This window comes from Streptomyces sp. NPDC047042, assembly GCF_040644035.1.
In the GTDB taxonomy this organism is placed as follows: domain Bacteria; phylum Actinomycetota; class Actinomycetes; order Streptomycetales; family Streptomycetaceae; genus Streptomyces.
Genome location: NZ_JBEYVP010000048.1, coordinates 1 through 55,250 on the forward strand (window position 1 = coordinate 1; position 55,250 = coordinate 55,250).

General features: G+C 70.6%; 54 protein-coding genes (1 of these 54 running past the window's edge). 27 read left to right on the forward strand and 27 right to left on the reverse strand.

The annotated features are described in order from the left end of the window. The first annotated feature begins 433 nt into the window (after nucleotides 1-433). On the forward strand, nucleotides 434-1,174 hold the full coding sequence (locus ABZ855_RS40185) for a 2'-5' RNA ligase family protein (RefSeq protein ID WP_360816143.1): 741 nt from the start codon (nucleotides 434-436) through the stop codon (nucleotides 1,172-1,174). 551 nt (nucleotides 1,175-1,725) lie between these two features. Here ABZ855_RS40185 and ABZ855_RS40190 read toward each other — a convergent pair. Then, nucleotides 1,726-2,691 (reverse strand): pirin family protein, encoded by a 966-nt coding sequence (locus tag ABZ855_RS40190; protein ID WP_360816146.1) that lies wholly within the window; start codon nucleotides 2,689-2,691, stop codon nucleotides 1,726-1,728. A 187-nt stretch (nucleotides 2,692-2,878) separates the two neighbouring features. Here ABZ855_RS40190 and ABZ855_RS40195 point away from each other — a divergent pair, with 187 nt between their 5' ends. Continuing rightward, nucleotides 2,879-4,414: a carboxylesterase family protein gene (locus ABZ855_RS40195; RefSeq protein WP_360816149.1), complete on the forward strand. Its 1,536-nt coding sequence runs from the start codon at nucleotides 2,879-2,881 to the stop codon at nucleotides 4,412-4,414. Nucleotides 4,415-4,451: 37 nt separating this feature from the next. Here the strand turns inward: ABZ855_RS40195 and ABZ855_RS40200 are convergent, their stop codons facing one another. The 4 genes from ABZ855_RS40200 to ABZ855_RS40215 form a co-directional block, all read right to left on the reverse strand. Next, nucleotides 4,452-5,237 carry an SDR family NAD(P)-dependent oxidoreductase gene (locus ABZ855_RS40200; RefSeq protein ID WP_360816152.1) on the reverse strand — a complete coding sequence of 262 codons (786 nt, stop codon included), beginning with the start codon at nucleotides 5,235-5,237 and terminating at the stop codon, nucleotides 4,452-4,454. Continuing rightward, entirely contained in the window at nucleotides 5,234-6,466 is a 1,233-nt protein-coding gene (locus ABZ855_RS40205; RefSeq protein ID WP_360816155.1) for an amino acid deaminase/aldolase, read from the reverse strand. Before ABZ855_RS40205 ends, ABZ855_RS40200 begins: the two co-directional genes overlap by 4 nt. After that, nucleotides 6,463-7,293, reverse strand: a complete 831-nt coding sequence (locus tag ABZ855_RS40210; RefSeq protein WP_360816158.1) for an SDR family oxidoreductase — start codon at nucleotides 7,291-7,293, stop codon at nucleotides 6,463-6,465. The genes ABZ855_RS40205 and ABZ855_RS40210 overlap by 4 nt, the downstream gene beginning before the upstream one ends. Before the next feature lie 95 nt (nucleotides 7,294-7,388). Then, on the reverse strand, nucleotides 7,389-8,390 hold the full coding sequence (locus ABZ855_RS40215) for an SMP-30/gluconolactonase/LRE family protein (protein WP_360816160.1): 1,002 nt from the start codon (nucleotides 8,388-8,390) through the stop codon (nucleotides 7,389-7,391). Between the two features lie 173 nt (nucleotides 8,391-8,563). Between ABZ855_RS40215 and ABZ855_RS40220 the strand changes: the two genes are divergently transcribed. From ABZ855_RS40220 to ABZ855_RS40245, 6 genes are all read left to right on the forward strand, one after another. Further along, nucleotides 8,564-9,160, forward strand: coding sequence for a TetR family transcriptional regulator (locus ABZ855_RS40220; protein WP_360816323.1), 597 nt, complete (start codon nucleotides 8,564-8,566; stop codon nucleotides 9,158-9,160). 38 nt (nucleotides 9,161-9,198) lie between these two features. Then, entirely contained in the window at nucleotides 9,199-10,359 is a 1,161-nt protein-coding gene (locus tag ABZ855_RS40225) for an alpha-hydroxy-acid oxidizing protein (RefSeq protein WP_360816163.1), read from the forward strand. Nucleotides 10,360-10,611: 252 nt separating this feature from the next. After that, the gene (locus ABZ855_RS40230; protein WP_360816166.1) at nucleotides 10,612-11,757 is read left to right on the forward strand and encodes an ABC transporter substrate-binding protein; all 1,146 of its coding nucleotides are present in this window, start codon (nucleotides 10,612-10,614) and stop codon (nucleotides 11,755-11,757) included. Nucleotides 11,758-11,867: 110 nt separating this feature from the next. Continuing rightward, nucleotides 11,868-13,154 (forward strand): sensor histidine kinase, encoded by a 1,287-nt coding sequence (locus ABZ855_RS40235; RefSeq protein WP_360816169.1) that lies wholly within the window; start codon nucleotides 11,868-11,870, stop codon nucleotides 13,152-13,154. Further along, a complete protein-coding gene (locus tag ABZ855_RS40240; RefSeq protein ID WP_360816172.1) occupies nucleotides 13,151-13,822 on the forward strand; it encodes a response regulator transcription factor in 672 nt (223 codons plus the stop codon). Before ABZ855_RS40235 ends, ABZ855_RS40240 begins: the two co-directional genes overlap by 4 nt. Nucleotides 13,823-13,949: 127 nt before the next feature. Then, nucleotides 13,950-14,309 (forward strand): cupin domain-containing protein, encoded by a 360-nt coding sequence (locus tag ABZ855_RS40245; RefSeq protein WP_360816175.1) that lies wholly within the window; start codon nucleotides 13,950-13,952, stop codon nucleotides 14,307-14,309. Nucleotides 14,310-14,336: 27 nt separating this feature from the next. On the opposite strand, the gene ABZ855_RS40250 is transcribed toward ABZ855_RS40245, so the two are convergent. The 8 genes from ABZ855_RS40250 to rhaI form a co-directional block, all read right to left on the reverse strand. Beyond that, nucleotides 14,337-15,716, reverse strand: a complete 1,380-nt coding sequence (locus tag ABZ855_RS40250) for a VWA domain-containing protein (RefSeq protein ID WP_360816178.1) — start codon at nucleotides 15,714-15,716, stop codon at nucleotides 14,337-14,339. Between the two features lie 343 nt (nucleotides 15,717-16,059). Continuing rightward, entirely contained in the window at nucleotides 16,060-16,917 is an 858-nt protein-coding gene (locus tag ABZ855_RS40255) for a MoxR family ATPase (protein ID WP_360816180.1), read from the reverse strand. Between the two features lie 81 nt (nucleotides 16,918-16,998). Beyond that, the gene (locus ABZ855_RS40260) at nucleotides 16,999-17,643 is read right to left on the reverse strand and encodes a lactate utilization protein C (RefSeq protein WP_360816183.1); all 645 of its coding nucleotides are present in this window, start codon (nucleotides 17,641-17,643) and stop codon (nucleotides 16,999-17,001) included. Then, a complete protein-coding gene (locus ABZ855_RS40265; protein ID WP_360816186.1) occupies nucleotides 17,640-19,118 on the reverse strand; it encodes a LutB/LldF family L-lactate oxidation iron-sulfur protein in 1,479 nt (492 codons plus the stop codon). Before ABZ855_RS40265 ends, ABZ855_RS40260 begins: the two co-directional genes overlap by 4 nt. Further along, entirely contained in the window at nucleotides 19,115-19,870 is a 756-nt protein-coding gene (locus ABZ855_RS40270; RefSeq protein WP_360816189.1) for a (Fe-S)-binding protein, read from the reverse strand. Before ABZ855_RS40270 ends, ABZ855_RS40265 begins: the two co-directional genes overlap by 4 nt. Nucleotides 19,871-20,022: 152 nt before the next feature. Further along, on the reverse strand, nucleotides 20,023-21,486 hold the full coding sequence (locus tag ABZ855_RS40275) for a rhamnulokinase family protein (RefSeq protein ID WP_360816192.1): 1,464 nt from the start codon (nucleotides 21,484-21,486) through the stop codon (nucleotides 20,023-20,025). Continuing rightward, on the reverse strand, nucleotides 21,483-23,522 hold the full coding sequence (locus ABZ855_RS40280; protein WP_360816195.1) for a bifunctional aldolase/short-chain dehydrogenase: 2,040 nt from the start codon (nucleotides 23,520-23,522) through the stop codon (nucleotides 21,483-21,485). Before ABZ855_RS40280 ends, ABZ855_RS40275 begins: the two co-directional genes overlap by 4 nt. Nucleotides 23,523-23,656: 134 nt before the next feature. After that, nucleotides 23,657-24,817 (reverse strand): L-rhamnose isomerase, encoded by a 1,161-nt coding sequence (gene rhaI / locus ABZ855_RS40285; RefSeq protein WP_360816198.1) that lies wholly within the window; start codon nucleotides 24,815-24,817, stop codon nucleotides 23,657-23,659. 288 nt (nucleotides 24,818-25,105) lie between these two features. Here rhaI and ABZ855_RS40290 point away from each other — a divergent pair, with 288 nt between their 5' ends. From ABZ855_RS40290 to ABZ855_RS40325, 8 genes are all read left to right on the forward strand, one after another. After that, complete coding sequence (locus ABZ855_RS40290) at nucleotides 25,106-26,623, forward strand: sugar ABC transporter ATP-binding protein (RefSeq protein WP_360816201.1); 1,518 nt, start codon at nucleotides 25,106-25,108, stop codon at nucleotides 26,621-26,623. Further along, nucleotides 26,620-27,660, forward strand: coding sequence for an ABC transporter permease (locus tag ABZ855_RS40295; RefSeq protein ID WP_360816204.1), 1,041 nt, complete (start codon nucleotides 26,620-26,622; stop codon nucleotides 27,658-27,660). The genes ABZ855_RS40290 and ABZ855_RS40295 overlap by 4 nt, the downstream gene beginning before the upstream one ends. Further along, entirely contained in the window at nucleotides 27,653-28,648 is a 996-nt protein-coding gene (locus tag ABZ855_RS40300) for an ABC transporter permease (RefSeq protein WP_360816207.1), read from the forward strand. The genes ABZ855_RS40295 and ABZ855_RS40300 overlap by 8 nt, the downstream gene beginning before the upstream one ends. A gap of 101 nt (nucleotides 28,649-28,749) precedes the next feature. Then, nucleotides 28,750-29,832, forward strand: a complete 1,083-nt coding sequence (gene rhaS, locus ABZ855_RS40305) for a rhamnose ABC transporter substrate-binding protein (RefSeq protein WP_319211538.1) — start codon at nucleotides 28,750-28,752, stop codon at nucleotides 29,830-29,832. 32 nt (nucleotides 29,833-29,864) lie between these two features. Continuing rightward, the gene (locus ABZ855_RS40310) at nucleotides 29,865-30,185 is read left to right on the forward strand and encodes an L-rhamnose mutarotase (protein ID WP_360816211.1); all 321 of its coding nucleotides are present in this window, start codon (nucleotides 29,865-29,867) and stop codon (nucleotides 30,183-30,185) included. A 57-nt stretch (nucleotides 30,186-30,242) separates the two neighbouring features. Continuing rightward, on the forward strand, nucleotides 30,243-31,667 hold the full coding sequence (locus ABZ855_RS40315) for a BNR repeat-containing protein (protein ID WP_360816213.1): 1,425 nt from the start codon (nucleotides 30,243-30,245) through the stop codon (nucleotides 31,665-31,667). A 91-nt stretch (nucleotides 31,668-31,758) separates the two neighbouring features. Next, nucleotides 31,759-32,790, forward strand: coding sequence for a LacI family DNA-binding transcriptional regulator (locus ABZ855_RS40320; RefSeq protein ID WP_319211532.1), 1,032 nt, complete (start codon nucleotides 31,759-31,761; stop codon nucleotides 32,788-32,790). Nucleotides 32,791-32,899: 109 nt separating this feature from the next. Continuing rightward, nucleotides 32,900-34,204 (forward strand): alpha/beta fold hydrolase, encoded by a 1,305-nt coding sequence (locus ABZ855_RS40325; RefSeq protein WP_360816217.1) that lies wholly within the window; start codon nucleotides 32,900-32,902, stop codon nucleotides 34,202-34,204. Between the two features lie 14 nt (nucleotides 34,205-34,218). On the opposite strand, the gene ABZ855_RS40330 is transcribed toward ABZ855_RS40325, so the two are convergent. After that, nucleotides 34,219-34,416 carry a DUF5999 family protein gene (locus ABZ855_RS40330; protein WP_360816220.1) on the reverse strand — a complete coding sequence of 66 codons (198 nt, stop codon included), beginning with the start codon at nucleotides 34,414-34,416 and terminating at the stop codon, nucleotides 34,219-34,221. Nucleotides 34,417-34,534: 118 nt separating this feature from the next. After that, nucleotides 34,535-36,004, reverse strand: coding sequence for a cytochrome P450 (locus tag ABZ855_RS40335; protein ID WP_360816223.1), 1,470 nt, complete (start codon nucleotides 36,002-36,004; stop codon nucleotides 34,535-34,537). Between the two features lie 107 nt (nucleotides 36,005-36,111). Between ABZ855_RS40335 and ABZ855_RS40340 the strand changes: the two genes are divergently transcribed. After that, the gene (locus ABZ855_RS40340) at nucleotides 36,112-36,720 is read left to right on the forward strand and encodes a TetR/AcrR family transcriptional regulator (protein WP_360816226.1); all 609 of its coding nucleotides are present in this window, start codon (nucleotides 36,112-36,114) and stop codon (nucleotides 36,718-36,720) included. 105 nt (nucleotides 36,721-36,825) lie between these two features. Continuing rightward, complete coding sequence (locus ABZ855_RS40345; protein WP_360816229.1) at nucleotides 36,826-37,551, forward strand: DUF2470 domain-containing protein; 726 nt, start codon at nucleotides 36,826-36,828, stop codon at nucleotides 37,549-37,551. Here ABZ855_RS40345 and ABZ855_RS40350 read toward each other — a convergent pair. The 3 genes from ABZ855_RS40350 to ABZ855_RS40360 form a co-directional block, all read right to left on the reverse strand. Continuing rightward, the gene (locus tag ABZ855_RS40350) at nucleotides 37,519-38,712 is read right to left on the reverse strand and encodes a lactonase family protein (RefSeq protein ID WP_360816232.1); all 1,194 of its coding nucleotides are present in this window, start codon (nucleotides 38,710-38,712) and stop codon (nucleotides 37,519-37,521) included. The genes ABZ855_RS40345 and ABZ855_RS40350 overlap by 33 nt on opposite strands. Nucleotides 38,713-38,864: 152 nt before the next feature. Beyond that, on the reverse strand, nucleotides 38,865-39,899 hold the full coding sequence (locus tag ABZ855_RS40355) for a hypothetical protein (protein ID WP_360816235.1): 1,035 nt from the start codon (nucleotides 39,897-39,899) through the stop codon (nucleotides 38,865-38,867). 56 nt (nucleotides 39,900-39,955) lie between these two features. Continuing rightward, nucleotides 39,956-41,230 carry an aromatic acid exporter family protein gene (locus ABZ855_RS40360; RefSeq protein WP_360816238.1) on the reverse strand — a complete coding sequence of 425 codons (1,275 nt, stop codon included), beginning with the start codon at nucleotides 41,228-41,230 and terminating at the stop codon, nucleotides 39,956-39,958. Nucleotides 41,231-41,445: 215 nt separating this feature from the next. Here ABZ855_RS40360 and ABZ855_RS40365 point away from each other — a divergent pair, with 215 nt between their 5' ends. Both ABZ855_RS40365 and ABZ855_RS40370 read left to right on the forward strand, forming a co-directional pair. After that, nucleotides 41,446-42,294 carry a DUF3626 domain-containing protein gene (locus tag ABZ855_RS40365; RefSeq protein ID WP_360816240.1) on the forward strand — a complete coding sequence of 283 codons (849 nt, stop codon included), beginning with the start codon at nucleotides 41,446-41,448 and terminating at the stop codon, nucleotides 42,292-42,294. Nucleotides 42,295-42,377: 83 nt separating this feature from the next. After that, on the forward strand, nucleotides 42,378-43,340 hold the full coding sequence (locus ABZ855_RS40370) for an aminoglycoside phosphotransferase family protein (RefSeq protein WP_360816243.1): 963 nt from the start codon (nucleotides 42,378-42,380) through the stop codon (nucleotides 43,338-43,340). Between the two features lie 50 nt (nucleotides 43,341-43,390). On the opposite strand, the gene ABZ855_RS40375 is transcribed toward ABZ855_RS40370, so the two are convergent. Next, nucleotides 43,391-44,509 carry a PHP domain-containing protein gene (locus ABZ855_RS40375; RefSeq protein WP_360816246.1) on the reverse strand — a complete coding sequence of 373 codons (1,119 nt, stop codon included), beginning with the start codon at nucleotides 44,507-44,509 and terminating at the stop codon, nucleotides 43,391-43,393. Between the two features lie 124 nt (nucleotides 44,510-44,633). On the opposite strand from ABZ855_RS40375, the gene ABZ855_RS40380 reads away from it, so the two are divergent. After that, entirely contained in the window at nucleotides 44,634-44,867 is a 234-nt protein-coding gene (locus ABZ855_RS40380) for a hypothetical protein (RefSeq protein ID WP_360816248.1), read from the forward strand. On the opposite strand, the gene ABZ855_RS40385 is transcribed toward ABZ855_RS40380, so the two are convergent. The 4 genes from ABZ855_RS40385 to ABZ855_RS40400 form a co-directional block, all read right to left on the reverse strand. Next, nucleotides 44,851-45,396: a VanZ family protein gene (locus ABZ855_RS40385; protein WP_360816326.1), complete on the reverse strand. Its 546-nt coding sequence runs from the start codon at nucleotides 45,394-45,396 to the stop codon at nucleotides 44,851-44,853. The genes ABZ855_RS40380 and ABZ855_RS40385 overlap by 17 nt on opposite strands. 374 nt (nucleotides 45,397-45,770) lie before the next feature. Beyond that, nucleotides 45,771-46,430, reverse strand: coding sequence for a DUF4230 domain-containing protein (locus tag ABZ855_RS40390; protein WP_360816251.1), 660 nt, complete (start codon nucleotides 46,428-46,430; stop codon nucleotides 45,771-45,773). A gap of 165 nt (nucleotides 46,431-46,595) precedes the next feature. Then, a complete protein-coding gene (locus ABZ855_RS40395) occupies nucleotides 46,596-46,976 on the reverse strand; it encodes an anti-sigma factor antagonist (protein WP_360816254.1) in 381 nt (126 codons plus the stop codon). A 210-nt stretch (nucleotides 46,977-47,186) separates the two neighbouring features. Continuing rightward, nucleotides 47,187-47,615 (reverse strand): MarR family transcriptional regulator, encoded by a 429-nt coding sequence (locus ABZ855_RS40400; protein WP_319211505.1) that lies wholly within the window; start codon nucleotides 47,613-47,615, stop codon nucleotides 47,187-47,189. Nucleotides 47,616-47,718: 103 nt separating this feature from the next. On the opposite strand from ABZ855_RS40400, the gene ABZ855_RS40405 reads away from it, so the two are divergent. Next, nucleotides 47,719-49,173, forward strand: a complete 1,455-nt coding sequence (locus ABZ855_RS40405) for an aldehyde dehydrogenase family protein (RefSeq protein WP_360816259.1) — start codon at nucleotides 47,719-47,721, stop codon at nucleotides 49,171-49,173. Between the two features lie 72 nt (nucleotides 49,174-49,245). Further along, nucleotides 49,246-50,373 (forward strand): NAD(P)-dependent alcohol dehydrogenase, encoded by a 1,128-nt coding sequence (locus tag ABZ855_RS40410; protein ID WP_360816262.1) that lies wholly within the window; start codon nucleotides 49,246-49,248, stop codon nucleotides 50,371-50,373. Nucleotides 50,374-50,478: 105 nt separating this feature from the next. Here the strand turns inward: ABZ855_RS40410 and ABZ855_RS40415 are convergent, their stop codons facing one another. After that, nucleotides 50,479-51,042, reverse strand: coding sequence for a TetR/AcrR family transcriptional regulator (locus ABZ855_RS40415; protein ID WP_360816265.1), 564 nt, complete (start codon nucleotides 51,040-51,042; stop codon nucleotides 50,479-50,481). Continuing rightward, nucleotides 51,039-51,401 (reverse strand): DUF1304 domain-containing protein, encoded by a 363-nt coding sequence (locus ABZ855_RS40420; protein ID WP_360816267.1) that lies wholly within the window; start codon nucleotides 51,399-51,401, stop codon nucleotides 51,039-51,041. The genes ABZ855_RS40415 and ABZ855_RS40420 overlap by 4 nt, the downstream gene beginning before the upstream one ends. A 139-nt stretch (nucleotides 51,402-51,540) precedes the next feature. Between ABZ855_RS40420 and ABZ855_RS40425 the strand changes: the two genes are divergently transcribed. The 3 genes from ABZ855_RS40425 (at nucleotide 51,541) to ABZ855_RS40435 (ending at nucleotide 53,645) form a co-directional block, all read left to right on the forward strand. Further along, a complete protein-coding gene (locus ABZ855_RS40425; RefSeq protein ID WP_360816270.1) occupies nucleotides 51,541-52,032 on the forward strand; it encodes a GNAT family N-acetyltransferase in 492 nt (163 codons plus the stop codon). Between the two features lie 210 nt (nucleotides 52,033-52,242). Further along, entirely contained in the window at nucleotides 52,243-52,635 is a 393-nt protein-coding gene (locus ABZ855_RS40430) for a VOC family protein (protein ID WP_360816273.1), read from the forward strand. Then, on the forward strand, nucleotides 52,632-53,645 hold the full coding sequence (locus ABZ855_RS40435) for a cation diffusion facilitator family transporter (RefSeq protein ID WP_360816276.1): 1,014 nt from the start codon (nucleotides 52,632-52,634) through the stop codon (nucleotides 53,643-53,645). The genes ABZ855_RS40430 and ABZ855_RS40435 overlap by 4 nt, the downstream gene beginning before the upstream one ends. Before the next feature lie 68 nt (nucleotides 53,646-53,713). Here ABZ855_RS40435 and ABZ855_RS40440 read toward each other — a convergent pair whose 3' ends face one another. Both ABZ855_RS40440 and ABZ855_RS40445 read right to left on the reverse strand, forming a co-directional pair. Then, nucleotides 53,714-54,163, reverse strand: coding sequence for a nitroreductase family deazaflavin-dependent oxidoreductase (locus ABZ855_RS40440; protein ID WP_360816279.1), 450 nt, complete (start codon nucleotides 54,161-54,163; stop codon nucleotides 53,714-53,716). Between the two features lie 91 nt (nucleotides 54,164-54,254). Then, nucleotides 54,255-54,878 (reverse strand): LysE family transporter, encoded by a 624-nt coding sequence (locus tag ABZ855_RS40445; RefSeq protein WP_360816282.1) that lies wholly within the window; start codon nucleotides 54,876-54,878, stop codon nucleotides 54,255-54,257. A 157-nt stretch (nucleotides 54,879-55,035) separates the two neighbouring features. Between ABZ855_RS40445 and ABZ855_RS40450 the strand changes: the two genes are divergently transcribed. Then, a protein-coding gene (locus ABZ855_RS40450; RefSeq protein ID WP_360816285.1) for a flavoprotein crosses the window boundary here: on the forward strand, nucleotides 55,036-55,250 show its start. Its footprint extends 340 nt past the window's final position; the window shows 215 of its 555 coding nt (coding positions 1-215); its start codon is at nucleotides 55,036-55,038; its stop codon lies off the right edge, out of view.

Sequence of the window (55,250 nt, forward strand, 5' to 3'; positions counted from 1 at the left end):
CCTACGAGCACGAGACCAACTACTACGCTCAACACCAGCCCCAACCGGCGGCTGGAGTCAACGCATAGAGCCTCCACCGATCCCGGAGCGGTTCACAGCGAGTATGTCGCCGCGTCTGATTCGCTCTGGACGCATTCCTTGGTCCGTTTGGACGTCGCCACTGCCCTGTTGTCCGGCCGTGACCCCGATGTGGAACACGCCATGAGCATCGGCCGGCAGGTCCTGCAAGATGCGATGGACGGTCCGTTGATCCTGTCGGTGGTGCAACGTGCCCACGATCTCCTTCGCAACGCCGAGGAATGGGCTGACGTCGCAGCCGTGAGTGAGTACTCCGAGGCCCTGACGGCTTGGGCGGCGACCCCTCGTGTGAAGCAGTTGGCCTGCTCTGCCACCATGCCTTCGTCACCGCACGCCTTGGGAAGGACGCCACGGGATGCCGCCACTGATCACGTCGCACCCGGACGCGTTCCCCGTCGCCCCGCCACCGGATCTTGACGACCCAGGGTCCATTACTGCCCACGATTGGCGGGCCTTCGACACGCTGACCGAGATGCAAAACCACTGGCAACGCCCGGGCTGGACGTCCAGCACACGTGCCTACTACTGGCTGCTGACCATCTCCGACGAGCCCGCTTTCGTGGCTCAGGCCCGCCGATGCCAAGACGCAGTACGGCACCTTCAAGCATTCGATCTGATCGACAGCGAGAGCTTTCACCTCACACTCGGGCGAATCGCCGATGCCAATACTGTCGACGAGGCTCTGCTCTTTCGCCTAGCCGAAAATGTGCAAGCCATCGCACCAGCTGCCTTCACGCTCTCCGCGCTACCTCTCACCGGATCTCGTGGCGCACTTCGCTACAGCGTCGCGCCGTGGAGCCCCATCGTCGGGCTCCTTCAACTCCTTGTCGCAGCGTCGGCGAGTTGCGGACTCCCGCATATGAAGAGCAGTAGCCGACTTCGTCCGCACATTGGCATCGGCTATTGCGGCAGAAAGCTTCCGGCCGAGCCCGTGCACGAAGCGGTGAGGCCCCTCCGCTCGCTGCCTCCCACGGAGCTGCTAATCGACCACGTTGACCTCGTCGAGATGCGCCGCGAAGGTGCCTCGTACAGATGGCGCGTCGTGCATACCGTAGATCTGCCCCAGGCGGCATCTCTACGGGACCGTGTGATCTGATGTTGATGTCGGTCGGCAGGCATGATTCGGGACAGTCTCAAGGGCCCGGGGCCATGTTTTGTAGCACTACGCACCGGCCGTACGGCATTCTCGTTTCCTCGTGCCCGCAGGCTTGCAAAAGCTTTTGATGGTGTCCTTGGCCGGGCACCATTCCGCAAAAGGGTGCGCCGGCGCCCCCGCCGCATCCGGGCTTGTTGGGTTCCCACAATCACCGGAGGGACCGTCCCTAGGCCACCCGTCCCCGTGAGCCAGTCGACTCAGGGATCGGCGTCCGTCGCCATCATCATGCGATCGCTCCGCTCCTTGCGTGAGCCATCAACGGTCGAACACCTCGTCCGCCACGGGCTGACGGATCGTCAGAAAAGTCAGCATTGGGTCAGCATCAGTCCTGCCAAAGCTGCCTACAGATGCCCACACTTTGGAAACGCGGACTGCCTCGGATGCCCTCCGGGCGGCGGCATCCGACCTATCGCTCTACCCGAGGCCACCGTTGCGGACGAGCGGTTCGACGACCTCGCACTACTGGGGCCAGCGACCCGACTTTTCGCAGGTCAGCGCACCCGTCCCCTTGGTTTCATCGGCGTCGCCGGAAGCTCCGGAGCGTGCAGCGGGGCGCCGTCATAGCCCTTCACTTCACCGAAACGGGCCCCCTTTGCCCAGTCGTCGCGAGCCTGTACGATCTCGTCCTGAGACCGACCGATGAAGTTCCACCACATGATCAGCTCCTCCTCGAACGGCTCGCCGCCCAGGAGCATCACGCTCGCGTCGGACGACGCGAGCAGTGGGAGTTCGGTCCGGCCGCAGCCGAGGTAGAGCATCGAGCCCGGGAGCATCGGCACGCCGTCGACGTGCACCTCGCCCGACATCGCCAGTACCCCGTACTCGAAGTCCGGTACGAGCGGCAGGCGTACGTCGGTGTCGGCGGTGAGGGTCAGGTCGGCGCCGACGATCGGGGTGTACGTCGTGCCGGGCGAGGTCGAGCCGTCGAGGTCGCCGAGGATCACGGTCGCCGTCACGCCGGGTGCCGTGACCGTGGGCAGGACGGCGTGGTGTTCGAAGTGGGGGTCGGTGTGGCGGTGGCCGTCCGGCAGGGCGACCCACAGCTGCGCCCCGTGCAGGAACCGGGCGTGGGACCTGGGGCTCTCCTCGGAGTGGCTGATCGCGCGGCCGGAGGTCATGAGGCCCAGTTCGCGCGGGCGGATCGTCTGCAGGCTGCCGGTCGAGTCGCGGTGCAGCACCTCGCCCTCGTGCAGCCAGCTCACCGTCTGGAGGCCCATGTGCGGGTGCGGCGGCACCTGCATGCCGGGCTCGTCGGCGATGTCGTCCGGCCCGTAGTGGTCGACGAAGGCCCACGCGCCGATCATGCGCCGGCCGAGGTTCGGCAGCAGCCGGCGTACTTCGGTGCCCGCGCCGAGCTTCACGCGCCGGGGGCTCAGCAGTTCGCGTACGGGTTCGGCGACGACGAATCCGCGGCCGCCGCAGACGCTGGGGACGGGCGCGCGGTCAAGGTTGCTCATGGCGCCCAACCTAGTCGGGGGCAACGCCCGCGCGCAGGGGGAGAGGCGCCTCGGGTTCTCCTGTGGCGTTTCTGCCCCCAGGAGTCGACTCGGCGCCTCTGGTGAGTTCGCCTAGTGAAATATAGTTCGTTTCGGCTACCGTGTGCCTCTGAACGCGTCGTGGTGCGTCGGTCGTGAGGAGCAAATGATGAGCGCAGGTGAGTTTCCCGAGGTCGCCACCGTGGTGGGCGCGGTTCGCGGGCGTCGTGAAGGTGGTCTCTCGGTGTTCCGGGGGATTCCGTTCGCGCAGCCCCCGGTCGGGGAGCTGCGGTTCGCGGCGCCGCGGCCGGTGGAGCGCTGGGACGGGGTGCGGGAGGCGTTCGCGTTCGGGCCGCCCCCTCCGCAGGAGGCGATGGGCCCCGACGCCTCGGCCCCCTCGCCCGCCTCACCCGGCGGGGACGACTGGCTGACCGTCAACGTCTGGACGCCCGACACGGATCCGGCGGCGCGTCGGCCGGTGCTCGTGTGGATCTACGGTGGCGCCTACAAGGCGGGTTCCGCCGACGACGCGAGCTACGACGGCGGCCGCCTCGCCCAGGAAGGTGACGTCGTCGTGGTCACCCTCAACTACCGGGTTGGCATCGAGGGCTTCGCCAAGATCGAGGGCGCCCCGGCCAACCGAGGGCTCCTCGACCAGGTGGCCGCCCTGGAGTGGGTGCGAGAGAACATCACCGCGTTCGGCGGCGACCCCGACCAGGTCACCGTCTTCGGGGAGTCGGCGGGCGCCGGATCCATCGCCGCACTGCTGGTCATGCCGAGGGCGCGCGGGCTGTTCCGGCGGGCGATCGCACAGAGCGTGCCCGGCACGTACTTCTCGGACGCGCTCGCCGGGGACATCGCCGAGGCACTCGCCGGTGAGCTCGGGCTGCGCCCCACGGTTGCCGATCTGGCCGGCGTGGACCCGCGCAAGCTGCCCGAGGCGGGAGCCGCGCTCACTCCCCGGATGCGCGAGTACGTCGCGAGGTGGGGCGCTGTCGCCCTCACCCCGACCGCGTTCTCACCCGTCGTCGACGGTGACGTCCTGCCCACCGCGCCCTGGGAGGCGCTGGCGGCCGGCGCCGCCCGGGACGTCGAACTGATCGTCGGACACACCCGGGACGAGTACCGTCTCTTCCTCATGTTCGGCGGGCTGCTCGGCCGTGTGGACGACGACATGGCGGCGGCCGCGCTGCGCGTGTTCGGACCCGGGCCCGGCCCCGAGCAGGCCTACCGCGCCGCGTTCCCGGACGCCTCGGCGGAGTATCTCTTCGAACTCGTGCAGTCCGACTGGCTGTTCCGCATGCCGTCGCTGCAGCTGGCCCAGGCCCAGGTGGCCGGCGGCGGCCGGGCCCATGTGTACGAGCTGACCTGGTCCGCCCCCGCGCTCGGCGGCGCCCTGGGCGCCTGCCACGGCCTGGACGTACCGCTCACCTTCGGCAACTTCGGCGACGCCGGGGCAGGCCTCGGCGGCATGCTGTTCGGGCCCACGCCACCGCCCGAGACCGAGGCGCTGTCCGCCCAATTCCGTGCCGCGTGGACCTCCTTCGCGGCGACGGGCGACCCGGGCTGGCCCGCGTACGACACCGACCAGCGACTCACCCGGCTGCTCGACACCGAACCGGCCGTCGCCGCCTACCCGGAGGAGGAGTCCCGCCAACTGTGGCAGGAGCACACGTTCGACACCCTGCGCCTGGCAACCGAGTGACGGGGTGAAGGGGTGGCGGGGGTGACGGGCCCCAGGTCTACCGTGACGCCAGCAGTCGCAGCACCCTGTCGGAGACCGGCGCCGGCAGGGCGCGCAGTGTCCGGACCAGCGCTGTTGTCTGCCACGGGAAACAGGCCTGCGCCGGTTCCCGCTCCAGGGCGCGTACGACGTACCGGGCCGCGCGCTCCTGGCTGACCTGGAACGGCTTGGGCAGGCCGTCCGCGTCCACCCGGTCCGTTCCCACGAACCCGGGGTGGATCGAGGTGAACCGGATGCCCTTGGGCGCCAGTTCGACCCGCGCCGCGTCGAGAAGGGTGCGTACGGCCGCCTTCGCCGCCGAGTACGGACCCTGGCGGGGGATGCCCATCAGCCCCGCGAGGGAGTTGGTGTGGGCGATCAGGCCGCCGTCCGGCTGCTCGCCCAACTGCCGGATCAGCGGGACCAGGTAATTGACGACGACGTCGTAGTTCAACGCCATGATCCGGGAGACGTCCGCCGTGCTCACCCGGTCCATGGCCATGTCCGGCCCCTGGCCGGCGTTGAGCAGCGCGATGTCGACGGAGCCGAACTCCGCGACGGCCGCCGCCACGACCCCGGCCGCCGCCTCCGGGTCCAGGGCGTCGGCGGGGAGGGTGAGGCAGGCGCTGCCGGCTGCCCGTACCTCCTCGGCCACGGCGGCCAGTTCGGGGGCGCGCCGGGCCGTGAGGACGAGCCGGTTGCCCGCCGGGGCGAGCCGGCGGGCAACCGCCGCCCCGATCCCGGAGGACGCGCCGACGATCAGGACCGTCCGGCCGGTGATGGCGGTGGCCGCGGTGGCTGTCACAGGAAGTGGCGGCCCTCGCCGCGGTAGGTGGGCACGGTGTCGACCACCGCGCCGCCGCTGACCAGATGCAGATCGCCGATCCGCTCGCACAGCTCACCGGCCTTGGCGTGCCGCAGCCACACCCGGTCCCCGATGTTCAGCCCGCTCGCCGCCTTGCCGAGGAGCGGGGTCTGCACCTCCCCGAAGGACTCCGTGGCGGTGACCCGCAGCCCGGCGGGCCAGGCCAGGGTGGGCAGCCGGTCCTTGCCGAGCGGCCCGGACGCCACCCAGCCACCGCCGAGGAGCGTCGCGATCGACGCCGAGGGACGGCGGACGACGGGCAGCACGAAGTACGCCGCCGGGACGGGCCGGAAGCTGCGGTAGAAGTCGAACAGCCCCGGACCGTACAGGCCGGAGCCCGCCGCGAGTTCGGTGACGGAGTCCTCGCGGGTCGTGGTCTCCAGGCTGCCCGTGCCGCCGCCGTTGACGAACCGCAGCGGTGTCACGGCCCGTACGGCCGCGACCGCCGCCTCCCGGCGGTGGCTCAGCTCCTCGACGGACGTACGCTGCATCGCCCGGACCACGGCCCGCTTGACGGCGTTGCCGGGCACGTTGTCACCCAGACCGGCGACCTGACCCTCGTACCCCATGATGCCCGTGAGCTCGAAGCCCGGGCGGGACGCGACCTCGCGGGCGAACGCCGCCGCCTGCTGCGGGGTGTGCACCGGGGACCGGCGCGGCCCCAGGTGGAGCCGGCCGCCCGCCAGCCGCAGGGCCGCGTCGAGTTCCAGGCACACCTGGATACGGGTCGAACGCGGGCCGGTCGCGGCGTCGATCAGGTCGAGGTGCTCGACGCAGTCGACCATCAGGGTGATGCGGGAGGCGAGCCGCTCGTCGGCCGCCAGGCGGCGCAGCGCCGTGCGGTCGGCGGTGGGGTAGCCGACGACGATGTCCTCGAACTCCTCGGCCAGCCAAAGGGCTTCGGGCAGGGTGAAGCCGAGGATGCCGTCGAAGCCCGGCCTGTCCAGGGCGCGCCGCATGAGGGCGCGGGAGCGCAGCGACTTGCTGGCGAGCCGGATCGGCTTGCCGCCGGCCCGGCGTTCCAGGTCACGGGCGTTGGCGTCGAAGGCGTCCAGGTCGATGACGCCGAAAGGCGGTTCCAGGCCGGCGGTCGCCGCGCGCAGCCCGTCGAAATGGCTCTGGGTCGTGGGATCCGAACTCGCTCTGGAAGCGGTGGTGTTGACGGTCATCGGTTGCTGTCTCCTTGCTCGGGTACTGCCGCGGGGGCCGGGACGAGGCCCGTGCTGCGGCGCTTGGCCATGGCCACCACCTTGGGGATCACGAAGCGCATCAGCCGGGGAAACACACCGGCGACCCGCTGCACACGTCCACCGATGGCGGGGTGGACGACTTCGATCGGCTTCTTCTCGATGGCGTCGACGATCACCGATGCGACCTGCTCGGGGGTGAGCGGCTTCTCGGCGAAGGTGATCACCGCGCTGGGGTCGGCCATCTCCTGCTCCAGCATGGGGGTCCGGGTGCCGGGCGGATGGACGATGCTGAAGGTCACGGGCCCGTCGCGTTCCTCGATGGCCACACTGTGGTGGAAAGCGCGCAGCCCGTGCTTGGTCGCGCCGTAGGTGGTGTACCCGGGCAGCGGCAGGAACGAGGTCATGCTGCACACGGTGACGATGTGCCCGTGGCCCTGGGCCCGCATCCGGGTCAGGGCGGCCAGGATGCCGTTGATCGGGCCGAGCAGGTTCACCTCCACCATGTGGCGGTGCTCGGCCGGCGACAACTGGCGTGCGTAGCCGGTGTGGATGATCCCCGCGTTGTTGACGAGCACGTCGACCGGGCCGAGCCGGTCCCAGACGGCGTCGAAACTCGCGTCCCACGCGGCCTCGTCGCGGATGTCCAGCTCGAACGCGGCTGCGTCGGACCCGAGTTGACCGGCGATCCGGGTCGCACCGGCCAGGTCGATGTCGGCGAGGGCGACCCGGTGGCCGCGGCGCACCGCCTCCCGCGCGGTCGCCGCGCCGATGCCGCTCGCGGCGCCGGTGATCAGGACGACGCTCACCGCGGACGCGCGCCGTCAGCGCCGGTGCGCGGGGGCTGCGCACCGTCCGATCGATGTTGTGCGTTCATGGGAACTCCCGGGAAAGTAGGCCGAGTTCAGGCGGAGGCTGACGAGGGTCGCGATGATGACGGCAGGACGTACGCCTCCAGCCGCGACCCGCCCAGCCGGGCCGCCTCCACCGGATCGTCGGTCGGGGTGGTCGCCGCGTACAGCGTGTCGCCGTCGGGTCCGGCGACCAGACAGCTCAGGGTGCGTTGGCTGGTGGCGACCCGGTCCAGGATCGTGCCGCCCGGCCCGACCCGGACGCACTCGCCGCGCAGCGCGTTGGCTACCCACGCCGTGCCGTCCCGGCCCGGTGCGATGCCGTCGGGTGCGATGGGACTGGCGGAGCGTTCGGCGATCGCCCGGTGGTCGAGGAGCGCGGAGACACGCCGGGTGATCCGGCCCAGCGATCCGGGGTGGTTGAGGGACTTCCACAGGGCGGAGGGGATGAGGGGAGCCCAGGGCCGGGGCGGGCCCAGCCGTCCGTCGGGCAGTACGGGCAGTGCGGTGAGCCGCATCGCCAGGGTCTCGGCGACGAGCAGCGTGGACTCGTCGTCGAGGAGGAACATGCCGTTGGGGAAGACCAACGGCTCGCTCAGGCCCAGCAGTTCGCCGGTGGGGGAGAAGCAGGCGAGGGAGGTCCCGGGCGGTCCCGGCGGGGCGTACAGCATCGAGTTGGGCCGGCGGCGGACGAAGCCGTGGTAGTCGAAGCCGAAGTTGCCGACATAGGCGCGACCCCGCCGGTCGACGAACATGTCGTTGACGGGGCCCCCGGCGATCTCCTTGAGATCGGCGTGCACGACCAGGGAGCCGTCCCGCTCCCGCCGGTAGACACAGTGCCCGTCCATGGAGACGACCAGCATCCGCCCGTCCGGCAGCCAGCCCAGGCCCCCCGCCCGACCGGGGACCTCGGCGACCGTCTCCGGCTCGCCCCGGGTGTCCCAGCGGTGGACCGTCCCGTGCGCGAGGTCGCAGAACCACAGGGCGTCGTCGTGCCAGCGCAACGACTCCAGGACGCCGAATCCGTCCAGAACGACTGTGGCCCGTGGCCGCACCCCTGCCTCCTGAGGCTGCTCGTGCCCGTTCGGTCATCGCTACCGTGGCGCAGACGAGAGAAGTAAGTCAAGCGTCCTAGACGGGTGACTTACTTCTCCTGGGCCGGTTGGCTATTCTGACGGCCGAACCACAGCAGGTGGGACCGGTGCGGAGAGGAGAACGCGTGCCCCGCATGGCGGCGAGCGACCGGAGAGCGGAGCTGCTCGAGGCGGCGATCCGCGTCATGGCACGCGACGGCGTGGCGAAGGCCACCACCCGCGCGGTGGTCACCGAGGCGGGCATGACCCTCGGGGCCTTCCACTACTGCTTCGAGTCCAGGGCACAGCTCCTCGAACTCGTCACGGAGACACTCACCGAACGCTATGTCGCGGAGGTCCGCGGCCTGTTCGCCCCGCACAAGGACATCCGCGACAGCGTTCTCGACAGCCTGCACGCGTTCTGGAAGGGCTTCGAGGCCAATCCCGGCGAGCACCAGATCAGTTACGAGCTCACCCAGTACGCGCTGCGCAATCCCGGCTTCGAGGACGTCGCGAGGAAGCAGTACGAGATCTTCCTGCGCGCCTTCGCGTCCCTGCTCGAACTCGCCGCGGACAACGCCGGAATCGAGTGGACGGAACCTGTGCCGGTGCTCGCGCGATACGTCCAGTCGACGATCGACGGCCTCAACATGATCTGGCTCGTCGACCGCAACAGCGCCGACGGCCGGGCCGCCCTGGAACTGCTCGCCGATCACCTGCTCCTGCACGCCCGGCCGGGCACCGCCACCTGAGTCCGGAAGCCGCTCGACCTGAGGGAAAGGGTGTCCGAATGGCGTTCGCCGACTACCAGAACGAGATCTATCTGAACGGCCTGGGCGGGGTCCTGCCCGCCTTCCCCATGGAGTTCGCCGGGTTGGCGGAGCGGGCCGAGGCCGCGCTGCCACCGTCCGTCTGGTCGTACGTCGCCGGGGGCGCCGGCGACGAGCACACCCAGCGGGCCAACGTCGACGCGTTCGCCCGCTGGGGCCTGATCCCGCGCATGTTCGTCGGCGCCGCCACGCGTGACCTGACCGTCGAGCTGTTCGGCGTGACACTGCCCTCGCCGGTGTTCCTCGCCCCGATCGGGGTGATCGGCCTGTGCGCCCAGGACGGACACGGCGACCTGGCGACGGCCCGCGCCGCCGCCCGTACCGGCGTCCCGATGGTCGCCTCCACCCTGTCCGTCGACCCGCTGGAGGACGTGGCCGCCGAACTCGGCGACACCCCCGGCTTCTTCCAGCTCTACACCCCGACCGACCGGGCCATCGCCGAGAGCCTCGTGCACCGCGCCGAACAGGCCGGGTACCAGGGCATCGTCGTCACCCTCGACACCTGGATCACCGGCTGGCGCCCGAGGGACCTGGCGACCGCCAACTTCCCCCAGCTGCGCGGCCACTGCCTCGCGAACTACACCAGCGACCCGGCCTTCCGGGCTAGCCTGGGCCGATCGCCGGAACAGGATCCGCAGGCCGCGATCCTCCACTGGACCCAGATCTTCGGCAACCCGCTCACCTGGGACGACCTGACCTGGCTGCGCTCGCTCACCGACCTTCCGCTGATCGTCAAGGGCATCTGCCACCCCGAGGACGCGCGCCGGGTGCGGGACGCGGGGGTGGACGGCATCTACTGCTCCAACCACGGTGGTCGGCAGGCCAACGGGGGCCTGCCCGCCCTGAACGCCCTGCCCGGTGTCGTCGAGGCAGCCGGTGACCTGCCCGTCCTCTTCGACTCCGGTGTGCGCAGCGGCGCCGACATCGTCAAGGCCCTCGCGCTGGGTGCGACCGCGGTGGGCATCGGCCGCCCGTATGCCTACGGCTGCGCCCTCGGCGGCGCGGACGGCATCGTCCATGTCCTGCGGGCGCTGCTCGCCGAGGCGGACCTGATCATGGCGGTGGACGGCTATCCGGCCCTCAAGGACCTCGTCCCCGAGGCGCTCCAGAGTTTGTCGTAGCTCGGGTGCGGGCCCGATGTGGCTGGTCGCGCAGTTCCCCGCGCCCCTGTTGGGGCGCTGTCCGCACCGGAGTTGAACTGCTTCGCCGACGCCCCTTCCCCGGACCCGGGGCGGATCCCCGTTCAACCGATCGGTTGAACGGGGATTCCTCCCCCTGCCACCCGCACGCTCCGTACAGCCGACGCGAGGTTCCTCTCGCCCGCGTCAGGATCGAACTCCCAGCAGGATTCCCCCCATTGAGAGGTCCTCAGCGTGTCCAGTTTCCTCAGTCGACGACGTGTACTCGCCACCGGAGCCGGTGCTGCCCTCGGTGTCGGGGCGCTCGGCGCCACCGCGACCCCCGCCAACGCCGCAGCCTCGTCCTCCGGGTCACGTTCGGACGCGGGACCCGAGGAGACCCGGACGCTCGACGAGCTGTACGAGGCCGCGCTGGCCGAGGGCGGCAAGCTCGTCATCTACTCGGGCGGCGACGTAGACGCACAGGGCAACGGCATCCGCACGAACTTCTCGGCCCGTTTCCCGGAGATCGACCTCAAGGTGGTCGTGGACTACAGCAAGTACCACGACGTCCGCGTCGACAACCAGTTCGCGACCGACACCCTCGTCCCGGACGTCGTCCAGCTCCAGACCCTCCACGACTTCACCCGCTGGAAGGAGCAGGGCCGCCTGCTGAACTACCGGCCGGCCGGCTTCTCCAAGGTGTACAAGGGCTTCAAGGACCCGCAGGGTGCCTGGCTGGCCCTCGGGGTCATCGCCTTCAGCTACTCGTACAACGTCGCCGCGGTCGGCGCCGACGTCCCGAAGTCCCCGCTCGCCCTGATCGACCCGAAGTGGAAGGGACAGATCGCCTCGTCCTACCCGCACGACGACGACGCGGTCCTCTACCTCTACAAGCTGTACGTCGACCACTACGGCTGGGACTGGGCCGCCAAGTTGGCCACCCAGGACGTCCAGTTCGCCCGCGGCAGCCACACACCGGGGATCGCCGTCTCCACCGGGCAGAAGGCGCTCGGCGTCGGCGGCTCGGGCTCGCTCCTGGCGCCGTCCACGGCACCCTCGCGCTGGGCCATCGCCGACGGGCACCCCTTTGTGGCGTGGGGCCAGCGGGCCGCCATCCTCAAGCAGGGCCGCAACACCACCGCCGCCAAGCTCTTCCTCAACTGGCGGCTCTCCACCGCCCAGCAGTCCACCGGCGCCTGGTCGGTACGCACCGACATCACCCCCACCGGTGGCCTCAAGCCCATCTGGGAGTACCCCAACGCGAACGTCGACGGCTTCCCCCGCTTCATGGCCGACCGCGCGCAGGTCGAGCGCTGGAAGCAGACCTTCGCCCTGTACTTCGGAGAGGTGAAGGGCGACCCGACCCCGGGTTCGCTGGGGCTGCACCCCGGCGCGTAGCCGGCGAGCAGGGCACCTGGTTCCCGACTTCTCTTGACGCAGGTCATACAGGAGATCGATAGACTCGGGTGCCCTGTTCGATTGGACCAGTCCGCCCAAGGGGATCTGCCGTGCCCGACCGTGCCCCCGTCCGTACGTTCCTGCGGGTTCGCGGAGGCCGGCTCACGCTGGAACACATGTCCCATCTGGCGTTCTTCGTCATCGTGGTGTCCGCCCTGCTTCAACTCACGCGACTCAACAGCGAGTTGTGCTGGTACATCGCGACCGTCAGCGGGCTGCTCGCGCTCGTCTACACGGGCGGGGTGACATTGTGGGACCGGCTCGGCACGGTCGGACGGGCGGCCTGGATCCCGTTGCTCCTCGCCCTGTGGGGCCTCCTCCTCTTTCTCGTCCCGGCCGTGCTCACCTCCGCCTTCGTGTGGTGTGCCCTGCCACTGGCGTGCGCCGCACAGAGCGTGCTCGGACGCCGGTCCGCGATCGTGGCGATCGCCCTGATCACCGTGGTCCTCGTCGCGGCACTGGCCGGGGCCGACGGCGGGTTCGTCATCGACACCGTGCTGGTGCCGGTCGCGGCCGTCTGGGGCACCGTCGCCCTCTACCGCCTCCAGCAGCGGGACGCCGAGGCACGCCGGCGTCTCGTCGAGGAACTGCGCGACACACGTGACCTCGTCGCCCGGCAGCAGCGCCGCGCGGGAGTGCTCGCGGAACGGACGCGTATCGCCCGCGATCTGCACGACACCCTCGCCCAGGAACTCGCCGGCGGGCTGATGCTGCTCCAGGCCGCCGAACGGGACTGGGACGAGCGCCCCGACACGGCACGCACCCGGGTGCGCGCGGTGGCCGACGGACTGAGCACCAACCTCACCGAGACCCGCCGCATGATCGTGGATCTCACCCCGTCCGCCGTCGCCGAGACCGGCATCGAGGGCGCGCTGCGCGTCCTGTGCGCCCGTTCCCAGGCCGACGGAACGGCCGCCCGGGTCCGGTTCCGGTCGGTGGGCGACCCCCAGCACGCCCTCGACGAACACGCCGCCACCACCCTGTTCCGCGTCGCGCAGAGCACCCTCGCGAACATCCGCGAACACGCCCAGGCGGTGAACGTGCAGGTCACCCTCAGCCGACAGCGGCCGGACCGGGTGGACCTCGAGGTCAGCGACGACGGCATCGGGCTCGACCCCGCCAAGATCCTCGGCCGTACGTCCACCCGGCCGGGCCGCGGTTTCGGACTGCCCGCGGCGAGGGCCAGGCTGCGCGAGTACGGCGGTGACCTCGAGGTCAGCGGCGCCCCCGGCCGGGGGACCCGGATCAGGGCCACGGTCTGCGCGCGGCCCCGGCCACAGCTTGCCGCCGGCCCCCAGGCCCCCGCCGACTCCGTCCCCACGGCGACGGCCCGATGACCGCGGATCCGCCCGGCGCGGCCGAGCCGCTGCGCGTCCTGCTCGCGGACGACCACGCCGTGGTACGGGCCGGCCTGCGCGCGCTCCTGGAGGGCGAACCCGACCTCGAGGTGATCGCCGAGGCGGGCAGCGGTGAGGAGGCCGTCGCGCTGGTCGCCAAGCTGCTGCCCGATGTCGCACTGATGGACCTGCGCTTCGGCGGCACCGGCGGCGGAGGCGTGATCGACGGCATCGAGGCGATCCGCCGGCTCGCCGCCGAGGCACCCGGGGTGGCCGTGGTGATGCTGACCAGCTCGGCCGGCCGCGCCGATGTGGTCCGCGCGCTGGAGGCGGGCGCCCGGGGCTATGTCCTCAAGGCGGGGCCGCCCGAGGAACTGTTCCGCGCGGTGCGCGGAGCCGCCGCCGGGGCGCTGGGGCTGGCACCGGAGATCGTCGGGGAACTCGTCGGCCAGGTGGTCAGCCCCGAGCAGGAGCTGAGCGGGCGCGAGATCGAGGTCGTACGGCTGATGGCCGAGGGGCTCAGCAACCGGGCCATCGCCGGGGCGCTGTTCCTGAGCGAGGCCACGATCAAGACGCATCTCGTGCGCGTCTACCGCAAGCTCAAGGTCGACAACCGGGCGGCGGCGGTCTCCGAGGCCGTACGCAGGGGTGTGCTCGAACTGTCCTGACGGCGCGGGAGGCCGGTGGCTGTCAGCGAACCGGCCGGACCCTCGGATGGCGCCCCCGGCTTGACAGGCGGACGATGGAGGGACGGGAGGGTCCGACAGCCATGGAGGGGGATGGGAGGCAGCAGACATGCTGGAGATCAAGACGGTCGAGAAGCCGGACGAGCGGCGTGACTTCCCCCGGGGACACCTCGAAGCCGTACACATGACCGGCCTCGACTTCGCCGTGGGAACCTTCGAACCGGGCTGGCGCTGGTCCGAGTCCGTAGGGCCCATCGTGGGCACGGAGAGCTGCGAGATCCACCACAACGGATACGTCCTGCAGGGCCGGATGCGCATCCGTATGAACGACGGCGGCGAGAGCGAAGTGGGCCCCGGCGACGTCTTCGTGTGTCCGCCCGGACACGACGCGTGGGTCGTCGGCGACGAACAGGTCATCCTCCACGACTTCGCCGGCGGTATGGCACAGGACTACGCGAAGGCACCGTAGAACCGACCACCCGGCTCAGCCCCCGGCTCACACCGGGAGCAACCGGGTGATCAGCGCGCCGAGTTGGCGTGCGTTGCGACATTCACGCATCTCCACCAGCTCGGCGTACTCGGGCGCCGCGGAATCGCCCGTGCCCCACTGGGACCGGCCCTCGGGGTTCAACCAGTAGACCCGGCGGGCCCGTTCGGCCAGCTGCCGTACGGCGGGCAGGTTCGGGTCGCTCATGTTCGTACGGGCGTCACCGAGCACGAACACGGTCGTGCGCGGGCCGACCGCGTCTGCGTACCGCCCCGTGAACTCGCCCAGGGCGACGCCGTAGTCACTGCTGCCGTGCCAGCCCGTCAGCGTCGCCTCCGCGCGAATGCGGGCGCTCAGCCCGTCGGTGTCGGCGGCGCCGTGCACGAGCAGGCCGGTCACCTCGTCGACCCGGTTGACGAAGGCGAACACCCGGACCTTGCTGAACTGGTCGTGCAGCGCCTGCACCAGCAGCATCGTGAAGTCGGAGAACCCGGCCACCGAGCCCGACACATCGCACAGCAGCACCAGTTCGGGCCGGGCGGGCCGACGCCGACGCAGCACGGGCCGCATCGGCACCCCGCCCGTCGACAGCGAGGCGCGCACTGTGCGCCGCAGATCGATCGAGCCGCGCGCGGCCTTGCGGCGGCGCGCCGCCAGCCGAGTGGCCAGCTTGCGGGCGAGCGGCTGAACCGCCCTGCGCAGCTCGGCCAGTTGGGCCCGACCGGCGACCAGGAAGTCGACCCGGTCCGCGGTCGGCGCGACCGCCCGCCTGGCGATCTCGTCCCGGCCACGCCGCTCGGCGACCCGGCGCCGTGCCTCCGCGCCCACCAGCCGCCTGAACTCCTCGATCCGCCGCCGGATCTCGTCGTCGAGCAGCCGGTCGGCGAACCCCGGATCCTCCGTCCCCTCACGCAGGTTCGTCCGCACCCGGGCCAGCAGCGTCTGCGGCCGGATCCGGTCCAGCGTCTGGTACGACGACCAGCCGTCCGACCCCGGGGAGGAGCCGTAGCCGCCGAAACCGTCGACCGCCTCGGCGGCCAGCCGGGCAAGCAGCGCCTGGTCGTTGGCGGTCAGCGCGGCGGCGAGCCGGTCGCGCAGTTCGTCCCGCTCCGCGGGCCCGGTGCCGGGCGCACCGACACCCCGGGGAAAGTACAGGTCGAAGACCGGGTCGAACACCGGTCGCTGGCCCGTGCCGTGCAGCAGGGTCGCGGCCAGCCCTTCGCGCAGCAACTCCCGGTCCGCAAAGCCGAGTTCGGCAACCGCCTGGGCCGCGTCCACGGTCTCCCCGGTACCGATCCGCAGACCGTGCGAACGCAGCGCCCCGACCAGCCCCGTCAGCCGTTCCGCGACATCGGCACCGGAACCGGCGTGTGCCGAGGGCGCGTTCAACGGGTTCCTCCGAGGATGCTCCAGCCTTCAGGCCGGGGTGGGGGCACCTCCCGCTTGCGGGGGAGAACCGGACTCCTGTGGAGCAGGGCCGGGAGCGGGATGTCGCCTCCAGGGCGAAACACCGTCCACCGGATCGGGTAGGCTGCACGCCGTGCGTTGCGAGAACCAAGCGCGTACGACGCCGTGCTGATCGAGAGCCAAGACAGCACATGCACCTCCAAGCTTTGCCGTATCAAACCGGGCTGGTTTCAACCCGGCTGGTGTTGATCGTGGAAGACGTGTTGGGTCGCTGATCCGCAGGCAGCGTGAGCCAGGAATCCCCCTACTTCGGCTGGGGGAGGATTCAAATCGCGTCCAGGTCCAACTTGGTGCTCGCCTTGAGGATGTCCTCCTGGTGCTTGAGGAGGACACCCAGGCTGTCCCGTACGACCGTCTCGTCCAGCGTGTCCGCCCCCAGCGTCAGCAGGGTGCGTGCCCAGTCGATGGTCTCGGACACCGACGGCACCTTGCGCAGGTCCATCGCGCGCAGCGCGCCCACCACCCGGACCACCGACTCGGCCAGCGCCGCGTCCAGCTCCGGCACCTTCAGCCGTACGATGCTGCGCTCCAACTCGGCGTCGGGGAAGCCGATATGGAGGAAGAGGCAGCGGCGGCGCAGGGCCTCGGACAGTTCGCGACTCGCGTTGGAGGTGAGGACGACGAAGGGGCGGCGGGTCGCGGTGATCGTGCCCAGCTCGGGGACGGTGACCTGGAAGTCGGAGAGAACCTCGAGGAGCAGGCCCTCCACCTCGACGTCCGCCTTGTCGGTCTCGTCGATCAGCAGCACCTTGGGGTCGTCCCCGCGAATCGCGGTCAGCAGGGGGCGGGGGAGCAGGAACTCCTCGCTGAAGATGTCCGAGCGCGTCGCGTCCCAGGTCTCGTCCCGGCCCGCGCTGATCCGCAGAAGCTGCTTGGCGTGGTTCCACTCGTACAGCGCCCTGGACTCGTCGACGCCCTCGTAGCACTGGAGACGGATCAGCTCGGCGCCGGCGATCTCGGCGACGGCCTTGGCCAGCTCGGTCTTGCCGACGCCGGCCGGGCCCTCCACCAGGAGCGGCTTGCCGAGCCGGTCGGCCAGGAAGACCGTGGTGGCGACGGCCGGGGAGGCCAGATACCCGGTCTCCGCGAGGCGGGCGGAGACGTCGGCGACGGATGTGAACAACGGGGCCTCCAGCGCCGGTGTGAACAGGATCGGAGCTACTATCTAAGCGCTTGTTCACCGATCCTGTCACGCACGAATTGGTCACCCGGCCACCAGGACAACCTCCAGCGTGCGCGGACCGTGCACCCCCTCGACCCGGTCGAGTTCGATGTCGCTCGTCGCGGACGGACCGGAGATCCAGGTCAACGGCCTTGTCGGGTCGAGGCGTTCGAGGGCCTGCGGCACGGAGGACACGACCTGCTCGGGGACCCGGACCACGCAGATGTGGTGGTCGGGGACCAGCGTGATCCGACGGCGCCCCTGATCCGGGCCACCGTCGAGGACGATGGTGCCGGTCTCGGCGATGGCGAGGGCGCAGCCGGTGACCACGCTCTCGACCTTGTCCAGGTCGTGGGCCGTACTCACCACCCGATCGTGAATGCGGGTGGGATCGGCGGCCGACATCCACTCGGGCGGCAGGCCCGGGGGGACGAGCACGTACTGGGGCCCGCGTTGGGCGAGCAGCCGCATGATCAGATACGGCAGCTCCTCAGGATCTGTGCGATGCACGATCGCCCGGTAGTCCGCCAGGTTCTCGGCGAGAAGCTCGACGGTCTCCTCCACGCTGCGGTTTCCGTGCTCGCGCAGGTAGTCGCGGTCGACGGCCTGCTCGTACGGGGTGTCGTCGCGGGGCACGTCCGCGAGTGCGCGGCGCACCCGGCCCAGGATCAGATCGCGGCTGTTCACTTGCTGGTGTCCTTTCCGCCGTTCGTACGCTGCCACCAGTCACGGAACGGCTCGGCCGGTACGGCCGGCAGATCGCGGGTGGCGCTCCAGGCCTTGCCGGGGCCGGGCAGCGTACGAGGGTGCAGTCGCCGGGTGCGGGAGGCGAGGCGCTGGCCGGTGCGCAGGGCGCCTGGGTGGCTGAAGGCCCAGCGGGCGGCGCGCATCGCGGCCCGCTCGGCGGCGTGGCCCTTCGCGGGCTTCAGGACGACCTTGTTGCCCTCCCGGGTGGCCGGCCCGCCCTCGACGACGCGCTCGCGCAGATGCACCAGCACCTCGGGGATGTCGATGGCGACCGGGCAGACCTCGTAGCAGGCCCCGCACAGCGAGGAGGCGTACGGGAGCGACGCGTCGATCTCGCTCTGGGTGCCCCGGAGTTGGGGGCTGAGGATGGCGCCGATGGGGCCGGGATACACCGAGCCGTAGGCGTGGCCGCCGGCCCGCTCGTACACCGGGCAGACGTTCAGACAGGCCGAGCAGCGGATGCAGCGCAGGGCCTGGCGGCCGACCTCGTCGGCCAGGGTGTCGGTGCGGCCGTTGTCGATGAGGACCAGGTGGAAGGTCTGTGGGCCGTCGCCGTCCGTCGTACCCGTCCAGGTCGACGTGTACGGGTTCATGCGCTCGGCGGTCGAGGAGCGGGGGAGGGTCTGGAGGAAGACCTCCAGGTCCTGCCAGGTCGGCACGATCTTCTCGATGCCGACGACCGAGATCAGCGTCTCGGGCAGGGTCAGGCACATCCGTCCGTTGCCCTCGGACTCGACCACGACCAGGGTTCCGGTCTCGGCGACCATGAAGTTGGCGCCGGAGACGCCCACCTTGGCGCGCAGGAACTTCTCCCGGAGGTGCAGCCGCGCCGCCTCGGCGAGTTCGGCGGGCGTGTCGGTGAGGCCCTCGGGGGCCGGGCGGCCCCACTCGCTCATCTCGCGGGCGAAGATGTCCCGGATCTCACCCCGGTTGCGGTGGATCGCCGGGACGAGGATGTGCGAGGGCCGGTCCTTGCCCAACTGCACGATCAGCTCGGCGAGATCGGTCTCGTAGGCCGCGATGCCCTCGGCCTCCAGGGCCTCGTTCAGCCCGATCTCCTGCGTGGCCATCGACTTGACCTTGACGACCTCCGACTCGCCGGTCATCCGCACCAGGTCGATGACGATCCGGTTGGCCTCGTCCGCGTCGGCGGCCCAGTGCACCACACCGCCCGCCGCCGTGACCGACTCCTCCAACTGGACGAGATAGCGGTCGAGATGACGCAGCGTGTGATCCTTGATCCGCTTGCCCGCCTCCCGCAGCTCGGCCCAGTCGGACATCTCCGCGACGGCTTTCGCCCGCTTCCCGCGGATGGTGTGGGTGGCGTGGCGCAGGTTCCCGCGCAACGTCTGGTTGCCGACCGCCTCGTGGGCGGCCTTGGGGAAGGCCGGCATGCCGACGAACGTCCCGCTCATGCCAGGGGCTCCTCTTCCGTGCTCGCCAGGATCTCCGCGATGTGTACCGGCCGCATGCCGACGCTGAGCCGGGTCATGGTGCCGCCGATGTGCATGAGACACGAGTTGTCGGCGGCGCACAGCACCTCCGCGCCCGTCGACTCGGCGTTGCGCACCTTGTCGGCGCCCATCGCCGCCGAGACATCGGAGTTCTTCAGCGCGAACGTGCCGCCGAAACCGCAGCACTCGTCGGCGCCGGGCAGCTCGCGCAGCTCCAGCCCCTTCACGGCCTGGAGCAGCCTGAGCGGCCGGTCGGCCAGCCCCAGGCCGCGCAGCCCGTGGCAGGTCGGGTGGTAGGTGACGGCGTGCGGGTAGAACGCGCCCACGTCCGTCACCCCCAGCACGTCCACCAGGAACTCCGTCAGCTCGTACGTCTTCGGGACCACCGGCGCCAGGGCGACCGCGAGACCGTCCCCGCGCCCCTCGGCCCGCGCCCGCTCACCCATCCGCGGATACAGCTCCCGCACCATCGCGCCGCACGACCCGGAGGGCGTGACGATCGCGTCGTACCCACCGAATACATCGGAGAAATGCCGGGCCAGCGGCTCGGCCTCATGCCGGTACCCGGTGTTGTAGTGCGCCTGCCCGCAGCAGGTCTGCGCCATCGGGAAGTCAACCTCGACACCCAGCCTGGTCAGCAGTTTCACTACAGCGCGGCCCGTTTCCGGATACAGCGTGTCGTTGACACAGGTAAGGAACAGGGCGACACGCATCGCGGCTCCTAGCGATCGATCATCGGATGAGTGCACCTTACGCGGCGCTGGCTTGGCTGGAAATACAGTTCGACAGCTGCGGGCCGTCCGCGGCTGGGCGCGCAGTTCCCCGCGCCCCTTCGGGGCGCCTGTGCTGGGGCTGGGATCACGTGTCATCGGCCTGCCAGGCGGGCCTCGGCCGCTTGCCAGGCCGAGGTGGAGCTCTGCGGCTCGTAGCGGGTCAGCGGCTGGGTACGGGCGAGCAGCCGGCGCATGTCCGTACGGTCGCCGACGAGCCCGTGGGCCCTCGCCTGGACGAGGACGTTGCCGAGCGCGGCGGCCTCCGCCGGACCCGCCACCACCGGCAACCCACAGGCGTCGGCGGTGAGCTGGCACAGCAGCGCGTTGCGCGTCCCGCCCCCGACGATGTGCACGGCGTCGACGTCGTGCCCGGCGAGCCACTGGGCGTCCGTCACCGCCCGCCGGTGCGCGAGGGCGAGGGAGTCGAGGATGCACCGGGTGATCTCGCCCGGAGTCCGCGGCACCGGCTGCCCGGAGACCCGGCAGGCCTCGGCGATCCGCTCCGGCATCCGTCCGGGCGCCAGGAACGCCGCGTCGCCCGCGTCCACCACGGACCGCAGTCCGGGCACCTCGGCCGCCGCCCGCAGCAGGTCGCCCAGCTCCGGGTTCCCCCAGGCCCGTACACACTCCTGGAGCAGCCACAGGCCCATGATGTTGCGCAGATAGCGGACCGTGCCGTCGAGCCCCAGCTCGTTGGTGAAGTTGGCGGCCCGGCTCTCCTCGGAGAGCACCGGCGCCTCCAGCTCCAGGCCCGCCAGGGACCAGGTGCCGGTGCAGATGTAGGCGAACCGCTCGTCCACGGCCGGCACGGCCGCCACCGCGGAGGCGGTGTCGTGCGAGCCGACCGTCGTCACCGGCACCGGCCCGGTGAGCCCGGTCTCCTCCAGCACCTCCGCCCGCAGCACGCCTGCCGGGTCCCCGGGCTGCCGAAGCGGCGCGAACAGCCCGAGGTCGATGTCCAGCTTCCGTGCGATGTCATGGGCCCAGTCGCGCGTACGGGGGTCGATCAGCTGGGTGGTGGAGGCGTTGGTCAGCTCGGTGCCGGCCTCGCCCGTCAGCCAGTACGTCAGCAGATCGGGGATGAGCAACAGCCGCTGAGCGGCGGCCAGTTGACTGGTGTCGCGGGCCGCCGTCAGCTGATAGAGGGTGTTGAAGGGCGCGTACTGCAAGCCGGTCGCCGCGTACAGCTCGGCGGCCGGGACGGACGCCCACACCTTCTCCGCGACACCCTCGGTACGGGCGTCGCGGTAGTGCACCGGATTGCCCAGCAGGGCTCCGTCGGCGTCCAGCAGCCCGTAGTCCACGGCCCAGCTGTCGATGCCGACGGAGTCGAGTTGTCCCCCCGAGCGGACGCCCGCCGCCCGGAGCCCATCGAGGACACCCCCGTACAGTGCGAGCACGTCCCAGCGCAGCCCCTCGGGCACCCGCACGGGACGGTTCACGAACCGGTGCGCCTCCGCCAGCTCCAGCGTGTCCCGCCCGACGCGGCCGACCATGACACGTCCGCTGGACGCGCCGAGGTCGACCGCGGCGTACGACTTCACCGTCTCGCTCATCGCAGGAAGGCGGCGGCGACGCCGGCGTCGACCGGGACGTGCAGCCCGGTGGTGTGGGTGAGCTCGCCGCCGGTCAGCGCGAACACGGCGTTGGCGACGTGCTCGGGCAGCACCTCGCGCTTGAGGATGGTCCGCTGCGCGTAGAACTCGCCGAGCTTCTCCTCCTCGATCCCGTACGTCGCCGCACGCTGGGCACCCCAGCCGGCCGCGAAGATCCCGGAGCCGCGCACGACACCGTCGGGGTTGATGCCGTTGACCCGGATGCCGTGCTCGCCCAGCTCGGCGGCGAGCAGCCGCACCTGGTGCGCCTGGTCGGCCTTGGTCGCGGAGTACGCGATGTTGTTCGGCCCCGCGAAGACGGCGTTCTTGGACGCGATGTAGACGATGTCGCCGCCCAGCTCCTGGGCGATCAGCACGCGAGCCGCCTCACGCGAGACGAGGAACGAGCCGCGCGCCATGATGTCGTGCTGCAGGTCCCAGTCGCGCGCCGAGGTCTCCAGCAGCGGCTTGGAGATCGAGATCCCCGCGTTGTTGACGACGAGATCGACCCCGCCGAAGGCCAGCACGGCGTCCTTGAACGCCTCCGCGATCTGCTCCTCGGACGTGACGTCCACGGTCACGGCGACGGCCTTGTCCGGGCCTCCCAGCTCCTCGGCCACCGCCGCCGCGTTCTCCGCGTTGAGGTCGGCGACCACGACACAGGCACCCTCGGCGACCAGCCGCTCGGCGATGGCCTTCCCGATGCCACTGCCCGCCCCGGTCACCAGCGCGACCCGGGTGGCCAGCGCCTTCGGCTTGGGCATCCGCTGGAGCTTCGCCTCCTCCAGGGCCCAGTACTCGATGCGGAACTTCTCCGACTCCTCGATCGGCGCGTACGTCGAGACCGCCTCGGCCCCGCGCATCACGTTGATCGCGTTGACATAGAACTCGCCGGCCACCCGCGCGGTCTGCTTGTCCTTGCCGAAGCTGAACATGCCCACGCCCGGGACCAGCACGATCGCGGGGTCGGCGCCGCGCAGCGCGGGGGAGTCGGGCAGGGCGTTGCGCTCGTAGTAGGCGGCGTACTCCTCGCGGTACTCGGCGTGGAGCTCCTTCAGCCGCGCGATCGCCTCGTCCAGCGGAGCGGAGGCCGGCAGGTCGAGGACGAGCGGCCTGACCTTGGTGCGCAGGAAGTGGTCCGGGCAGGAGGTACCGAGGGCCGCGAGCCGCGGGTGCTCGGCGCGCGACACGAAGTCCAGCACGACCTCGGCGTCCGTGAAGTGCCCGACCTGCGGCTTGTCCCGCGAGGCGATGGCCCGTACGTACGGGGCGAGCGCGGCGGCCCGCTCCCGCCGCTCCTCCGGCGCGAGGGCGGCGTACCCGTCGAGTACCGGGCCGAACGGCTCGGCCTTGCCGCGCTCGGCGAGGAACGTCTCGGCGGTACGGATGATGTGCAGCGAGTTCTTCTCGCACTCCTCGGCGGTGTCGCCCCAGGCGGTGATGCCGTGCCCGCCGAGGACGCAGCCGATCGCCTGCGGGTTGTCGGCCTTCACCGCGGCGATGTCCAGCCCGAGCTGGAACCCGGGCCGCCGCCACGGCACCCACACCACACTGTCCCCGAAACACTCGGCGGTCAGCTTCTCCCCGTCGGCCGCGCAGGCCAGCGCGATCCCGGAGTCGGGGTGGAGGTGATCCACGTGCGCGGCGTCGACGAGCCCGTGCATGGCGGTGTCGATCGACGGCGCCGCCCCGCCCTTGCCGTGCAGGCAGTAGTCGAACGCGGCCACCATCTCGTCCTCGCGCTCCACCCCCGGATACACACCCTTGAGCGCGTGCAACCGGTCCAGCCGCAACACGGCCAGCCCACCCTCGGTAAGGGTCCCCAGATCACCCCCGGACCCCTTGACCCACATCAGCTCCACATCACCACCGGTGACGGGATCGATGTCGGTCCCTTTCGCGGACGTATTACCCCCGGCGTAGTTCGTGTTCCGGGCGTCAGCACCAAGCCGACGAGACCGAGCAATGAGGGCAGCGGCTTCGGGATGGGTTGCCATACGTGATCAATCCTTACGTGACATTTCGAGAAAGGGCGAGGGAGACGCTTTTTAGGGGCGCGGGGAACTGCGCGACAAGCCACGACGAACCGGCAGCCTGCGACTAACCGAACCAGGCAGACGGAACCCAGTACCTAGGCGCCCCAACCAGCCTGCTCCCCACCAACCCGCTCCGCAGCGATCTTCGAACCCCACCCGGACCGGGCGTACGCCGCGATCGGATCCCCGTCCAACCCCAACTCCTCACGAACCTCCACCAGCAACGGCCGCACATCCGTGTTGTACGCGTCCATCAACACCGCGTTGGCAGCAAGAACGTCTCCGGCCCGCTGAGCCGCCCCCAACGCCGACGCGTCAACCAGCAGCGCCTTCGCCGTAGCCTCCTGCACGTTCATGACCGACCGGATGATCGCCGGAATCTTCGCCTCGATGTTGTGGCACTGGTCGAGCATGAACGCCACATCGGGCGAGAACCCCCCACCCCGGATCACCTCGTACATGATCCGGAACAGCTGGAACGGGTCCGCCGAGCCGACCATCAGGTCGTCGTCCGCGTAGAACCGCGAGTTGAAGTCGAACGCGCCGAGCTTCCCCTCCCGCAGCAGCGTGGCGACGATGAACTCGATGTTGGTGCCGGGCGCGTGGTGCCCGGTGTCGACGACGACCTGTGCCTTCGGTCCGAGCTTGAGGCAGTGCGCGTACGCCGTGCCCCAGTCCGGGACGTCGGTCGTGTAGAAGGCCGGCTCGAAGAACTTGTACTCGAGGAGCATCCGCTGGTCGTCGCCGAGCCGCTCGTACACCGCGGCCAGCGCCTCGGCGAGCCGGTCCTGGCGCTCACGGATGTCGTCCTGGCCGGGATAGTTCGTCCCGTCGGCGAACCACAGCTTCAGATCGGCGGACCCCGTCGCGTCCATGATGTCGACGCATTCCAGCAGATGACCGAGCGCCTTGCGCCGAACGGCCGCGTCCGGGTGGCAGATGCTGCCGAGCTTGTAGTCGTCGTCCTGGAAGGTGTTGGAGTTGATCGCGCCCAGCTTGAGGCCACGCTCCTGCGCGTACTTCGACAGCGCGGCGTAGTCCTCGACCTTGTCCCACGGAATGTGCAGAGCCACGGTCGGGGCCACTCCGGTGAAGGCGTGCACCTGTGCGGCGTCGTCCAGCTTCTCGAAGGGGTCGCGGGGAACGCCGGGCTGCGCGAACACCTTGAAACGGGTCCCCGAGTTCCCGTAGGCCCACGAGGGGGTCTCGATGGCCTGGGTCTTGAGAGCGGCCTTCACCGCGCTGAGCTCGGTCACTTCGGGACTCCTGTGACATCGGGTCGGCTCGACTGCTGGGTAACAGCATGCGGAACGACGTTCTGATGAAACGATTCAGAACGGGAAGCTATGAGCCACCCGGAGGGGTGTCAAGTCCTCTGACCGATTCGGCCTACCGTGACTTGCCTGTGACCTTCGATTATCGAAAAAATTTCGATACGGACCCATTGACGTGACATGTCTGCCATGCCTAACGTCCCGGCAACCCAGTTGAAACCTTTCACGACGCCGTGAGGGCCGTGCCACCGGCGTCGTCGAGGAGCCCTCATGACCCACCCGTCCGACCCGGGGCCGGCCCCAGTGCTGGCACTCAAGGACATCTCGAAGTCCTTCGGTGCGGTGCGTGCCCTGCGGGACGTCTCCCTGGAGCTGTTCCCCGGCGAAGTGCACGCACTCGCCGGCGAGAACGGCGCCGGCAAGTCGACCCTCATCAAGACGCTCGCCGGAGTGCACCGACCGGACACCGGCCAGGTGCTGCTCGATGGCGCGCCCGTCGCCTTCCACGGCCCCGGCGACGCCCGCGACGCCGGAATCGCCGTGATCTACCAGGAGCCCACGCTCTTCCCGGACCTGTCGATCGCCGAGAACATCTTCATGGGCCGCCAGCCCCGGCGCGCCCTCGGCCGGATCGACCACAAGGCCACCCACGCGGCGACCGCCGCCCTGATGCAGCGCCTCGGTGTCGAACTCGACCCCGACCGGCCCGCGCGCGGTCTGTCCATCGCCGACCAGCAGATCGTCGAGATCGCCAAGGCGCTCTCCTTCGACGCCCGCGTCCTGATCATGGACGAGCCGACCGCCGCCCTCACCGGCAGCGAGGTCGCCCGCCTCTTCGGCGTCGTGCGCACCCTGCGCGACCAGGGCGCCGCCGTCCTGTTCATCTCGCACCGGCTGGAGGAGATCTTCCAGATCTGCCGGCGGGTGACGACCCTGCGTGACGGCGCCTGGATCGCCAGTGAGCCGATCGACGGCATGACCGAGGACGATCTCGTACGCCGGATGGTCGGCCGCGACCTCGACGAGCTCTACCCGAAGCAGGACGTCGAGGCCGGCGAGGTCGCGCTCAGCGTGCGCCGGCTGACCCGCGAGGGCGTCTTCACCGACGTCTCCTTCGAGGTGCGCCACGGCGAGATCGTCGGCCTCGCCGGACTCGTCGGCGCCGGCCGCACCGAGGTCGCCCGGGCCGTCTTCGGCATCGACCGCTGGGACGCGGGCGAGGTCGAGGTGGACGGCAAGGTCCTGACGAACGGGGCGCCCTCCACGGCCATGGCCGCCGGGCTCGCCCTCGTGCCCGAGGACCGCCGCGCCCAGGGCCTGGTGATGGACATGTCCATCGAGCGGAACATCGGCCTCACCGGCCTGCGTACGACCGTCAGGGCCGGCCTCATGGACCGGGGCGCCGAGCGCAGCCGCTCCCTCGACTGGGCCGTCAAGCTCCAGGTGAAGTACGCCCGCATCGCCGACACCGTCAACACGCTGTCCGGCGGCAACCAGCAGAAGGTCGTCCTCGCCAAGTGGCTCGCCACCGGCCCCCGGGTACTGATCGTCGACGAGCCCACCCGGGGCATCGACGTCGGTACGAAGGCCGAGGTGCACCGCCTGCTCAGCGAGCTGGCCGCCGACGGGGTGGCCGTACTGATGATCTCCTCCGACCTGCCCGAGATCCTCGGCATGGCCGACCGCGTGCTCGTGATGCACGAGGGCCGCCTCGCCGCCGAGATCCCACGCTCCGAAGCAACCGAGGAAACGGTGATGGCCGCAGCCACCGGGAGGGCCGCCGCATGACGGTGACCGCTCCCAACCCCGCCCCCGCAGCCGAGGTGCCCAAGTCCAGCGGCACCCGACTGGTGGACCGCGTGTTCAAGATGCGCGAACTCGCCATCCTCGTCGTCTTCCTGGTGATGATCGCCATCACCCAGGCCGGCAACAGCGAGTTCCTGTCCGAACAGGGCATCAAGGACCTGCTGCTGAACGCCACGATCCTGGTCCTGGTCGCCACCGGCCAGTCCCTCGTGGTCATCACCCGCAACGTGGACCTGTCGGTCGGCTCCACCCTCGGCATCAGCGCCTTCGCCGCCGGCGTCTACCTCCAGGACGGCGGAAACCCCGTCGTGGCCGTCGCCCTGGCCATCCTCCTCGGCATCGGCTTCGGACTCCTCAACGGGCTGCTCGTCAGCTTCGGCCAGGTGCCCGCCCTCGTCGTCACCCTCGGCACGCTCTACATCATCCGCGGCATCGACTCCATCTGGGTCGGCTCCCGGCAGATCACGGCGGCCGACCTCCCGGACGGCTTCGTCGACTTCGGCTCCGGCGGTATCTCGGCGGTCCCCTACCTCGCGCTGATCGCGCTCGCCGTACTCGTCGCCACCGCCTACTACCTCAGGCAGTTCGGCAGCGGCCGTGAGCTGTACGCCCTCGGCTCCAACCCCGAGGCCGCCCGGCTCGCCGGCATCCCCGTGCGCAAGCGGATCCTCCTCGCGTACACCTTCTGCGGCGCCCTCGCCGGACTCGCCGGCGCGCTCTACCTCGCACGCTTCGGCAACGTCGACTCCAGCACCGGCAACGGCTACGAACTCACCGTCGTCAGCGCGGTCGTCGTCGGCGGTGTGGTCTTCACCGGCGGCTCCGGCAGCGTCTACGGTGCCGCGCTCGGCGCGCTGCTGCTGACCTCCATCAACAGCGTGCTGCCCGCCCTCGGCGTCAGCTCGGTGTGGGTCATGGCCATCAACGGCATCCTGCTCATCCTCGCCATCGCGGTCGACCGGGTCGTCGCCCTGCGCGTGGCGTCCGCCCTGAAGAAGAGGAACGCCCGCCATGGCTGACTCACCGCTCGCGCGTGCCATCCGCGGGTCCTCCCTGAAGAGGTGGGACTCCGCCGTCGGCGCCCTCCTGGTCGTCGTCCTCCTGCTGTCCTTCGGGTTCGTGGACGGGTTCGGCAACGGGCTCAACCTGTCCTTCCTGATCGGCAACACCCTGCCGATCGCACTCGTCGCGCTGCCCATGACCCTGCTCGTCGTCTCCGGCGAGATCGACCTCTCGGTCGCCTCCACCGCCGGCCTGTCCGGCGCGGTGATGGGCGCCCTGTGGAACCAGGGCCTGACCATCGAGACGATCATCCCGATCTGTCTGGTCCTGGGCGCCGTCTGCGGGCTGGTCAACGGGCTGCTCGTCACCCGGCTCGGGCTGCCCTCCCTCGCCGTCACCATCGGCACCATGGCCGCCTACCGGGGCATCGCACAGATCGTGCTCGGCTCCGACGCGGTCACCGACTTCCCCACCCAGTACCTGGACTTCGCGGCCGGACGTATCGGGGACACCTTCATCCCGTACGCTCTGTTCCCCTTCCTGGTGCTGCTCGCGATCGCCGTGGTCGCACTGCACGCCACCCCGTTCGGCCGCTCGCTCTTCGCGATCGGCGCGAGCGAGGAGGCCGCCCGCTTCGCGGGTATCCGGGTCAAGCGGCAGAAGCTGATCCTGTTCACGGTGACCGGCCTCACGGCCTCGCTCACCGGGATCTTCTGGGCGCTGCACTACGCCAGCGCGCGCTATGACAACGCGACCGGGCTCGAACTCTCCGTCATCGCCGCGGTGTTGCTGGGCGGCATCGACTTCGACGGCGGCAAGGGCACGTTGGGCGGCGCGATCGCCGGGGTGTTTCTGCTCGGGGCGCTGCAGAACGTGATGAGTCTTCAGGATGTCTCGGCTCAGTCGCAGATTGTTGTGACCGGCGTTCTGTTGGTGCTGTCTGTGCTGGGGCCTCGGGTGGCTCGGCAGGTCGCACTTGCCCGGGCGTCACAAAGGCTGACGTAGCAGGCCGTTCGAATTCTGCGGGCCCGCTGTGGCTGGTCGCGCAGTTCCCCGCGCCCCTAAAGACGGGCGCTTCTCCTCACCCTCTGTTTAAAGGAACCCTCATGCGTAAGTCATCCGTTCGTCGTGCCTCTGCGGCTCTTGCCGCTGCCACCTCTCTCGCCGTGGCGCTCACCGCCTGTGGCGGGACCACCAAGAACGACGTCAAGGACGAGGGTGCCTCGGCGGCCGCGACCGGCAAGGCCGACCCGAACGCGGCCACCAAGAAGGGGCTGACCGTCGGCTTCCTGCCGAAGCAGGTCAACAACCCGTACTTCACCTCCGCCGACAAGGGCGGCGAGGCCGCGCTGAAGACCCTGGGCTCCAGCTACAAGGAGGTCGGCCCCAGCAGCGCCACCGACACCTCCGGGCAGGTGTCGTACGTCAACACCCTCACCCAGCAGCAGGTCGACGCGATGGCCGTGTCCGCGCAGGACCCGGGCGCTCTGTGCACCGCGCTCAAGCAGGCCATGAAGAACGACATCAAGGTCGTCACGTACGACTCGGACACCAAGACCGACTGCCGCAACGCCTTCGTCTCGCAGGCCAGCGCCGAGGACCTGGGCCGTACCGAGGTGCAGCTGCTCGCCGAGCAGATCGGCTACAAGGGTGAGATCGCGATCCTGTCCGCCGCGCAGACCGCGACGAACCAGAACACCTGGATCGACTTCATGAAGGACGAGCTGAAGGACCCGAAGTACAAGGACGTCAAGCTCGTCAAGGTCGCGTACGGCAACGACGACGCCCAGCAGTCCTTCCAGCAGACCCAGGGCCTCCTCCAGGAGTACCCGAACCTGAAGGGGATCATCTCCCCGACCACCGTCGGCATCAAGGCCGCAGCCCAGTACCTGTCCGGCTCGAAGTACAAGGGCAAGGTCAAGCTGACCGGCCTCGGCACCCCCAACGACATGCGCAAGTACGTCAAGAACGGCACCGTCGAGGGCTTCGAGCTGTGGGACCCGGCGAAGCTCGGCTCGCTGGCCGCGTACACCGCCGTCGCGCTGGCCTCGGGCCAGATCACCGGCAAGGAGGGCGAGACCTTCAAGGCCGGCGACATGGGTGAGTACACGATCGGCAAGGACGGCGTGATCAGCCTCGGCAAGCCGACCGTGTTCACCAAGGACAACATCGACCAGTTCAACTTCTGACAGTTCAACTTCTGATTGGCCGGGGGCTGTTGATGCAACGCGTGTGCTTTCTGCTGAAGGTCAGGGCGGACCGCCTCGACGAGTACCGCGAGCGGCACGCCGCCGTGTGGCCCGAGATGCTCGAAGCGCTCTCGGCCACCGGCTGGCACAACTACTCGCTCTTCCTGCGGGAGGACGGCCTGCTGGTCGGCTACCTGGAGACCGAGGACTTCGCCGCCGCCCAGGCCGGCATGGAAGCAGCGGAGGTCAACGCCCGCTGGCAGGCGGAGATGGCGCCGTTCTTCGAATCGCTGGACGGCGCCCGTCCCGACGAGGCCATGAAACCCCTCACCGAGGTGTTCCACCTCGCCTGATCACCCCGACCCACCCCCGCTCCCCGCATCATTTCGCAAGACAACGGAGTCCCCGAGATGAACAGACGTACATTGCTCGGTGCCGTCCTCGCCGGCGCCGTGGTGACCCCCGCCTTCGCCGCCGGCAGTGCCCGAGCCGCCGACCCCGGCCCCTCGGTCACCCAGACCGGCATCACCACGCTCGACTCACAGGCCGTCTTCTTCGTCTCCTACGACGGCCTGGTCAACAACAACTCGTTCCAGAAGAACGGCCTGCTGACCTACAAGGGCTACCAGTACGCCGTCTGGTACACCGCCGACAAGAACGCCGTCGTGGGCCGACGTGTCCTCGGCGGCACCACCTGGTCGACGGTCCAGGTCGGGCACACCCTCAAGGTCAACGACTCGCACAACGTCATCTCCATGGGCGTGTCCAAGATCGACGGCCGGCTCCACCTCAACATGGACTCGCACAGCGACGGCTTCACCTACGTCAAGTCGGTGGCCGGCCTCATGGACAACCCGGCCGGCCTCAGCTGGACCGCCGCCCGCTTCGGCGCACCCCAGTCGACGCTCGACGGACTCGCGCTCACCTCGCAGTTCACGTACCCGCAGTTCATCTCGCTGCCCGACGGCAAGCTCCAGCTCAGCTACCGCGCCGGGATCTCCGGCAACGGCCGCAACGCCATCGCCGAGTACGACGGCACGTCCTGGACCAACCTCGGCGAGTGGTCCAGCTCCACCGGCACGTACACCAGCGAGCACGGCTCGTCGACGGCCCGCAACATGTACCTGCACGGCATCGACTACGACAAGAACGGCCGACTGCACTCGTTCTTCACCTGGCGCGAGCAGAACGCCGCCGTCATGTGCAACAGCGGCGGCATCACCAACCACGACACCGGCTACGTCTACTCCGACGACCGGGGCCGCACCTGGCGCAACAACGCGGGCGCCGTCGTGGGCACGACAGGGGGCTCCGACAAGGTCGCGGTCACCGACAGCGGCCTGGTGGTCGACCCGCTGAACCCGGACCACTCCCTGATGAACCAGGAGAGCCAGTTCACCGACTCGGCCGGGCTGCCGCACGCCATCATCAGTTACGTCCCCGGCCGCTTCGGCCAGTGCACCACCAACTACGTCGCCAACCGCACCGCCAACGGCCGCGCCTTCCACCTGCGCAAGAACTCCGCCGGAAGCTGGCAGAAGACCGAGATCCCGGTCCCGTTGAACTCCAGCCAGCGCACCAAGCTGGTCCTCGACAAGTACGACAACGCCTACGCGATCTTCCCCTTCGGTCGCATAGCCGGCGCCTCCAAGGCCTCCGGCTACACCGACTGGACCGTGCTGTACGACGGCAGCGGACTGAACGCCTTCGGCGAGGTCGTGATCGACGAGTCGCGGATAGCCCAGGACAACGTCCTGTCCGTCCTCTACCAGGAGAAGTCGAGCGGTACGACCCCCTCGGCGCTCCATGTCGTCGACTTCCGGCTTCCCGCATGACCGGAATGATCAGCGGATTAGTCAAGGCCGGGCAGGCAGCTAATGTAAGTGCCTGCCCGCCACCGTTCGTTTCCCTGGAGGTCCCCGCCTGATGGCCCAGCCGGTGGGTATCAAGGATGTAGCCCGCGCCGCCGGAGTCTCGGTGGGCACGGTCTCGAACGTCATCAACCGCCCGGACTCGGTCGCCACCGAGACCCGCGCCCGTGTGCTGTCCGCGATCGACCGCCTCGGCTACGTCCGCAGCGAGTCGGCCCGACAACTGCGCGCCGGGCGCAGCCGCATCATGGGGCTGCTCGTCCTCGACATGGGCAACCCCTTCTTCGTGGACGTGGCACGCGGTGCCGAGCGGGCCGCGCGCGACGCCGGGCTCGGTGTGATGGTCTGCAACAGCGCGCAGAGCGCCGGCGAGGAGGCCGACTACCTGTCGCTCTTCGCCGAGCAGCGGGTGCGCGGAGTGCTGCTCACCCCGGCCGACGCGACGGGCCGCAACATCGACGCGTTCCGCCGCCACGGCATCCCGTTCGTCCTCGTCGACCGGGTCGCCGAGGGCACCACCGAGTGCTCGGTGTCCGTGGACGACGTCGCGGGCGGCGCACTGGCCGTACGTCATCTGGTCGACGCAGGCCACCGCTCCATCGCGTACGTCAGCGGGCCGCCCGGCTTCAACCAGGTGCGCGACCGCCGTACGGGCGCCATGAACGCGCTCGCCGAGGCCGGCCTCAGCCCCACGGCGCTGCGCGAGCTGCCCACCGAGCGCCTCGACGTGGCCGCGGGCCGGGACGCGGGCGCCCGTCTCCTGGGCCTCGCGGACCGGCCGACCGCCGTGTTCTGCGCCAACGACCTGCTCGCCCTCGGCGTCCTGCAGGCCATGTACGCGGCCGGGGTCGGCGTCCCCGACGACCTCGCGATCGTCGGCTACGACGACATCGAGTTCGCGGCGGCGGCCGCCGTCCCGCTCACCTCCGTACGCCAGCCCGCCGTGACCATGGGCGCGCTGGCCGCGGAACTCCTCCTCGAGGAGACCGAGACGGAGGCGGAATCAGGCGCGCGGCGCCACTCCCACCGCCGGGTCGTGCTCCAGCCGGAGCTGGTGGTCCGGCGCTCCAGTCTCGCGGCCCGCTGAACCGGGGTTCAGTACCAAATCCGTGGGTCCTCATGATCCCGGGGCTCGGCAGCGCCCCGGCCATGTGCTGAACTGGGACGTCTGGAATCCAACCGTCCCGGGAGCCCCGTTGACCGTCAGCTACCGCCAGCCCGGCGTCGTCCTCACCGACCGCCGCTTCACCGTGCCCCTGGACCACGACGACCCCGGGGGCGAGACCATCGAGCTGTACGCCCGTGAGGTCGTCGCCGGCGGTGAGGCGGACCGGGACGGCCTGCCGTGGCTGCTCTATCTCCAGGGCGGGCCGGGCTTCGGGGCGAATCGTTTCGTCGGCCAGGGTGCCTGGCTCGGCCGCGCCCTGGAGGAGTTCCGTGTGCTCCTCCTCGACCAGCGCGGCACCGGCGCCTCCACCCCCGCCAACCGCCAGACGCTGCCGCTGCGCGGCGGACCCGCCGAACAGGCCGCCTATCTGACCCGCTTCCGCGCGGACTCGATCGTCCGGGACTGCGAGGCCATACGCCCCTCGGTCACCGGCGGCGCCCCCTGGACCGTCCTCGGCCAGAGCTTCGGCGGCTTCTGCGCCGTGAACTATCTGTCGACGGCTCCCGAGGGCCTGACCGCTGCCCTGATCACCGGCGGTCTCCCCTCCCTCGACGGACACGCGGACGACGTCTACCGGGCGGCCTATCCCCGTATCGAACGCAAGGTCGCCGCGCACTACGCGCGTTACCCCCAGGACGTCGAACGGGCGCGGCGGATCGCCGAGTACGTGAGCGGGCACGAGCCGGTGCTGCCGAACGGCTACCGGCTGACCGTCGAGGCCTTCCAGTCCCTCGGCATCCTGCTCGGCGGCAGCGAGGGCAGCCACCGGCTGCACTACCTCCTGGAGGACGCGTTCGTCCGGACCCCGGTGGGCCCGGCCCTGTCCGACGCGTTCCTGGAGGAGGTCCAGGGCCAGTTGTCGTACGCCGGTCATCCGCTGTACGCCCTCGTCCACGAGGCGATCTACGGCCAGGACCACCGGCCCACCGACTGGTCGGCCGAACGCGTGCGCGCCGAGTTCCCGCAGTTCGACGCGGGCAAGTCCCTCGCGGACGACAGCCCGTTGCTGTTCACCGGCGAGTCCGTCCACCCCTGGATGTTCGACGTCGACCCGGCCCTGCGCCCCCTGCGCGAGACCGCCGAACTCCTCGCCGCCCACACCGACTGGACACCCCTGTACGACCGTTCCCGCCTCGCCGTCAACGAGGTCCCGGTCGCCGCGGCCGTCTACCACGACGACATGTACGTCGACACGGGCCACGCCCTGGAGACCGCGCGGGCGATCCGTGGGCTGCGGACCTGGGTGACCGACGAGTTCGAGCACGACGGGGTGCGGGCGGGCGGCCCCCGCGTCCTCGACCGGCTGCTGGCCCTGACCCGCGACGAGGTGTGACGCGACCCGGTGACTCAGGCGGCGACGGCGAGCCCGCCGCCGCGCAGCGGGCCCACGGCCCGTCCGTCCGGGAGGAGTTCACCCGTGTCGTCGAAGACGATGGTGCCGTTGCAGAGCAGGTTCCAGCCCTGCTCGGGATGGGCCGCGACGATGAGGGCCGCGTCGTGGTCGGGGCTGTCGACGGCCGGGCACGAAGGCTGATGAGTGCACATGGTCTCTCCCGCGTCTCAAGTGCGCGTTTCAAGTGTCTGTCTCTGTAGTACCGGAGGAAGTTTTCCTCTGTATGTGGAGACCCCGACACCGCGGGAGATTCAGCTGTGAGGTAACGGTTCAGGCGGCCGCCAACTCCGTTCCCGGCGACCGGCGTTCGAGGTGCAGCCGCAGTCCCTCCGGTATCACCGTCAGCCGTTCCGCCACCCGCAGCCGGTAGTCGGGGTCGGGCTTCAGGTCGTAGCGGCGCAGCAGCAGCCCGAGGACGAGTGTCGCCTCGTGCAGGGCGAACTGACGGCCGATGCACGCCCGGGCCCCGGTGCCCCAGGGCTTGAACGCGTGGGCGGGGCGGGCGCGTACGGCCGCCGCGTCGAACCGGTCCGGGTCGAACCGGTCGGCGTCGGCGCCCCAGACCGCCGGGTCGCGGTGCAGCAGCGGGGCGAGGACCAGGGTCCAGGCGCCCTCGCGCATCGGATGCTCGCCGCCGAGCACCGTGTCCTGGCGGGCCTCGCGGGCGAAGCCGGGCGCCGTCGGCCACAGCCGCAGCGACTCGTCGAGCACCCGGCGCACATACCGCAGCTTGGCGACCTGGTCGTAGCCGGGGACGGCGGCCCCGCCCCAGACGCGGTCGACCTCGGCGCGGGCGCGGGCGGCGACCTCCGGGTGCCGGGAGAGGTAGTGCAGGGCGAAGGAGAGCGCACCGGACGTCGTCTCGTGGCCCGCGATGAGGAAGGTGAGCACCTGCCGGCGCACGTTCTCCGGCGCGAGGCGTTCACCGGTCTCCGGATGGGCGGTGTCGAGCATGCGGTCGAGCAGATCGCCGCCGCCCCCGCCGTCCGACGCCCGGCGGGCCCGGACGAGCTCGTCGACCGTGCGGTTCAGGTAGGTCATGGCCGCCTCGTTGCGGCGCGTGGCCCGGCGCAGCAGCAGCGGGGCGAGCGGTGCGGGGACGACGTTCAGGTACTGCGCGTGGTTCAGGGTGCCCACCATCGCCGTCACGAAGGGGTGCGGGCGCTCGCGTTCGAAGGAGCCGAAGTCGTGCCCGAAGCCGGTGCGCGCGATGGTCTCCAGGGTCAGCTTGGTCATGTCGCCGGGCACGTCCACGGCCCGGCCTGCGGCCAGTTCACGGTCCCAGTGGTCGGTGAGCCGCCCGGCCACCGCCAGCATCATGGGGTGGTAGCCGGCCATCGCCTCGCGGCTGAAGCCGGGGGCGAGCACGTCGTGCGCCAGCTGCCAGTTGGGCTCGTGGTTGTACGCGGTGAACAGCCCGTCCCCGGCGATCGGCCGCAGGTTGGCCACGCCGAGGCCCACATGCTTGGCGAAGCGTGACTCGTCCGCCAGATCGGCGGTGAGATCGGCACCCCACACGAACACGATCTCCTTGCCGAACGCCCTGCGCCGGAAGATCGGCCCCAGCCGGCGCCCGACCCGCATGGAGTCCTGGAGGGGCGTACGGGGGCTGACGCCGAACAGGTCGCCGAGCAGCGGGATCCGGTGCGGCGGGTGAGGAATCCGGTGCAGCTCGGGCCAGCCCTGCTCGGCACTGCGGAATCCCCCGGACGGATCGGTCCGGGTCACCGTCTCGGTCATGACGCCATCTCCCTCGAGCCAGGGGCGTGTCGACCCTGTTGTACGTGGATTCAATAGCGGGGCCAGTCTGATCCCGCCGCTGAACCGACGTCAAGTAAGGTGCGGGCATGGCCGCGAAAGAGGGGGAGCGCACACGTCGGAGGCTGAGTACCGGCGAGCGCCGGGAGCAGCTTCTGGCGGTCGGCGCGCGGCTGTTCTCGGAGAGCCCGTACGACGAGGTGTGGATCGAGCAGGTCGCCGAGATCGCCGGTGTCTCGCGCGGGCTGCTCTACCACTACTTCCCGACCAAGCGGGACTTCTTCGCGGCGGTCGTGGAGCGCGAGAGCGAGCGCATGCTGCGGATGACGGCTGCCGTACCGGGCGTTCCCGCGCGCGAGCAGCTGGACGCGAACCTCGACGCCTTCCTCGCGTACGTCGAGGAGCACGCGCACGGCTATCGCGCCTTCCATCGCGCCGACGCCTCCGGCGACCAGGCCGTGCGGAAGGTCTACCAGCGGGCGCTGGCCGCGCAGGAGCGGCAGATCCTCGCCGCGCTCGCGGCAGACTCGGAGTTCGGGCGGCTTTCCGAGGAGCGGCCCGACCTGCGGCTCGCCGTCCGGGGCTGGCTGGCGTTCACCACGGCGGTGTGCCTGGAGTGGCTGCGCGGCTCGGACCTGTCCAGGGAGCAGGTGCGGGAGCTGTGCGCGCGGTCGCTGCTCGGCACGCTCGCGCCCTGACGGCCGCGCCCCTGAAAGCAGTTCCCCGCGCCCCTGAAAAAGAGGTGGTTGGCGTACGCCCGGATCTTCGATAGGTTAGGCAAGGCTTACCTAAGGAGGTTTGGGATGGGTGACAGTCCGACCTGGACGGCCGCGCCCGCCGCGGCGGAACGCGCGCGCTCGGTGCTCGCCGCGGCCTGGTCCTGCGCGGTGACCGCGGGCGGCGGGCGCGAGGAGTTCGTCGGCGCGCACACCGTCGGTCAGGACGGCACGGTGGTCCTGGACGTACCGGCGGACAGCACGCTGCTCGCCGCCGCCGTCTGCGCCCCGCGCGGCGAACCCTCGGCCGTACTGGAGTTCGCCGACGTCTCGCCCGTCCCCGTGCGCAACCGGATCCGCGCCCGGCTGTGGATGGCCGGCTGGTTCTCGGCCGAGGGCGAGCGGCTCACGTTCCGCCCGACGCGCATCGTGCTGCGCCAGACCTCCGGTGCCGTCGTCGTCGACCTCGACGACTTCGCCGCCGCCGCGCCCGACCCGCTGGCCACGGCCGAGGCGGGACTGCTGACCCACCTTGCCGACTGTCACTCGGACGCCGTCGAGCGACTCACCCGCCTGGTCGAGCCGGACAGCCTGTACGGCGCGGTCAGGGTCCAGCCGCTCGCCGTCGACCGGCACGGACTCACCCTGCGCATCGAGCGGGCCCGCGCCCACGGCGACGTACGACTGGCGTTCCACCGGCCCGCCGACACCGTCGCCGAGCTCACCGAGCGCATGCACATTCTGCTCACCCGGGCCAGCGCCGCTTCCTGCCCCCGCGCGCTACAGCGGCAGCGCACAGACGGCGACGGGTGACGCGAACGGCTCGCCCGCCAGGCGCAGTTGACCGCTCGCGCGGTCGACGCGGAACACACTGACCGTGCCCGACCGCTGGTTCGCCGCGAACAGCAGGTTCCCGTCCGGCGCCAGGGCGATATGGCGCGGGAAGTCACCCGCGACCGGCACCGTGTCGATCAGCCGCAGACGCGCGCCGTCCGCCTCCACCGCGTACCGCGTCAGACTGTTGTCGCCACGGTTCGCCAGATACGCGTACCGCCCGTCCCCGGTCACCGCGAACTGGGCCGGATAACTCGTGCCCGCCCCCGTCCCCGTGGACTGCGCCTTCCCGATGGTCAGGCGCCCGGTGGCGGGGGAGTAGCCGCAGACCGCCACCGTGTTGTCGACCTCGTTCGCGAGATACGCGTACCGGCCGCCCGGATGAAAGGTCAGATGGCGCGGCCCCGCGCCCGGGCGGGTCCGCGCACGCGACACCTCGGTGAGCGTGCCGCGCGCGGTGTCCAGGCGGTACGTGTAGACCGTGTCCGTGCCCAGATCGACCGCGAGGACATGACCACCGTCCGGGCTGGTGGCGAACTGGTGCGCGTGCGGGCCCTGTTGGCCCGGACCCGGCGCGGGGCTGGAGTGCGTGACCAGATCGGTGCGCTCGCCGAGCGCGCCCGACGCGCCGATCGGGTGCACCGCGACGCTGCCGGAGCCGTAGTTGGCGCTGAGCAGCCAGCGTCCACTGGGATGCACCGACAGATGACACGGCGCCGCCCCGCCGGTCCCGCGCGTGCCGAGCACCCGGTGCCGCTCGCCCTCCCCGCCGAGCCGGATCGCGGTCACGCCGCCGTCCTGGCGCTCGTTCACCGCGTACAGGGTGCGGCCGTCAGGGTGTGCGGCGAGGAAGGACGGGTCGCCCACGCCGGTGAGGGTTCCGGCGCCCGTGACCCGGCCCGAGACCGGGTCGTAGGTGGCGAGACCGATGCCGGTGCCGCCGCCCTCGACGGAGGTGTAGGTACCGAGGAAGAGAGGGCGGGGCGCGGCAGGCCGAGGGGCCGGGGTCGCGGGCGCGGGTGACTCCGGTGCGGCGGGAGGCTCCACCGGCACGGCAGCCATGGCTCTCGCCGGAACGGAGGCCGTGGCGGCGGTGCCCGCCGCCACGCCCACGAACCGGCGCCTGCTCCAGCCACTCATACCTGCACCCCGGGTCTCGGTCGCGTCGGCTCGGACGAGCCGTGATCAGCCGTGATCAGCGGTGACAGCAACTCTGACCCGGATCACCCGTGAAGTGCAAGAGCAGCAATGCGCGTTGCGCTCGCTGCAATGGGGATGGGGGTGAACGCGGTTCACCAGTCCCCGTCCTCCACCGGTTTCCCCGTCAGCGGCTTCACCTGGCCGGGCAGGGGCGCCTGCCACGGCTCGAGGTCGTCGCCGAGCCAGTCGCCGACCGGCTTTACGGCCGTCAGGGGGTCCGATGGGGCGAGGTCCTCGGCGTCGTGGTCGAAGTAGTCGAACCAGGGCAGGCCGGCCCGCGTGTAGGCCGCGCGGTCCACGGGCGACGGGGGCGGGGCCTCGCCGGTGATACGACGCCACTCCGGTGGCGTCACGAGGTGTACGAACACCCGTCCGGCGGGACGCTCGGCCCACGCCTTGAGCGGCCGGTCGTCCCGGTACACCTCCTGGCGCATGGAACCGCCGACGCCCAGCCCCATGGCCGCCCCCGACCGCTGCGCGGGCGCCGCACCGGCGGGTGCCGCAGGTGCGGCCATCGCCATCGGTACGGCCCCTCCGTAGCCCCCTGTCGAAGCCGCCGCCGCCCGTGCCCGCTCGGCCCGGCGCTGCTCCTCCTCGCGCCACCTCGCGAGTTCCGCCTCGGTCAGCGGGAAAGACTGGAGCTGTACGCCGCCCCACACTTCCTCGCCCGTGACCTGGCCCTCCACGGTCGCGCCCAGCCCGAGCGGCACCGCCACGAACTGGCGGACCGTGCCCTCGCCCGAGTTGATGCCGTCCAGCCACGGCTGACGAGGCAGCACCACATAGTTCTGCGGCTTCCTCGACAGCCGGTCGCTCCACGGCTTGCCCGACACCGCGCACACCTTGCCCACGCCCACCTGCAACGCGGCGGGCTGGATCGTGCCCCCGAAACTCAGCCACATCGCCTCGCGCAGATACACCGGCAGCATCACCCCACCGCGCGCCCGCCAGGCCTCGGGCACGGTGTCGGGATAGTCGGCGACCCGCCGGACCGGGAACTCACCGAGCCCCGGCGGCAGCGGATGCGTGCCCGTCTCCGGCAGCCGGAGAGTGCGGATGAACCGTACGGACACACCGCCCGGCAGCCGCAGTGTGTTCCCGTCGATCCGCACCTCGGAGTCACCCATGCGCAGCCCCCTCGATCCCAGTCGTCCCTCTTCATGTGACTTGGCCACATGGTTCGTCACATAGAACGACGTGACACCGCCCGGCGGTTCCGGCCGGGCACCCGCACCCGCTTCGCGTACTTCACGTACTTCCGCAGCCGGGCCACCCAGGGCATCCGCTCCCTTTCCTCCCGGGTGCAGCGGTCCAGCTCCTCCAGCAGCCGCCGGGAGCGGTGCTCGGTGTCCAGCTCGTCGAGGATGCGGTTGACCTCGGTCAGGACGGCACCGTGCAGCTGCCACTGGGTGGTGATCCCGGGGTTCTGCTGGATCTCCGCCAGGAGCAGCCGGGCCAGCTTGTCGCGGGTGGCCGTCGCGCCCCGGAGTTCGGTGGCGAGCCGGGTCTCCGCCGACTCGGCGCTGACACTCACGTCGGTGGTGACAAGGACGGCGAAGCTGACCACGGCGTCACCGATCTCGGACAGCAGCCGCTCCAGCGTCGCGCCCGTCTCCGGGGCGAACAGCGGCTCGGGGTCCCGCTCCTTGGCCAGATCGGTCAGGCTGCGGGCGAGGACGCGCAGGACGACCGTGCAGATCTCCAGCGTGTCCAGGCCGGTGCGCAGCACCACCCGGTGCAGCAGGCCCTCCCGGACTCGCGGGTTGAGCCGCAGACTGTCCTCCGCCTGCTTCAGGGCCGCGTCCACCTCGACGATGTCGTGGTCGAGCCGGCGGGCCTCGTGCAGGCGGGCGGTCGCGTGGTCCACCGGAGTACGGCCGGCGGCCTCCTCGCCCATGCGCAGCATCAGCCGTCGTACCCGGCGTGCCAGCCCCTCGATGGACTCACCGGCCTCGTCAACCCACACCGGGGGAGCGAACAGCAGGTTGAAGGCGAGCCCGACGACCGCGCCGATCACCGTCTCCAGCACCCGCGCCCACGCCGTGTCCCCGACCCGGGTGACGCCCAGCACCAGCATCGCGCTGATCGCCACCTCGGGCACGAACTCGCTGACCCGCACCAGATGTCCCACGGCCAGCGAGGCCAGGATGATCAGTCCCAGGCTCCACCAGGTCAGGCCCACCAGCACACTGAAGCCGATCGCGATGACGACCCCGGCGACCACCGAGTTCACCCGGCGGATGCCGGTGGTGATCGTGGCGTAGAGGGTGACCTGGACGACCAGGAGCGCGGTCAGCGGTGCGGTGAGCGGCGCGGCCTCGGGACTGACGCGCAGCGCGACGACGTACGCGATCGTCGCGGCGGCCGTCGACCGCAGCGACTGGACGACCACGGGCCCGCGGTGCTTTCCGACGAACCGGACGGCGGACGCCGTCCACTCACCAAGTGCCACTCGCATACGAGCGCACACCTCCTTTCCCACAAACGGACCGAGCGTAGTCACCGAAGTCCGGAAGTGTGTGCGAAGGGGAGCGAGGTATTCCTCACGTGAGTTGACCCTAAAGTTGTGGATCTTGGGGACCGCCGGATGATCTCCTGACAGGCATGGTGGCCGAATCCGCATCCGCAACCACATCTGCATCCGCAACCGCATCCGATTCCGCATCCGATTCAGTGCACGCGAAGGCGCTGCGCCATGTCGCCGCCCTCTCCGCCGGCCCGGCCGTGCCCGGGGACCTTCGGGTGACCGTGAACTTCCACCCCGACCGCACGGCCGGCGAACTGCCCCTGCTCGAGGCTCTCGCCCAGGACGGTTTCTACCGCTCGCAGTTCGTCACCGGCACGAGCAACGGCGGGCTCACCGCCCGTCCCGGCGGCGACCGCTGGCGCTGGGAGAGCCGGATGTTCGCCGGGGCCTACGACAGCGCGCCCGCCCAACTGCGCCCGGTGTACGGCGCGTTGAACTTCCGCCGCCAAGTCGTGGGCGCCGCGCCGAGGTTCGGCTCCTCGCACTTCCGGCTGGGCGGCGCCACCCTCGCCCGGGCCACCTTCTGCTATCCGGACAGCGCGGCCGAACCCGACCACTTCGGAGTCGCCGCCGGCATGTCCCTCCTCGCCCTCGCCGAGGCGGACACCCAGGACGCGCTCAACGACTACGTCGAGGCGCAGGTGCACGGACCCGTCGCCCTGGCCCGGGACGTCGAGGCACTGGTCCTGGACGCGAGTTATCGCGGCACACCGGTGGAGGAGGCGGCCCGCGAACTGCCCGTACCGCTCGAATGGCACCCCGGATACCGGCTCTCCGTACGGGAGTTGCGCCGCCACGCCGACTACCGGGGGCCCGGCTCGGTCGAACTGGGCGCCCGGATCGCCGAGGACGGCCATCTCGACCCACGCGTCATCGGCGACGCGGCCCGCACCGGCCGCCACGAACTCCAGGACCTGAAGCTTGTCTGGCACTGCCTCGCCCGGTTCGGCGCCCCGGAGGGCGCGGGGACGGCGCTTTCGCCCTGCGGCGCGTGAGCGCGGTCGGCGGAGATTCCGTAGCCTGTTCCGGGCCGTACGCGAGTTCCGGTGGGGCTGTTCGAAACGGGGAGGCGTGGACGATGACCGATGCGTGGGAGCGGGCCAGGGAGATCCTCGATGCGGCGGGTCTGCCACCGGACCAACTCACGGACTGCCGCCCGCTGACCGGCGGGACGTACAACACCGTCGAGGAACTCCGGCTGGCCGACGGCAGCCGTTACGTCCTGAAGGTCCCGCCGCCGGACACGGTCCCGGGACTGCGACACGAGTCCCAACTGCTTGTCTCCGAGGCGGAGTTCTACCGTGCCATCGGCACGGTCGGCGTCCCCGCGCCGAGTGTCGTCGCGATCGGGGACGACCATCTGCTGATGACCGCCTGCCCGGGCGATCCGTGGGACGACTCCACGACAGGCACCGAACAGACCCTCCTGAGGGGCGAGTTGGGCGCCCTGGTGGCCCGACTGCACCAGGTCACCGGATCCGCCTACGGCTACCCCTCCGGCGCCCTCGGCCCCCTCGCCCCCGACTGGCGTACGGCCTTCTCGACGATGCTCGACGCCGTACTCGACGACGCCGTCCGCTACGACGCCTGGCTGCCGGTCCCGGTGGACGAGGTGGCCCGCACCGCCCTGGCCGCGTATGACACCCTCGACGAGGTCACCGTTCCCCACCTGGTCCACTTCGACCTCTGGCAGGGGAACATCCTGGTGGACCGCTCGGCGGAGACACCCCGGATCGGCGGCCTCATCGACGGGGAACGCATGTTCTGGGGCGACCCGGTGGCCGACTTCGTGTCGCTGGCCCTGCTGCGGGACATCAGGGACGACGAGGCGTTCCTGCGCGGCTACCGGGAAGCGGGCGGGCACATCGAGTTCGACGAACCCACCTGTCGGCGGCTCGCCCTGTACCGCGCCTACCTGTACCTGATCATGCTGACCGAAACGGTGCCACGAGCAATGGGCGAGGAACGCACGCGGTGGGCACGCGAGGTGGTGGGCCCCGCGCTGATGGGGGCGCTGAACGATCTCCGATCGCCTGAGTGAGATCACCCCGGTCTGCGAACCGCCGCCGATGACGCCGCGCGGCGCCCTGCTCACCGACGACCGGGAACAACAGGCGTCCCGAGGCCCGACGGCAGTCGGCGTTCTCGTGTCCATGCCAGCAGGTCGTCCGCCGGCCAGGTCGTGACCACGCGTTCGGGCGGTACGCCGCATTCCTCCGCGCGAGCGCAGCCGAGGATCTGCCAGTCCAGCTGGCCCGGCGCGTGCGCGTCGGTGTCGATCGAGAACAGCACGCCCGCCGCCAAGGCCTGCCGCAGCAGCCGGCGCGGCGGGTCGAGCCGCTCCGGGCGACTGTTGATCTCCACGGCCGTGCCCGTCTCGGCGCACGCCGCGAACACCGCGTCCGCGTCGAACTCCGACTCCGGCCGCGCACGGCCCCCACCCCGCTTGCCCCGCCCGCCACCGCCGCCCCGGGGCTCCTCCCCGACCAGCAGCCGCCCCGTGCAGTGCCCGAGCACGTCCGAGTGCGGATTTCGTAAGGCGGCGACCATCCGGCGGGTCATCGAGCGCGCGTCCATACGCAGCTTGGAGTGCACGGACACCACCACGACGTCCAGCAGCTCCAGCAGCTCGGGGTCCTGGTCGAGGGAGCCGTCGTCGAGGATGTCGCACTCGATGCCGGTGAGGAGCCGGAACGGCGCCCAGGTCGCGTTGAGTTCCTCGATCAGCGCCAACTGCTCGCGCAGCCGCTCGGCGGACAGCCCGTGCGCCACCGTCAGGCGCGGGGAGTGATCGGTGAGCACGGCCCACTCGTGCCCGAGCCGCGCCGCGGTACGGCCCATCTCCTCGACCGGGCTGCCGCCGTCCGACCAGTCGGAGTGCAGATGACAGTCCCCGCGCAGCAGCGCCCGCAGCCGGTCCCCGTCCCGCGCGGGCGGGGTCACTCCCTGCTCCCGCTCCAGTTTCTCCAGGTAACCGGGCACCCGTCCGTCGAGCGCCTCCCGCACGACCTGCGCGGTCTTCGGGCCGATGCCCTTGAGTGACTCCAGCGTGCCCGCCTCGGCCCGCTGCCGGATCTCGTCCGGGGACAGCTCCGCCAGCACCTCGATCGCGGTACGGAACGCACGTACGCGATACGTGGGGGCCAGCGAGCGCTCCAGCAGGAAGGCGATGCGGTCCAGCGCCTCGACGGGATCCAACGCCATGGCCATCGTCACCTCCGCCTCCAGCGTCGCGCGAGGCCGGCCGGGCCGCACCACGGGGGAGAGGGAGGTGACTGTTCCTGATCTGTCCTTGGCTGGTACAGGATGGCCGGATTCGCTCTACGCTCGATTTATGACCGAAATAGCGAGCCCCTACATCTCCCATCCGCGGATCATGGTGCTCGGGGTGCAGCCCGGCGCACCGCCGTTCCGGATCGTGGAGATCGACGGTGAGGTGGTCGGTGCGGCGCGGGCGCTCACCGATGTACTGACGGTTGCCGCCGCGGCCGGCATCACGGTCCATGACCTGGACGATCCGGACACGGTCCGCTGGGTGGGCGGCGACAAACTCACCTGGACGAGGTAGCCCGTCGCCGGGGCGCGTGCACGGCGCGGCTGAGTCGACGGCCCAGGAGCAGGTAACCGACCAGCGCACCCGTGGTGTTGAGGATGACGTCGTCGATGTCGAAGGCGCGTCCGGTGATCAGCGCGCCCTGGGCCACCTCGACCATGAGCATGACGGTCGCGGTCAGGAACAGCACCCGTAGCACTCCCCGGGTCCGGGGTGCGACGACCGGCATCAGGATGCCGAAGGGTACGCCGAGCAGCAGGTTTCCCCCGATCTGGCGGATGGCGTCGCGCATTTCGGGCTGGTCCAGATAGGCGCGCAGCGAACGGCCCGGATGGAAGTTGTTGTGGGTGAGCGCCACGGACGCCGGGGACGGCTCCAGGGTCAGCCGGGCCAGGATCACGGCGAACGCCACCATGAACACGAAGGCGCACAGGACCGTCAGCACCCGCGCCAGGAAGGCGAACGGCCGGCGCTTCGGGCGAGCAGCCTCCTCGGGGGGCCGCGCCGAGGCCTTCGGACTCGTCCGGGCGGTCAGGGCGCGCAGGGCCTTCGGCGTCCTCGGGGTGTTCGGGGTCTTCGGTGACGTGGCGGAGGGCGCGGCTTTCGAGGCGGGTTTCGAGGCCTGCTTCGGCGCGGGCTTGGTCGCGGACTTGGAGGCGGGCTTCGCCCCGGATTTCGGCCTCGGTTTCGGCTTGGGCTTCGCCGGGGACTTCGACGGGCTCTCCGGCGGCTTGCTCTCGGCCTTCGCGGGACGCAGACGCAGCGCGGAGAGGGAGCGCGGAGCTGAGCGGGCCATCAACATCCTCCGGTCTTCAACTGAACCCCGTGAAAGGGCAGTTACCCCGGATCGGACCGGGAATTCCACCGCGGCCGGGTCTCGGCCCCCTCCCCGGGACCCGGCCTCCTCCCTCAGGTCCCTCAGGTCCCGTACGTGACCTTCACGTCGGTGAAGCCGAGGGAGCCGAGCAGCCCCCTGAGCATGGCGGTCGTGTTCTGCTCGGCGCGCACGGTCAGTTCGCTCTCCTTCGCCGCGTCGCCGATGTGCTGGGCCGCCAGTTTCTGGACAGCCTGCTCGTCGTTCGGGTTGCCGGAGAAGATGTCGGTGAGCCGGTCGAAGAGACCGCGCTGCTTGGAGACGGCATAGGAGCGGTCGGGGTCGAGCGCGGGCTTGCCGAGTGCCGCGTGCGGCAGCCGGAGCGTCGCGGAGGTGCGGTCGTCGTTGACGGTCACGTCGCTCTTCGCGACCTTGCCGAGATCCACATAGGCGTCGACCGTGCCGGCACCCACATAGAGCACACGCGTGCCCTTGATCGCGTCAGGCAGGTACTTGGTGTCCTTCTCCAGGTCCACGACGACCTGGAAGTTGCCGGACGCCGCGTCGTAACGGCTCATGTCCTGGATGGATTCGAGGAGCGCGGGCCCCGAACGGTCGTGTGTCTCCTCGCCGAAGATGTCCCCCAGTACGGGGAGCACCGCCAGCCGGAGCCCGGCCAGCAGTAGCGCGAACATCAGCACCACGACACCGAGCACCTTGGCCCAGAGAGGCATGCGTCGCACGGCCTTGATGGACGTCGTCATGACGACGGACCTCCTTCTTCCTACTTGCTGAGTCGAATGCCCGCCAAATGCCCTGCCAGACCGTCCTGTTGACGGATCGCAACAATTGCGAGGGGGGACGACGCGAGCAGTCGTGCGCCTTGGCCGTTGGTCTCAGCCTTTGGTCTCAGTCGGTGGTCCGAGGAGTCATAACGTGCCGGAGGCGGCCTCGGGCAGCCCGAGGGCCGCGTCCAGCGACGCCAGGGGCGGCAGCAGCCGGGTCAGACCGGTGACCTTGAGGACACGCAGGGTGAGTGGATGCGTGCAGACGAGCTGGAGGTCGCCGTCGTGGGCGAGCACCCGGTGGCGGGCCCGGTAGACCAGGCGCAGTCCCGAGCAGTCGAAGAACTCGACATTCGTCAGGTCGACCACGATACGGGCGCCGGGGCTCCCGGTGGCCGCGTCCAGGTGCGGGATGATCTCGACGGCCGCGGCGATGTCGATCTCACCGTGGAACTCCAGCACCGTATGGCCGCGGTCCTGGTGGACACGCAGATGCCGGGTGGGCGGTGCGGATTCCTGCTGCACGGCGACATCGCCTCCATCCGGCTGCTGTGGTGGCGGGAGCCGCAGATGGGCGCAACTGAGGTCCCCGCCATGCAAGTTACCCTCGATGGAGTGAATTTGAGCATGTTCGATTGACATATGTCTTCGAAATCGACGCGTGTCTCGCACCTGTTTCGCGCTCTTCTGTCCCTTCCTCCGTCACCTCCTCGGCTCGCCCCCTTCGTGGCGGGCCTACGACAGGGCGTGCCAGGCCTTGGACAGTGACTGACGCAGCTGCTCGGCCTGGTGTGACGTGAGGTCGCGGATCATCCGCTCCTCCAGCTCCCGTACCGGCTCGACGAAGCGCTCGAGCAGTTCGCGGCCGTCGTCGGTCAGCAGGATCAGCAGCTCTCGGCGATTGCGCGGATTGCGCTCCCGGCGCACCAGCCCGCGGGTCTCGAGGGACCGGACGAGGTCGGCGATGGACTGGGCGGTGACGAACGAGTCCCGGGCCAGCTGGGCCGCCGAGAGGCCGTCGTGTCGCTCCAGTACGGTGAGCGAGGTGTACTGGAGTGCGGTGATTCCAGCCGGTCTGACCAGATCGTCCAGGTGGGAGCGCACTACGAGCTCCACCTGCTTGACCATGTAGAGCAGTGAGGGGGGTGCCTTGGTGCTGACCATGGATTCAGACTAGAGCATTGACAGGAAACCTGTCTGTAATCAGACTGCGGACCAACAGGAATCCTGTTGATTTAAATCTTGGCAATGAGGCTGAGGAGTGGTGATGACCACCTTCGAGATCGAACCCGGGCGACTGTTCATCGCGGGACAGTGGCGCGAGGCCGCGGACGGAGCACGTACCGAGGTGGTCGACCCGTCCCGGGGTACGGTCGTCACGACCGTCGCGGAGGCGTCCGCCGCCGACGTGGACGCGGCCGTGCGTGCCGCGCGGGAGGCCTTCGAGAGCGGCCCGTGGGCCGCGATGAGCGGACGCGAGCGCGGCCGGATCCTGAACCGGGTCGCCCAGCTCATCAGGGAGAACGCGGACGAGATCGCGGGGCTGGAGAGCCTCGACGTGGGCAAGCCGATCAGCCTCTGCCACGCCGTCGACGTGACGAACGCGGCCAACGACTACGAGTACTTCGCCGCCCTCGTCTTCTCCCTGGACGGCGCGACCCGCGAGACGGTCCACAACGCGCTCGCCTACACCAGACGCGAGGCCGTCGGCGTCGTCGGGGCGATCACACCCTTCAACTTCCCGCTGATCCTGGCCGGCACGAAGCTGGGCCCGGCGCTCGCCGCCGGCAACACGGTGGTGCACAAGCCCGCCGACGAGACCCCGCTCAGCGCCCTCTACATGGCCAAGCTGTTCCAGGAGGCCGGGGTACCGGACGGCGTCGTCAACATCGTCACCGGCACCGGTCCGGTCGCCGGTGAGGCGCTGCTGCGCCACCCGGGGGTCGACAAGATCGCCTTCACCGGCTCCACCGCCATCGGCCGCCATGTGGCGAGCGCCGCGGGCGAGGCCCTCAAGCCGGTCACCATGGAGCTGGGCGGCAACGCGGCGCACATCGTCTTCGACGACGCCGACGTGGAGAAGGCGGTCGGCGCGGTCATCAAGGCCTTCGTCTTCAACACCGGCCAGTTCTGCATGGGCGGCCCGCGACTGCTGGTCGCGCGCCCGGTGTACGAGACCATGCTCGGCATCCTCGCGGAGGCCGTGCCCGGGGTGCCGGTCGGTGACCCGCGGCAGCCCGAGACCGTGGTCGGCCCGATGGCGGCGGAAAAGCACCTGCGCAAGGTCGAGGAGTACGTGGCGCTGGCCCGCAAGGAGGGCGCGCGGATCGTCTGCGGCGGCGAGCGGCTCGACCTGGACGGCGGCTACTACTACAAGCCGACGGTGATCGCAGACCTGACCAACGACTCCCGGGTCGTCCAGGAGGAGGTCTTCGGCCCGGTCCTGACCGTCCAGCCCTTCGACACCGAGGACGAGGCGGTCCAGCTCGCCAACTCCACGCCGTACGGCCTGGCTTCGGGCATCCAGACCACCAACCTGGCCCGCGCCCACCGGGTCGCGAACCGGCTCCAGGCGGGCATCGTCTGGATCAACGACTGGGCGATGCTCGACCCCGCGATCCCCTTCGGCGGCGTGAAGGACTCCGGCTTCGGCCGCGAGTACGGCCCCGAGGCGCTTGCCGCGTACACAAAGGTCAAGTCCGTGGTCGTGTCGCTCGACTGAGAGCGCTCGTCCCTCTCCAACTCTCCAGATCTCCAACTCGTCAACTGTGTCAGCCCGTAAAGGGAGTTAACGATGTCCATCACCACCCGCGCCGCGGTCGTAGAGTCCGGCGGCGCGCCCTTCACCCTCTCCGACGTCGAACTGGCCGAGCCCGCACCCACCGAGGCGCTCGTACGCCTGGTCGCGACGGGCCTGTGCCACACGGACCTCGGGGTGGCGAGCGGCGGACTGCCCTTCCCCCTCCCGGGAGTTCTGGGGCACGAGGGCGCGGGCGTCGTCGAAGCGGTCGGCTCCGCCGTCACCGGCATCGAGCCCGGCGACCATGTCGTCCTGTCCTTCACCTCCTGCGGGGGCTGCCGCAACTGCCGTGACGGGCACCCCGCGTACTGCGCGGCCTGGCTGCCGCTGAACCTCCTCGGCGGCCGACGGGCCGACGGCACCGCCACCATCAGCCGTGACGGCGTGGAGCTGGGCGGCCACTTCTTCGGCCAGTCCTCGTTCGCGGAGCGGGCGTTGGTCGACCAGCGAAGCCTGGTCAAGGTCGACCCGGACGTACCGCTGGAGTCGATCGCCCCGCTGGGCTGCGGCGTCCAGACGGGCGTCGGCGCCGTCTGGAACGTGCTGAAGCCGGTCACGGGCAGCACGGTGCTTGTCCTCGGCGCCGGAGCCGTGGGGCTCTCGGCGGTCATGGCCGCCGCGCTCACCCCGGCGACCACGATCATCGCCGTGGACAGGGTGGGTGAACGCCTCTCGCTGGCAAAGGAGTTGGGCGCCACCCACACCATCAACACGGCCGAGGCCGACCTAGGTGAGGCCGTCGCGAAGATCACCGACGGTCAGGGCGTCGACGGCATCGTGGAGACCACCGGCAACGTCAACGTCCTGCGCCAGGGCGTCGACGCGCTCGCCCTGCGAGGCACCCTCGTCGTGGTCGGCGCCCCGCCGTTCGGCACCGAGGTCGCCCTGGACGTCAACGGCATGCTCGGCGGCAAGCGGGTGGTGGGCCTCACCCTGGGCGACGCCGAGACACAGACCTTCATCCCGGCCCTGGTGGACCTGGTGAAGACGGGCCGCCTCCCCCTGCACCGCCTGATCAGCACGTACCCGTTCGAGGACATCGCCCAGGCGGTGAGGGACATGGGCGCAGGCAAAACAATCAAGCCGGTCCTGACCTTCACCCCCAGCCCGTCCGGCGTTTGAGGACGAGGCCCCTTCAGGGCCGAAAGGGGGGTCTGGGGGCGCAGCCCCCAGGAACGGGATGGGACGGGTAGGGGCGGCGGGGGCGAAAACAAAAACAAAAACCCCTCACCTGCTCCGATGCAGAGCCACCAGCAACTGCCACACCTGATGGGCGATCTCCTCCGAGGTCGCCTCGATCCTCCCGTGCAGCCAGTCCGCCAGGACACCCGCAAACGTCGCCGCAACCGCCGAGGCGACCAACGGAGCATCCCCCGCCCCGGCAAGCTCCCGCTCCGCAAGGCTCCGCGCCCGCAGATCCCGGTGCAGAACCTGCCCCAGCGGCCCCCCGCCACCGGGACTCAGCAGAGTCCGGTACAACGCGGCGTGCGGGGTGAGCTCCGCGAAGAACTCCACGAGCGCGGCCGGCGCGATCATCGGATCGGGCCGGCCGCGCCACGCGTGCAGGGCGTCCACGGCCTCCCGTACGACATCGGCGCAGGCGTCGACGGCCAGCGCCTCCAGGTCGGGGTAGTGGACGTAGAACGTGGCCCGTCCGACCCCCGCCCGGCGGACCAGCGCGGCGACGCCGATCTCCGCCAGCGGGTGTTCGGCGCACTCCGCGAGGAGGGCCGCACGGAGTTTCGCCCGGGTGCGGGCGGCCCGCGGGTCCTCGGGCGCGCCGCGCGTCACCGCGCGACGAGGACGGCGGCGAGGGCGATGGCGCCGGGCAGCGCCTGGGCGACGAGGATGCGCCGGTTCGCGGTAGCGGCACCGTAGACGCCCGCCACGATCACACAGGCAAGGAAGAAGACCTGCACCCGGAACCCGGTCGGGTCGCCCGCGATCAGCCCCCAGACCAGGCCGGCCGCGAGAAACCCGTTGTAGAGCCCCTGGTTGGCGGCCATCGCGGCGGTCGCGCGGGCCATCTCCGGGTCGAAGCCGTGGAACTTGCGCCCCTGCGCGCGCTGCCACAGGAACATCTCCATCACGAGGATGTACAGATGCAGCGCGGCCACCAGGCCGACCAGCACGTTCGCGACCGTCTCCATGCTCAGCAACTCCCACGTCGGGCTTCGAAAAACTACTTCTTGGACAGCTGTCCATGATGGACAGGCGTCCAGCATACATGGACGGCTGTCCATCAACTTCCACCCCCCGTTGTCAGACCCTGCCGATAGCGTCCGCGACATGACCGACCACACGGCTCAGCCCCCGACGATCACCGTCCGCCCCGCCCGCACCGACGACCTGCCGGGACTCGTCGCCTCCAGTACCGGCCTCTTCGCCGAGGACGCCGGCACCCGTGATCCGAGCGTCGACGCGGACTGGCCGCGCGAGCACGCCGCCGAGTCGTTCGCGTCGGCACTGGCGGACCCGGCGCGCCTGGTGCTGGCGGTCGAGTGCGCGGGTGCGGTGGTAGGGCATCTGACGGGTTCGCTCACCGAGCCGACGGCCATGCGACCGGTGCGGGCCGCCACCCTGCTCAGCGTCTACGTCCGTCCCGAGCAACGGAGTTCGGGCGCCGGGGCGCGTCTGGTGGAGGCCTTCGTCCGGTGGGCGGCCGAGCGGGGTGCCGCGCACGCCGAGGTGAGCGCGTACGCGGCCAATTCGGCCGCGATACGTTTCTACGAACGCGCCGGCTTCACACCGCAGACGGTGACACTCCGCCGGGGGCTGTAACCAGAGCCGATGCAGAGACCACGGCCGGCAAGGGCCCGGAGTACGGATCGCGGTCCAGGATCGTCAGGTCGGGCGGCCCGCGAGGCGGAGCCCGGCGGCCACTGACCTCTTCCTGACAGCGGCGCCGGTGTGATTCCGGCGGGCGGGGTACCCGCAATCGGGAGGGCTGCGGCGACGAGGACCGCCCCTGGATTCCCGTACGGAGGAAGCATGACCTTGGTGACAGCAGGCGTCGTGGTGCTGGACTGTGCCGAACCCGAGAAGCTCGCCGCCTTCTACAAGGAACTGCTGGCGGCCGAGGAGACCCACGCGACCGCCAACCGCATCGAGATCAGGGGCGCCGACGGAACCCGGATGGCCTTCCGCCGTGACGTGAACGCCACCCCGCCGAGCTGGCCACGCCCCGAGAACTCCCTCCAGGTCCACCTCGACTTCCGGGTGGAGGACCTCGACGAGGTGGAACGCCAGGTGATCGGGCTCGGCGGGCGCCCGCTGGACACCAAGGACGCCGGCGGGCCGTACGAGGAGCGGGGATACGCCGACCCGGCCGGCCACTCCTTCACCCTCCTGCGGGTCGTACCGACGGCCCCCAAGCAGCATTGACGGCCGACCAGGCCGGCGACAGCAGGCGGGCGGGCGGTACGTCGTCGTCGGACCGGCGGACACGGGTGACCGTGCTGGTGGCGCTGGGCGCCAATCTGCTGATCGCCGTCGCCAAGGCGGTGGGCGGACTCGTCACCGGGTCGCCCGCACTGCTGTCCGAGGCCGCGCACTCCGTGGCCGACAGCCTCAACGAGGTCTTCCTGCTCGCCGCCCTGCGCCGCAGCCGCCGCCCCGCCGACCGGCGGCATCCCTTCGGCTACGGCAAGGAACGGTTCTTCTGGTCGCTGCTCGCGGCCGTCGGCATCTTCGTCATGGGCGGCTGCTTCTCGTTCTTCCAGGGCGTCGAGGCGTTCAGGAGCGACGCCCAGGAGTCCTTCGGCGGCTATGTGGCGGGCCTCGTCGTGCTCGGGGTCGCGCTGCTCGCGGAGGGCGCCTCGCTGCTCCGGGCCGTGCACCAGGCACGCGGGGAGATGGCCGGGAAGGGCACGGCGGGCGGCAGGAGCGCCTTGCGCGATCCCGCCCTGCGTACGGTGATCGCCGAGGACGGCACCGCCGTGCTCGGTGTGACCCTCGCCCTCGCGGGCATGGCCCTGCACATGGTCACCGGGCAGGTCGTGTGGGAGGCGTCCGCGTCCCTCGCGATCGGGGTGCTGCTCGTCTGTGTCGCCGTCTGGCTGGGCCGGGACGCGCGCGACCAGCTCATCGGCGAGGCCGCCGACCCGGAGGTGAGCCGCGACGTCCGCGCCCTGCTGGCGGCGCAGCCCGAGATCGACAGCGTGGAGGCGCTGTTCACGATGAAGATGGGGCTCGACTCCACCCTGGTGGCCGCCCGGATCGACCTCGTGCCCGGTCTCGACAGCGAGCGGGTCGAGGAGGTCGCCGTACGCATCAAGCGCTCGGTCGTCCACACCGTCCCCGAGGTCGGTGAGATCTTCCTCGACGTGACCGACGCCGACGCGAAGGAGGCAGCGCGGAGCCCCGCCGCGACGGGGGAGCGCGGCGGGGCCTGAGGCTCGGGTGCCCGGAGGAGAGGAGTTCATTCCTCCGGGCACCCGAAATTATTTCCTTCCGGCCCGGATCAGTTCCCGGCGGGCGGTTCCAGGACGAACACGGGTATGTCGCGGTCGGTCTTCTTCTGGTACTCGGCGTACTGGGGGAACGCCTCGACCGCCCGCTCCCACCACACGGACTTCTCGTCGCCGGTCACCTCGCGGGCGACCATGTCCTGGCGCACGGGTCCGTCCTGGATGTCCACGCGCGGATCGGCGACGACGTTGTAGTACCAGACAGGGTGCTTGGGAGCGCCGCCCATCGAGGCGACCACCGCGTACAGCCCGTCGTGCTCGACCCGCATCAGCGGGGTCCGGCGGATCTTGCCGCTGCGGGCGCCCCGCGTGGTGAGCAGGATCACCGGCAGGCCGGTGTCGAGCAGGGTCGTGCCCTCGGTACCACCCGAGCGTTCGTACAACTCGACCTGCTCACGCACCCATTGGGTCGGACTGGCTTCGTACTCGCCCTCAAGAGGCATGAGTTCGTCCCATCGTCTTGTCGCGTGTGACCGTTACTACGAGGGTGCAACACCGGGGCGGAGCGGATTCATCCGGGGTCGGTCACATCGCTCACAGCACCATCCGCACCGCCAGCGCCATGATCACCGCGCTGGACACGAGCGCGGTCACCAGCCGCCCGCGCCGGCCCGTCAGTGCCCGGCCGAGCAGTGCGCCGCCGGAGGCGATCAGCAGTTGCCAGCTGGCCGAGGCGAGAAAGGCCGCGAGGACGAACACCCCTTGCTCCCAAGGGGATACGGCGTCCGAGGCCCGGCTGCCCAGGACCAGCGCGGCGAAGTAGATCACCGTGGTGGGGTTGAGCAGGGTGATGCCGACCAGCATGAGGAACGCCCGCAGCGGGGACGGTGGCATGGCGTCGGCGCGGGTGGCGAGCGCACCGGCGCGGTACTGCCGCAGGGCGCCGGCCCCGCCCCGGACCGCGAGGACCGCCAGCACCAGGGCGGAGGCCCAGCGCAACGGCACCAGCACCGGCTGCAGGGCCCCGGCCAGGGCGGTGCCGCCGAGCGTCGCCAGCAGGGCGTAGAGACCGTCGGCGGTGGCGATACCGAGCGCCGCGCAGACACCGGTCCGCAGGGACGTACGTGCGGTGAGGGAGACGAGATAGGTCGTGACGGCTCCGACGGGAACGGCGATGCCGTACCCCGCGAGAAGCCCCGCGACGAGCGCGGCCGTCATGACCGGGGAAGTACGGGCCTCCAGGGACGGCCGGGCTGCTGCTGGACCCGCACCGGACGAGCGGCGGCGGGGGACAGCGACAGGAAGGCTTCGATCGTGGGCATGGCGTGATCCTGGAGGAGGGATCGCCCGCCCGCAACTCATTTAGGGTTTCCGGATGACCGAGACGACCGCACAGACCCCCGAGGCCCCGCCCCCCAAGCCCTTCCTCTACGTCGTCGTCTGCGCCGCCGGGATCGCCTGCGACGTCAGCAAGCTGATCACCGCCGCGCAGGAACGGGACTGGGAGGTCGGGGTCATCGCGACGCCGCTCGCTATGGGATTCTTCGACCAGGCGGCCGTCGAGACACAGACCGGACGCCCGATCCGCTC

What these genes read in the sequence shown, in the direction of transcription:
- ABZ855_RS40185 (WP_360816143.1), top strand. Translation starts at nt 434, where the DNA reads ATGCCGCCACTGATCACGTCGCACCCGGACGCGTTCCCCGTCGCCCCG.
- ABZ855_RS40190 (WP_360816146.1), bottom strand. Translation starts at nt 2,691, where the DNA reads ATGAGCAACCTTGACCGCGCGCCCGTCCCCAGCGTCTGCGGCGGCCGC.
- ABZ855_RS40195 (WP_360816149.1), top strand. Translation starts at nt 2,879, where the DNA reads ATGAGCGCAGGTGAGTTTCCCGAGGTCGCCACCGTGGTGGGCGCGGTT.
- ABZ855_RS40205 (WP_360816155.1), bottom strand. Translation starts at nt 6,466, where the DNA reads ATGACCGTCAACACCACCGCTTCCAGAGCGAGTTCGGATCCCACGACC.
- ABZ855_RS40220 (WP_360816323.1), top strand. Translation starts at nt 8,564, where the DNA reads ATGGCGGCGAGCGACCGGAGAGCGGAGCTGCTCGAGGCGGCGATCCGC.
- ABZ855_RS40225 (WP_360816163.1), top strand. Translation starts at nt 9,199, where the DNA reads ATGGCGTTCGCCGACTACCAGAACGAGATCTATCTGAACGGCCTGGGC.
- ABZ855_RS40240 (WP_360816172.1), top strand. Translation starts at nt 13,151, where the DNA reads ATGACCGCGGATCCGCCCGGCGCGGCCGAGCCGCTGCGCGTCCTGCTC.
- ABZ855_RS40245 (WP_360816175.1), top strand. Translation starts at nt 13,950, where the DNA reads ATGCTGGAGATCAAGACGGTCGAGAAGCCGGACGAGCGGCGTGACTTC.
- ABZ855_RS40265 (WP_360816186.1), bottom strand. Translation starts at nt 19,118, where the DNA reads ATGAGCGGGACGTTCGTCGGCATGCCGGCCTTCCCCAAGGCCGCCCAC.
- ABZ855_RS40270 (WP_360816189.1), bottom strand. Translation starts at nt 19,870, where the DNA reads ATGCGTGTCGCCCTGTTCCTTACCTGTGTCAACGACACGCTGTATCCG.
- ABZ855_RS40275 (WP_360816192.1), bottom strand. Translation starts at nt 21,486, where the DNA reads ATGAGCGAGACGGTGAAGTCGTACGCCGCGGTCGACCTCGGCGCGTCC.
- ABZ855_RS40280 (WP_360816195.1), bottom strand. Translation starts at nt 23,522, where the DNA reads ATGGCAACCCATCCCGAAGCCGCTGCCCTCATTGCTCGGTCTCGTCGG.
- ABZ855_RS40290 (WP_360816201.1), top strand. Translation starts at nt 25,106, where the DNA reads ATGACCCACCCGTCCGACCCGGGGCCGGCCCCAGTGCTGGCACTCAAG.
- ABZ855_RS40295 (WP_360816204.1), top strand. Translation starts at nt 26,620, where the DNA reads ATGACGGTGACCGCTCCCAACCCCGCCCCCGCAGCCGAGGTGCCCAAG.
- ABZ855_RS40300 (WP_360816207.1), top strand. Translation starts at nt 27,653, where the DNA reads ATGGCTGACTCACCGCTCGCGCGTGCCATCCGCGGGTCCTCCCTGAAG.
- rhaS (WP_319211538.1), top strand. Translation starts at nt 28,750, where the DNA reads ATGCGTAAGTCATCCGTTCGTCGTGCCTCTGCGGCTCTTGCCGCTGCC.
- ABZ855_RS40310 (WP_360816211.1), top strand. Translation starts at nt 29,865, where the DNA reads ATGCAACGCGTGTGCTTTCTGCTGAAGGTCAGGGCGGACCGCCTCGAC.
- ABZ855_RS40315 (WP_360816213.1), top strand. Translation starts at nt 30,243, where the DNA reads ATGAACAGACGTACATTGCTCGGTGCCGTCCTCGCCGGCGCCGTGGTG.
- ABZ855_RS40320 (WP_319211532.1), top strand. Translation starts at nt 31,759, where the DNA reads ATGGCCCAGCCGGTGGGTATCAAGGATGTAGCCCGCGCCGCCGGAGTC.
- ABZ855_RS40330 (WP_360816220.1), bottom strand. Translation starts at nt 34,416, where the DNA reads ATGTGCACTCATCAGCCTTCGTGCCCGGCCGTCGACAGCCCCGACCAC.
- ABZ855_RS40335 (WP_360816223.1), bottom strand. Translation starts at nt 36,004, where the DNA reads ATGACCGAGACGGTGACCCGGACCGATCCGTCCGGGGGATTCCGCAGT.
- ABZ855_RS40340 (WP_360816226.1), top strand. Translation starts at nt 36,112, where the DNA reads ATGGCCGCGAAAGAGGGGGAGCGCACACGTCGGAGGCTGAGTACCGGC.
- ABZ855_RS40345 (WP_360816229.1), top strand. Translation starts at nt 36,826, where the DNA reads ATGGGTGACAGTCCGACCTGGACGGCCGCGCCCGCCGCGGCGGAACGC.
- ABZ855_RS40350 (WP_360816232.1), bottom strand. Translation starts at nt 38,712, where the DNA reads ATGAGTGGCTGGAGCAGGCGCCGGTTCGTGGGCGTGGCGGCGGGCACC.
- ABZ855_RS40355 (WP_360816235.1), bottom strand. Translation starts at nt 39,899, where the DNA reads ATGGGTGACTCCGAGGTGCGGATCGACGGGAACACACTGCGGCTGCCG.
- ABZ855_RS40360 (WP_360816238.1), bottom strand. Translation starts at nt 41,230, where the DNA reads ATGCGAGTGGCACTTGGTGAGTGGACGGCGTCCGCCGTCCGGTTCGTC.
- ABZ855_RS40370 (WP_360816243.1), top strand. Translation starts at nt 42,378, where the DNA reads ATGACCGATGCGTGGGAGCGGGCCAGGGAGATCCTCGATGCGGCGGGT.
- ABZ855_RS40375 (WP_360816246.1), bottom strand. Translation starts at nt 44,509, where the DNA reads ATGGCCATGGCGTTGGATCCCGTCGAGGCGCTGGACCGCATCGCCTTC.
- ABZ855_RS40380 (WP_360816248.1), top strand. Translation starts at nt 44,634, where the DNA reads ATGACCGAAATAGCGAGCCCCTACATCTCCCATCCGCGGATCATGGTG.
- ABZ855_RS40390 (WP_360816251.1), bottom strand. Translation starts at nt 46,430, where the DNA reads ATGACGACGTCCATCAAGGCCGTGCGACGCATGCCTCTCTGGGCCAAG.
- ABZ855_RS40400 (WP_319211505.1), bottom strand. Translation starts at nt 47,615, where the DNA reads ATGGTCAGCACCAAGGCACCCCCCTCACTGCTCTACATGGTCAAGCAG.
- ABZ855_RS40405 (WP_360816259.1), top strand. Translation starts at nt 47,719, where the DNA reads ATGACCACCTTCGAGATCGAACCCGGGCGACTGTTCATCGCGGGACAG.
- ABZ855_RS40410 (WP_360816262.1), top strand. Translation starts at nt 49,246, where the DNA reads ATGTCCATCACCACCCGCGCCGCGGTCGTAGAGTCCGGCGGCGCGCCC.
- ABZ855_RS40420 (WP_360816267.1), bottom strand. Translation starts at nt 51,401, where the DNA reads ATGGAGACGGTCGCGAACGTGCTGGTCGGCCTGGTGGCCGCGCTGCAT.
- ABZ855_RS40425 (WP_360816270.1), top strand. Translation starts at nt 51,541, where the DNA reads ATGACCGACCACACGGCTCAGCCCCCGACGATCACCGTCCGCCCCGCC.
- ABZ855_RS40430 (WP_360816273.1), top strand. Translation starts at nt 52,243, where the DNA reads ATGACCTTGGTGACAGCAGGCGTCGTGGTGCTGGACTGTGCCGAACCC.
- ABZ855_RS40440 (WP_360816279.1), bottom strand. Translation starts at nt 54,163, where the DNA reads ATGCCTCTTGAGGGCGAGTACGAAGCCAGTCCGACCCAATGGGTGCGT.
- ABZ855_RS40445 (WP_360816282.1), bottom strand. Translation starts at nt 54,878, where the DNA reads ATGACGGCCGCGCTCGTCGCGGGGCTTCTCGCGGGGTACGGCATCGCC.